Consider the following 56,546-nt stretch of genomic DNA (forward strand, 5'->3'; position numbering starts at 1 on the left):
TCCTCGATCCGTCGGGTAATGCGCTCGAGTTCAAGGCGTTCGCCGATATGTCGTCGCTGTTCGCCAAATAAGCGTCGCGGGCGTTGACGCCAGGACACGGATGACTGCAAATGAAGGCCGGTCGACCATTCAGGTCGACCGGCCTATTTTGGTTGAAGGGGATGGCCGCACGGAGCAAAATCGCCCCCTCTTGCGAATCAATCTGAAAGCATGTTTCATATCATTTCGGCCAAAAAACGTGCCGCGTATCAGCAAACGTTTCATTAACTGCGCGTAAATTTATTCAACAAACGTTTGCTTTGCGGCTAATTCGCAGCTAATTCGGCGAGAGCCCTTCGCCTCCAAAAATGGCGCATTTGCTTTCAACAAGCTTCCTGACGATTTCGCCATTTTCATGCCATGCAGGCGTTGGTGCCATCGATCTAGCATAAGCGCAGATTCAATCCCTCCCTCCACCCGCATTTTCTCTGGCCCGTTTCAATGTGGATCGTCAACGTAGCGCTTAAGCGGCCATACACGTTCATCGTGATGGCAATTCTGATCGTGCTGGCGACGCCCTTCGTGCTGTTCACCATGCCCGTCGACGTGCTGCCGGATATCAACATTCCGGTCGTCAGCATCATCTGGACGTATACGGGGCTGTCGGCCGAAGACATGGCCACCCGCATCACGTCGGTCAACGAGCGCAGTCTGACCACGACGGTCAACGACATCGAACATATCGAATCGCAATCGCTCCCCGGCATCGCGATCCTGAAGGTGTTTCTGCAGCCGAACGCGAACATCCAGACGGCGATCGCGCAGACGGTCGCCATCGAGCAGGCGCAATTGAAGCAGATGCCGCCGGGCGCCACCGCGCCGCTGGTCATCAGCTACTCGGCTTCCAGCATTCCAGTCATCCAGCTCGGCCTGTCGAGTCCGAAACTCTCGGAGCAGGATCTCAACGACACCGCGCTGAACTTCCTGCGACCGCAACTGGTGACGATTCCGGGCGCGGCCGTGCCATATCCGTATGGCGGCAAATCGCGGCTGATCTCGGTCGACCTCGACACGCGCGCGCTGCTGGCCAAGGGCCTGACACCTGCCGACGTGGTCAACGCGTTCAACGCGCAAAACCTGATTCTGCCCACCGGCACGGCCAAGATCGGGCCGAAGGAATACACGATCGAAATGAACGGGTCGCCGCCGACGTTGGAAGGTCTCAACGACATTCCGGTGCGCACCGTCAACGGCGCGACGACCTACCTGCGTGAAGTCGCGCATGTGCGCGACGGCTTCTCGCCGCAGACCAACATCGTGCGGCAGAACGGCCATCGCGGCGTGCTGATGTCGGTGCTGAAGAACGGCAACGCGTCGACGCTGTCGATCGTCGATACGTTGAAAGCCATTTTGCCGGCCGCGCGCGCCGCGCTGCCGCCGGATCTGCAGATCACCGCGCTGTTCGACCAGTCGGTATTCGTGAAGGCGGCGGTGCAGGGTGTGGTGCGCGAAGCGCTGGCCGCCGCCGCGCTGACCGCCGCGATGATCCTGCTGTTCCTTGGCAACTGGCGCAGCACCTGCATCATCGCGATCTCGATTCCGCTGTCCATTCTGTCGTCGCTGATCGTGCTGCACGCGCTCGGGCAGACCATCAACATCATGACGCTGGGCGGCCTCGCGCTCGCGGTCGGCATCTTGGTGGACGACGCGACCGTGACGATCGAGAACATCGAGCGGCACCTGCACTTGGGCACGAATCTGCACGATGCGATTCTCGAAGGCGCCGGCGAAATCGCAGTGCCGGCGCTCGTCTCGACACTGTGTATCTGTATCGTGTTCGTGCCGATGTTCTTCCTGACCGGCGTCGCGCGCTATCTGTTCGTGCCGCTCGCGGAAGCGGTGGTGTTCGCGATGCTCGCTTCGTACATCCTGTCGCGTACGCTCGTGCCGACGCTCGCGATGCTGCTGATGGGCCACGCGCACAAGCCGAAGGCGGGCACGAAGCCGAATCTGTTCATGCGTCTGTATCACCGCTTCGACGCAGGCTTCGAGCGCATGCGCGCGACTTACATCATGATCCTGAGCAACCTGCTCGTGCGTCGCAAGATGTTCGGCGCGCTGTTCCTCGGTTTCTGCGTGCTGTCGATGGGCCTGTTCTTTGCACTCGGCGAAGACTTCTTTCCGAGCGTCGACGCGGGCGACATCCGTCTGCACATGCGCGCGCCGACCGGCACGCGTATCGAGGAAACCGCGCGGCTGGCCGACGAGGTCGAAAAGGTGATCCGCGAAGTCGTGCCGCCCAGGGAATTGGGCACGATTCTCGACAACCTCGGCGTACCGTATAGCGGCATCAACCTGTCGTATAGCAATGCGGGCACGATGGGCACGCTCGACGGCGAGATCCAGATTGCGTTGAACGAAGGCCACAAGCCGTCGCAGATCTACATGGACAAGCTGCGCGCGATCCTGCCGCAGCGTTTCCCGGGCGTCGAGTTCTTCTTTCAGCCGGCCGATATCGTCACGCAGATCCTGAACTTCGGCCTGCCTGCCGCGGTGGACGTGCAGATTTCGGGCGCGAATCAGCAGGGCAACCTCGACATCGCGCGCAAGCTGCTGAAGCAGGTGCGACTGATTCCCGGCACCGTCGACACGCATATCCAGCAGAAGCTCGACGAACCGGTGATCGATCTGCACATGGACCGCACCCGCCTGCAACAACTGAACCTGACCGCGAACGACGTCGCGCAGAACGTGCTCGTTTCGCTGTCGGGCAGCTCGCAGACGTCGCCGGGCTTCTGGGTCAACAACAGGAACGGCGTGGAATACAAGGTGGCGGTGCAGACGCCGCAGTACCAGGTGTCTTCGATCGACGAACTGTTGCGCACCCCGGTCTCGGCCACGATGAACGGGCCGACGCAACTGCTCGGCAACCTCGTGCAGATCTCGCCGAAGAGCCAGTTCGCGGAAGTCACGCATTACAACATCCGTCCGGTGATCGATCTGTATGTGAGCGTTGAAAAGCGCGATCTCGGCAGCGTGGCGAATCAGGTCGACAAGATCGTCGACGAGGTGCGCGGCTCGCTGCCACGCGGCAGCACGATCGCCGTGCGCGGCCAGGTACAGACGATGCGCAGTTCGTTCTTAGGGCTCGGCATCGGCGTCGCGATGGCGATCGTGCTCGTGTATCTGCTGATCGTCGTGAACTTCCAGTCGTGGGTCGATCCGCTGATCATCGTCAGCGCGTTGCCGGCGGCGCTCGCGGGCATCGTGTGGATGCTGTTCCTGACCGGCACCCATCTGAGCGTGCCGGCGCTGACCGGCGCGATCATGACCATGGGCGTCGCGACCGCGAACAGTATTCTGATGGTCGCGTTCGCGCGTCAGCGGCTGTCGGCCGGCGCGCCGCCGCTCACGGCCGCGCTCGAAGCCGGCGCGAGCCGGATTCGTCCGGTGCTGATGACCGCGTTCGCGATGATCATCGGCATGATTCCGATGGCGCTCGGTCTCGGCGAGGGCGCCGAGCAGAATGCGCCGCTTGGCCGCGCGGTGATCGGCGGGTTGCTGTTCGCGACCGTATCGACGCTGTTTTTCGTGCCGCTCGTGTTTGCGGGAATTCATTCGTGGCTCGCGCGCCGTCATAAGAACGGCGGCGACGACGACAACGGCGGTGGCGACGCTGGCGACGATGGCGGTGGCAGTGGCAGTGGCGGCCATAGTGACACCCCCGCACCGGAACCCAGCAGTGCGGCGACGCCCGCGTAAAAGTTAAACGATGGTTGACTGAGATGACCGAAAAAACTCATGCATCGCTAGCGATCCCCGCGCGGGAAACGGAAGAAGGAGAGCACCGGCTGCCGCCGCGCCATCGCGAATGGAAGCGCGCGAAGATCGCCGTCGTGATCGTGCTCATGCTGCTCGTGGCAGGCACACTTCGCACCGTGATCGCGAACGTGCTGCAAAACCGCGAAGTCGCGGCGATCGCGCAGCAGAATGCCACGCAGTACGTGAATGTCGTCACGCCGACCCAGACCGAGGGCGGCGGCGACACGCTGCTGCCGGGCACGCTGCGCGGCTATGTCGAGTCGCCGATCTACGCACGCGCGACCGGCTATCTGCTGCACTGGTACGCCGACATCGGCACTCACGTGAAGCAGGGGCAACTGCTCGCCGAGCTCGATACGCCGGAAATCGACCAGGAACTCGCGCAGGCTCTGGCACAGCGTCAGCAGATCAATTCGAGCCTCGCGCTCGCGAAGACCTCGCTGGAACGCTGGCAGCAGCTGCGCCAGCGCGATGCGGTGTCGCAACAGGAGCTCGATGAACGGCAAAGCACCTACACGCAGGACCTCGCGAATCTCGCGGCCGCCGATGCGAACGTCAAGCGTCTGCAGCAGCTCGAATCGTTCAAGCGGATCGTCGCGCCGTTTACCGGCGTGGTCACGCAGCGCAACGTCGACGTCGGCGATCTGATCGACGCGGGCAGCGGCACGAGCCGTGCGTTGTTCGCGCTTGCTCAATCGGACCCGTTGCGCGTCTATGTGCAGTTGCCGCAGGCCTACGCGCAGAACGTCGCGGTCGGGCAGAAGGTCGTGGTCACGCAGGCCGAGCTGCCGGGCCAGCAGTTCAACGGCAAGATCACGCATATATCTGGCGCGATCGACGTACCCACGCGCTCGTTGCAGATCGAAGTGACGCTGCCGAATCCCGACGACAAGCTGCGCCCCGGCGCGTACGTGCAGGTCGCGGTGCCGGCCGCCGCGCATGCGCGTCTCACGGTGCCCGGCAACGCGCTGCTATTTCGCGCGGAGGGTCCGCGCCTCGCGGTCGTCGATGCAAAGGGCAACGTGAGCCTGCGCAAGGTCGTGATCGCGGTGGACCTCGGACAGCAGCTCGAAATCGAAAGCGGTATCTCGCCGAGCGATCGCATCATCGTCAACCCGAGCGATTCGATTGCCGATGGCGATCACGTGCAGGTGCAGCCGCTGCAGAAGAACGGCAAGGGGGCGTCGTGATGTTCGCGGTTTCACGCCAGGCGCGTACGCGTGGCACTGTCTTCACCGCGCTGAGCGCGTGCGCCGGCGCGGCACTGCTCGCCGCGTGCACGGTCGGCCCGAACTATCAGCGGCCGCAGGCCGAGGTGCCGCCCGAATGGCACACCGATTCGTTCTGGCGCGTCGCCGCGCCGTCGCATGCGCCGATCGCCCCGGACTGGTGGACGGGCTTCGCCGACCCGACGCTCGCGACGCTCGAAACCCAGGCGCTCGCGCAGAACCAGACGCTCGCCGCGGCGAGCGCGCACTACGAGCAGGCGAAGGCGACGCTCGCGAACACCAGCGCGCAGCGCGTGCCGGAAGTCGATTTCAACGCACAGGCCTCGCGCTTCCGTATTTCGCACGACCGGCCGCTGACGAACTACGCGACGCCGACCGAATCGACGGTGCAGAACAACCTCCAGCTCGGGCCGACGATCAGCTACGACACCGATCTGTTCGGCCGCATCCGTCGTCAGGTCGAGGGCGCGCAGGCGTCGGCCGAACAGTCGGCGGACGATCTCGCGAACGCGCGCCTCGTGCTGACGACCGACCTCGCCACCGACTACTTCTCGCTGCGTGAGCTCGACCGCGAGATCGACGTGCTGAACCAGTCGGTGAAGCTACAGCAGAAAGCGCTCGACTACGTGAACACCGAGCACGATCTCGGTTCGGTATCGGGCCTCGACGTGCTGCAGCAGAAATCGCAGCTCGATTCGACGCGCGTGCAGGCGCAACTGCTGCTCAATCAGCGCGCGCAGTTCGAGCATGCGATCGCCGCGCTGGTCGGCGTGCCGGCACCGCAGTTCGCGATCGAGCCGAAGGTGCTCGACATCAAGGCGCCGACCGTACCGCTCGGCGTGCCGAGCGACGTGCTGCAAAGGCGTCCCGACGTCGCCTCGGCGGAACGTGCGATGGCGGCGGCCAACGCGCAGATCGGCGTGGCCAAGGCGGCGTTCTTCCCGAGCCTCACGCTGACGCCGGGCATCGGCTGGGAGAGCACCGAGTTCGCCAATCTGCTGAGCGCGCCGACGCTGATGTGGACGCTCGGCGCGACGGTCGGTCAAGTGATCTTCGACGGCGGCCGGCGCGCGGCCAACGTCCAGTACGCGAGCGCGGGCTACAAGGCGACCGAGGCGAATTATCGGCAGACCGTGCTGAGCGCGTTCCAGCAGGTACAGGACGGCATTACAGGACTGTCGGTGCTCGACGGCGCGGCGAAGCAGTCGCGCGAGGCGGTCGAGGACGCGCAGCGGCTGCTGTCGCTCGCGAACGATCGCTATTCGGGCGGCCTCGTCGCGTATCTGAACGTGATCGACGCGCAGGAGTCGCTGCTGACCAGCGAGCGCACGGACGTGCAGATTCACGGCCAGCAGTTGACGCTGTCGGTGGCGCTCGTGAAGGCGCTCGGCGGCGGCTGGGAGGGCGGCGGGCAAGGTGGCGCAATGGCCGGGAACGAGGCTACCCGTACGAACGCGACAGCGAACGTCGCCAGTGCTACGGCATCGCCGCAGCAAGCGCCGGCCGGCGGCGCGCAGCAGAGGGAGATGCCGGCTCCTGCACACTGAATCGCCCCGGCAGAGCTTCCGTGCCGAGGGAGTGGGATCGGCGCGAGGCATTAGGGGCGTTTCGTATAATGGACAGTTGACCGCCAAACGTGGCATGGGGACGCGGATGAAATTGCTGATCGTTGAAGACGAGCACAAGGTGGTGGACTACCTGCGCTCCGGTTTGACAGAGCAGGGCTGGGTCGTCGATGTCGCGCTCGACGGCGAGGAAGGAATGCATCTGGCCACCGAATTCGATTACGACGTGATCGTCCTCGACGTGATGCTGCCTAAGCGCGATGGCTTCAGCGTGCTGAAGGCGCTGCGCATGCGCAAGTCGACGCCGGTCATCATGCTGACCGCGCGCGATCACGTGAACGACCGCGTGCGCGGCCTGCGCGAAGGCGCGGACGACTACCTGACCAAACCGTTCTCGTTCCTCGAGCTGGTCGAGCGTCTGCATGCGCTCGCGCGCCGCACGCGTTCGCAGGAGTCCACGTTGATTTCCGTCGGCGATCTGTTCGTCGATCTGATCGGCCGCCGCGCGACGCGCGACGGCGTACGCCTCGACCTGACCGCCAAAGAGTTTCAACTGCTCAGCGTGCTCGCGCGCCGTCAGGGCGACATTCTGTCGAAGACCGCGATCACCGAACTCGTGTGGGACGTCAACTTCGACAGCCATACGAACGTCGTCGAGACCGCGATCAAGCGGCTGCGCGCGAAGCTCGACGGCCCGTTCCCGTCGAAGCTGCTGCACACGGTGCGCGGCATGGGCTACGTGCTCGAAGTGCGCGAAGAGGCCGAGACATCATGAACCGTTCGATTGCCCGCCGTCTCGCGTCGATGTTCGCGCTGGTCGCGCTGTTCGTGTTTACGCTCGTCGGCACGGGGCTCTTTCTGGTGCTGCGCACGCAGCTCGAACATCATCTGCGCGAGTCGCTCGACGATCGCACGCAGATCGCACGCATCATCGTCTATCACGCGGTGACGCCCGAAAAATGGCGGATGTGCCGCGAAAAACTCACCGACATGACGCCGCACGACGGCAGCACCGTGTACTCGGTGACGAGCGCGGACCCGAGCTATCACTTCGGCACGCCGGTGCAGGGCACCGTCACGAAGAGCTGGCCGGGCGGCTATGCGCGCATCGCGCCGGCGGGCGGCGGCCCCGACATGCTGACCTCGACGGTGACCTTGCCCGCCAACGCCGCGCGGCCGCCGGTGCAGTTGCAGGTCGCGTCGAGCTATTCACCGAACCTGCGCACGATGCGCGTGTTCGGCTCGGCGCTCGCGGCGCTGTCCGCGCTCGGCAGTCTCGCGGTGCTGCTGCTCAGCTACTCGGTCACGCGCATCGGTCTCGCACCGCTCACGCGTCTGACGCGCGACGCATCGGCGGTCAGCCCGAACAACCGCTCGCAGCGGCTCAATACGGCGTCGCTGCCGCTCGAACTGAACGACCTCGCGAACTCGTTCAACGGCGCGCTCGAACGGCTCGACGGCGCCTACGGCCGGCTCGAATCGTTCAACGCGGACGTCGCGCATGAACTGCGCACGCCGGTCACGATCCTGATCGGCCAGACCGAGGTCGCGCTGACGCGCAACCGCTCGGTCGACGATCTGCGCCACACGCTGCAATCGAATCTCGAAGAATTCGAGCGGATGCGCACGATCATCAACGACATGCTGTTCCTCGCGCGCGCCGATCAGGGCGAACGCGCGACGGGGCTCGTCGAGGTGTCGCTCGCGGCGGAACTCGCGCATACGCTCGAGTTTCTGGAGATTCCGCTCGAAGAGGCGCACGTGCATGCGCAGTTGCACGGCGATGCGTTCGCGCGCGTGAACCGGTCGCTATTCGGCCGCGCGTGCACGAACCTGCTGATGAACGCGATCCAGCATTGCGAGCCGGGCGCGTCGATCAGCGTGACGATCGCGCGCGGGAAAGGACCGATGCGCGACCAGGTGCGCGTCGCCGTGGCAAATCCTGGCGAGCCGATCGCGCCGGACGTCCTCGAACATCTGTTCGACCGTTTCTATCGCGCGGAAGTCTCGCGCACCAATAGCCGCGAAAACCACGGGCTCGGGCTCGCGATCGTGAAGGCGATCGCGGAGATGCATCGCGGCACCGTGTCCGCGCACAGCGCCAACGGCGTCAACACGTTCTCGTTTTCGGTGGCGGCGTCGGCGCTCTCCACGTCAGGCGACGTGCCGGCCATGCGTGCGAACGCGACCGGCGTCGCCGGCGACAGCGCCTATTCGTCGCTCGCGAAAGGCAAGTCGGCCTGAACCGGCAGGCGCGGCTTCAGCGCCTGTTCGCTGGCCGACGTCAGCGTGCTGATGCGCACGCCCAATAGCCGCAGCTTGCGGTTCAACTCCACGCGTCGCAAACATTCGGTCGCCGCGCGGCGGATTTCGGTCGCGTCGGCGGTCGGTTCGTCGAGCGTCAGGTCGCGCGTGACGGTGTGGAAGTCGTCGTAGCGCAGCTTGATGCCGATCGTGCGGCCCACGTAACCCTTGCGCACGAGATCGTCGGCGACACGCACGCAGAGCCCCGTAAACGCGCTCGATAACGCCGGTCGATCGTGGCGCGGATGCAGATCGCGCTCGAACGTGGTCTCGCGGCTGATCGACTTCGGCTCCGATTCGACCACCAAGGGCCGCTCGTCGTGACCCTGCGCGACCTGCATCAGCCAGGCGGAATAGCTGCGCCCGAAGTTGTCCTGCAACAACCCGGCGTCGGCGGCGGCCAGATCGCCGACCGTCGCGAGGCCGAGTGTGGTCAGCTTCTGCGCGGCCTTCGGGCCGATGCCGTTGACCTTGCGTACCTGCAGCGGCCATACGCGCAGCGGTATATCGGCCGGCGTGAGGATCGTCAGGCCGTCAGGCTTGTCGAGTTCGGAGCCGATCTTCGCGAGCAGCTTGTTCGGCGCGACGCAGATCGAACACGTGAGACCGGTGGCCTGATGAACGGCGTCCTTGATGCGCCGGCCGATGTCGGCCGGTTCGCCCGCCAGGTCGGTCAGGTCGATATAGATCTCGTCGATGCCGCGATCCTCGATGCGGTCCGTGAACGTCCTGACGGCGGCCTTGAAAAGACGCGAGTAGTGGCGGTATGAATCGAAGTCGGTCGGCAGCAGGATCGCGTCGGGCGCGAGCGCGGCGGCCTTCATCATGCCCATCGCCGAAAATACGCCGAGCGCGCGCGCCTCGTAGGTCGAGGTGGTCACGACGCCGCGGCCCGCGTAATCGCGTAGCTTCGCGAAGCGCCTGCTGCCGTCTTCGAGCACCTGCGGCGCGCTGTTGCGCCCGCCGCCGATCACCACCGCGCGCCCGCGCAACTCCGGATAGCGCAGCAGTTCGACGGACGCGTAAAACGCGTCCATGTCGAGGTGCGCGATGCGGCGGGTTGGCGAATTCATGGGAGTTGAAGCGGGCGATGGCAATGAACGAAAGCGGTGACGGCGCGCGTCGCGACGCCGCCAGCCCGTAATGGTACCTTGCCGCGCTCGCCGCCGGTCAGGGCCGGCACGGCCGGCCGCACGCGTGTCGTTCAACGCGTTGTTGAAAAAGCGGGTTCAACGTGAGCGGCGAGGATCTGCGCACGCCGCGCTTTCTTAACCTGATCACCGCGAGGCTCGCCGGAACCGGCCTGCGTCCCGCGCAGATCAGGATCGAAGCGACCGAGCGCAGTTGCCTGAACGCCGATGCGACCCGGCAGACGATCGCGGCCTTCCGAAGCGCCGGCCACCCGGTCTATATCGACGATTTCGGCACCGGCTATTCGAGCCTCGCCTATTGCAGACTTTCATGATCGACGCTCTGAAGATCGACAAATCGTTCGTCGACACGATCGCCCGGGATGCGGCGTCGAGCATCGTTGCGCCGAGGCGTTCAGTACGGACAGGGCTGGCTGTTCGCGAAGGCCATGCGCCGCGAGGAGCTGGTCGCGTGGCTGGAGGCGCGCCGCGCGTCGCACGCGCCGGCGCAGCCCGCGATCCAGTAGTTCGGCGCCCGGCCGTGCCGGGCGTGATGCGCTTACTGCTTGATGCCTTCGGCCTGGATATGCAGCGTGGTCTTCATGTTGAAGCCGTACGCCTTGCCGAAATCGATGCCGAAATCGTCGCGATTGAACGTCGCGACCGATTCGGTGCCGCACACTTCGCGCTTCAGCACCGGATGCTGGATGCACTTGAACGATTCGATCTTCAGGTTGACCGGTTTCGTGACGCCGTGCAGCGTCAGCGTGCCGATCACTTCGACCGGCTTGTCGCCGTCGAAGCGGATCTGCGTGCCCTTGTAGGTCGCGGTCGGGAACTTCGCGGTGTCGAAGAACTTGTCGCCGACCAGTTCCTCGTTGAGCTTGTCGTTGCCGATGCCGACCGAGGTCATGTCGATCGTCGCCTCGACCGTGCCGGTCTTCGCCGCGCGATCGAGCACGACGGTGCCGCTGCTTTTCTGGAACTTGCCGCGCCAGATCGACAGGCCGCCGAAGTGGTCGGTCTCGAAGCTCGGCGACGTGTGCGTCGGATCGAGCAGGTAGGTTTCGGCGGCGGCCATCGCGTTGAACGAGCATGCAGCGGCGAGCGCGCCGGCGGCGAGCAGGAAGGATTGCTTCAAGTTGGACTCCAGAGGTCGAAGGGTAAGGCGGTGCTGCGGCGTGGTGGGTTATTTCTTCGCCGCGACCAGATGAAATTTGATGACGACTTCGTCGGCGACCACCGACGTGTCTTTCCATTCGCCGGTGCCGACGTCGAACTGCGTGCGCTTGATCGGCAGCGAGCCGTCGAACGTTTGCGTGGCGCCCTGGCTCGCGATCACGACTGGCACGACGACCGTTTGCGATTTGCCTTTGATCGTCAGCTTGCCGGTCACCTTGTACTGGTTGCCGCCAGCCGGCGTGATCGAGCTCGACACGAAGGTCGCGCTCGGGAAGGCGCCGCTGTCGAACCATTCCTTGCCTTGCGCCTGCTTGTTGTAGTCGTCGGCGCCGAGGTCGTAGCTCGCGGTGTCGATCGACACGTTCGCGCTGCCCGCGGCAGGCTTCGCCGGATCGAAATTCAGTTGCGCGGAGAACTTTCTGAACTTGCCGTCGACGGGCACGTTCATCTGTTTGGTCGTGGCGATGACGCTGCTTTTCGCGAGGTCGACGTCGGCGTGCGCGAGGTTCGCGCCGAGCAGCGCAAGCACCGCCAAAGAAGCGAGCGTCGCGCGACGAGTGGAGAGATAAAAAGGTGTCTTCATGATGGTACGCATCCTATCCGAGCTTCGCGGCCTGATTGCACACCGCGAGGAATTTGATTGCCAACCAGTCGTAACCAATCGACAGGAGTGGTGGCTTTCTTCAAGCCGTCATATCGTTATGCGCGGGTCTTCAGAAACGGCACCATGCGCGCGAGCAATCCGTCGCGATCGACGAACTGATGCTTGAGCGCCGCAAGCACGTGCATGATCACGAGCGCGAGCAGCGTGTAGTTGAGCAGCACGTGCAGCGTGCGCAGCGCGGCCTTCAGCGCGTGATCGGGACCGATGATCGTCGGCAGCGGCACGATGCCCAGATACACGACCTGAATGCCGGCCGCCGAGCTGTAGAAGTAGCCGGACAGCGGAATCGCGAGCATCAGCAGATACAGCAGACCGTGCACCAGATGCGCGGCGGCCTTCTGCCACGCGGGCGTCGCGGCATCGAGCGCGGGCGCGCGATGCGTCGCGCGCCACAGCACCCGCAGCAGCGCCAGCGCGAACACGGTCACGCCAATCCATTTGTGCCACGAGAAGTACTTGAGCTTCGTCGGCGTGAAGCCGGGGATATCGGTCATGATCCAGCCGATGTAGAAGCCGCAGATCATCAGCGCGGCGACCAGCCAGTGCAGTGCGATCGCCGCGCCGTGGTAGCGCGTGGGAGCGCAAGCGTGTGTTTGCATCGTGTTCTATCCGTTGCTCGCGAGAAGCCGCGTGAGAATGCGGATAGTAGGGATGCCCATTCAAACTGAATAGGCGGGTGGGCGGGAACAGATCGTTGTCGCGGTGATGTTAATCGTGTCGAGAGGCATGCGCGCTGAAAGGTCCGCGCATTAAGGCACGCACACTGCTATGGAGCGCTCGCCGTGGTACCGCTGTGGTAATTTGTTGCCCCGAACAACAAGGTTGCGCGCTTTGCGCAGCCACCGACATAACCCAATATCCGGGCGTCAAGCCGTGAATTCCGTTTTTCTTTCCTGGAGTATTGCCGCGCTCGCCACCGCCGGCGTAATCACACGGCCGTTCAAATGGCCCGAAGCAGTGTGGGCCGTCGCCGGCGCGGTGCTGCTCGTCGCCCTCGGCCTATTGCCCTTGCATCTCGCGGTCGAAGCGATCGGCAAGGGCACCGACGTCTATCTGTTCCTGTTCGGCATGATGCTGCTATCCGAAGTCGGCCGCCGCGAAGGGCTGTTCGACTGGGTCGCGGTGCTCGCTGTCAATCATGCGCGCAGTTCGCCGCGCAAGCTGTTCGTGCTCGTGTATCTGTTCGGCGTGGTGATCACCGCGTTTCTTTCCAACGACGCCACCGCCGTCGTGCTGACGCCCGCCGTGTTCGCGGCGGCGAAGAAAGCGAAGACACCGCCGCTGCCGCTGCTGTTCGTCTGCGCGTTCGTCGCCAATGCGGCAAGCTTCGTGCTGCCGATTTCGAATCCGGCCAACATCGTGCTGTACGGCAATCACACGCCGCCGCTGGGACCGTGGATGCTGCGCTTCACGCTGCCGTCGGTGCTGTCGATCGCCGCGACCTTCGTGATGCTGCGCTGGACGCAACGCGAGGCGCTCACTGGCGTCTGCGAGGCCAATCTCGACGCGGTCGAACTGTCGGCGAGCGGGCGCGTCGCGCTCGCGGGCATCGCGGTGACGGCCGGCGCGCTGCTGACGGTCTCCGCCTACGACATCCAGCTCGGCCTGCCGACCGCGATCCTCGGCACGCTGACCGCGCTCGTCGTGCTGATCAAGGAGCGCAGATCGCCGCTGCCGATGATGCGCGAAATTTCGTGGAACGTGTTGCCGCTCGTCGCCGGGCTGTTCGTGCTGGTTGAGATGCTCGATCACACCGGTGTGATCAACCTGTTCGCGGGTGCGTTGCGCCGCGCGACCGAACACAACGAAATGGAAGCGGCCGGGTGGGCCGGCGCGAGCGTCGCGTTCCTCAGCAATCTGATCAACAACCTGCCGGCCGGCTTGATCGCGAGTTCGACCGTGATGCAGGCGCATAGCCCCGAGCGCGTGATCGACGCGCTGTTGATCGGCGTCGACCTCGGGCCGAACCTGTCGATCACCGGCTCGCTCGCGACGATCCTGTGGCTCAACGCGATTCGCCGCGAAGGCGAAGACGTCAGCTTCATGAAGTTTCTGAAAGTCGGCGCGCTGGTGATGGTGCCCGCGCTCGCGCTGGCGCTTGGGGCGCGGATATTAACTGGCTGAACCGATGCCGGACCCGCCCGCCATCAGCGGGCTTGTGCAGGAACCGACGCGCGTCGCGCCGGCGAGCTCGTCCAGTCGCGCGCCGACCGAGCGCAGCCTTGCTTCGAGGTGGGCGACGCGCTGGCGTTGCGCGGGCACCATCGACGAACGGTTCAACGCATGCAGCCGACGATGCCAGTACGACAACGGAAAACGGTCGCGCCCAGAAAGTGCGTTGAAAACGACTTCGAGGTGGGCGATTTCCTTGTCGATATCTTGGTAGCTCATCACAAAGGTCCAGGAAAGAAGGTGGGAAGGGGCGCGCGAACCTGACAGGGATCGCAAGGTCCGTTCCATCCCGCCTATATGTAGTCAATATCAGCCGTGCCGGCGCAGAGCGCCACATCGGGCGCGCGCCTGGCGCGGTGCGCGATGGTAAGAAGCGCCAAACTCCATGCAAGCTTTACGCGGCGCTCCACCTTTCAACGGGACAACGGGAATTCACCAGGCGTGCCCGCGCGGCGCGTGTCCTATGCTGAGTCAACGGCGTGGGCCGGTCTCGGGGCGATCGCAACCGCCCGCGCGACGGCCCGGCGCGCGCTTTCAACGCGGCGCGATCACGAGCGGTTGCGCATAGCTGACCTTCGGCGCGGGCACCACCGCATAGTTGAGCGCGGGCGGCGCCGCGACGATGGTCGCGGCCGCCACAGGCACGGCGACAGGCGGTGCCGATACGTACACGGGATTGACCGGCACCGGGTAGTAGACCGGCCGCGGCGGCGGCGCGTAGACCACGGCGGCGGGCAGATACACGACGACTCGCGCGTAGGCAGCGGAAGAACAGGCGAGACGGATAGTCATTTTGGACTCCTGATACGTGGATGTCGACGAACGGCAGACGAAACGATACGCAGCAGGTCCGCAAAACGAAACCGCGAACTCATTTCATTCGATGTCAAGCTGCAGCGGCACCCGGTGCCGTGACATGATTCGACATGATTCTCGAATTGCGATCGCGCGGCGTCTGACCAACAATTCGGCCTGTCATCGAAACGGTTCGCGGCACCCAGGCAGGCGACGGTCGATGTTCCAACCGAAGGAGTCAGTCATGAAGAAGTTGCTCGCCACCGTGCTGCTGTGCTGCGCGTCCACCGTCGCGTTCGCTCAGGCCGCCGCGCCACAAGATATCGGCCAGCAGCAGATGGAGCGCATGGAGCAGCAGTTGCAAACGCGTTTTTCAAGCGCGAACACCACCCACGACGGCAAGCTGACGCGCGACCAGGCAGCGGCCGGCATGCCGCGGCTGGCGCGTCATTTCGACGAGATCGACACCCAGAAGGCCGGCTACATCACGCTCCCGCAGATCGAGGCATTCATGCAGGAACGCGAGGCCGCACACTGAGCGGCTCGGTTATCGAGGAGCTTTCGGATGGAACGCCCCGCCAGGATCATCGTGCTCGACGACGAAGCCGAGTTGCGCAACATGCTGCTGCGCTTTCTGCGCGGTCATGGCTTCGACGTGCGCGCGGCCGAGGACGGCAAGCGCCTGAATCGCTACCTGGAGCGCGAGCCGTTCGACCTGCTGATACTCGATCTGATGATCGGCGAAGAGGACGGCCTCGAGATCTGCGCGAAGCTGCGCGCTCAAGGGCAGACCTTGCCGATCCTGATGTTGACGGCGAAGGGCGATCCGCTCGATCGCGTGACCGGCCTCGAAACCGGCGCCGACGACTACCTCGCGAAACCGTTTCTGCCGCGCGAACTGGTGGCGCGAATCAATGCGTTGCTGCGCCGCCAGAAGATGGCCGCGGGCGACCTCACGCTGACGTCGCAGCGCGTGCGTTTCGGCGACTTCACGCTCGATATCGGCAAGCAGGAGCTGTCGCGCGCGGGCGAGCCGCTCGAGATTCATTCCGCGCAGATGCTGCTGCTGATCGCGCTCGCGTCGTCGCCGAATCGTGCGGTGAGCCGCGACAACCTGCTCGCGCGTGCGCGAGGGCGCGACCATGACGCGCTCGATCGCAGCATCGACGTACAGGTGCTGCGGCTGAGGCAGATCGTCGAGGACGATCCGTCGAAGCCGCGTTTCATTCGCACCGTCTGGGGCGTCGGCTATATGCTCGTCGCCGATGTCGAATCATGATGCGCTCACTGTCGCGCGCACTGCTGCCGCGCACGCTGCTCGCGCGCAATATCGCGCTGTTGATCGCGCTCGTGATGCTGAGCCAGATCTGCTCGATCGTCGTGCTGCTGCATTACGTGCAGCGGCCACGCGTCGAACGCGCGGCGGCCGTGTTCGCGACCTATGTGACGACGCTCGACAACCTGCTCGCGGCCACTCCGCCCGCCTCGCGCGCGGCGCTGACCGCGCGTCTCGACGCGCGCGAGCAGTTGCCGCCCGAAGCGACCGACACACCGCCGCACGATCTGTTGCATGTGTACAGCACCTATCAGCGCGGCGTTTTCATCGACAGCCTGCAGAAGCATCTGCCCGCCGATATGCCCGTGCGGTGGCAGACCGAGGGCGCGCAGCGGCTGTGGATTCGCATGCATGCGCCGGCTGCCGGGTCCGACCACGCGGCCGGTTCGTTGGCCGGCGCGCCATACTGGATCGCGCTGCCGGTTCCCGAGGACGCGCAGGGCAGCGGCCTCGAAGCGGCGATCTTCCTGTCGTTGGGTCTCGGCGTGCTCGCCGCGCTCGCCGGCTACGCGATCCAGCTGCACCTGAACGAACCGTTGCACGAGCTCACGCAAGCGGCGCGGCGCGTCAGCGCCGGCGACCTGCCCGCGCCGCTGCCGACCGACGGTCCCGCCGAAATCGCCGCCGTGGGCAGCGCTTTCAATCAGATGACGCGCGCGTTACAGGACGCCGAAGCGACGCGCGCGTTGATGCTCGCGGGCATCTCGCACGACATCCGCACGCCGTTGACGAAGCTGCGCCTGTCGATGGCGATGGCGATGCCGCAGGGGGCCGACAGCAGTTTCGTCATCGCCGCCGAATCGTATCTCGATCAGATCGAGACGATTCTGCAGCAGTTCATGGATTACGCGGGCAGCGGCGAGCGCGAGGAAGCACAGCCCGGCGATCTGAATGCGCTGATCGAACGGCTCGCGGGCGACTTCGCGGGGCTCGGGCACGAGTTCGACCTGTCGCTGGGCAGCTTGCCGGCCGTTCGATATCGGCCGATCAGCATGATGCGGCTGCTGATGAATCTGATGCAGAACGCGATCGTCTACGGCGGCAGCGGGCTTGCGGTGCGCACGTGGGCGACGCAGGACGCGGTCACGGTTGCGGTCGGCGATCGCGGTAAAGGTTTGACGGCGGAGGAGTTGGAGAAGCTGAAGGCGCCGTTCCAGCGCGGCCGCAATGCGCGTGCGCATAGCGGCGGCACGGGGCTGGGGCTGTCGATCGTCGATCGGATCGCGCGGCTGCACGGCGGCGGCCTGCAGTTTCATCCGCGCGACGGCGGCGGCCTTGAAGTGTGGGTCGTATTGCCGCCGGTCAAGGCGGCATGATGGGATGAGGCGGTGGCGTTCTTGCCGCTCACTCGCGATCGAGCCACGCGTCGAGCCCGACCCGAAACGCGACGCCCGCGATGACCGGCACGGTCAGCATCAGGATGATGCCGAAGTTCGGGATCTCGTCGCCGTACATGATCGGGTTGTACAGCACGACGCCCGACACGATCGTGAACATCACGACGCCAATGGCGACCATCAGGAGATTGCGCACGGACATGGACAGCGTCTTGCGCTGCCGCTTGTCCGTCGTGTCGTGAGCGCCGGGTGCTTCGTCGTGTTGGGCAGGCATGATGGTTCTCGTGGCAAAAAATGCGGCATCGGAAGCGGGTGCGGAGGGCACCGCGCCCGGCATCATACCCGCACCCGCGCGGCTGATGCAGATCGGGGCCGCGCCGTTGCGGTACTCATCCTTACCAACAATATATGCCATTCCAGGCCGCGATTTCAGGCGTCGGCAGTCGACCCCGCCGGAGGCGCCCAATCCGCGCGAGACGCCGATGCAAGCGCGCAACCGCTCAGGCCGAGCTCGTCGAGAATCGCGCTCATCAAGCCCGTGCGGCGCCATTGCAGCCACCTGATGTAGCACGTCTGCGACGGCGGAAACGTGCCGGGCAGCCGATGCCATTTCTCGTTGCGCGTGACGACCCACAGAGATGCTAGCGTTGCTTTTCAAACCTTCATCAGCGACGCGCCGGGGATTACCGCGACCACGTTGAAGGAGCTGACGCTGATCTCTTTGGGACTAGGACGCCGCTTCGGTGTGGTCGAGCCATTGCGCGAACTCGTGTCGCAACTGCGCGATATCGAGCGGCTTGCCGAGTAGCCGTGCACCCGGAATCGCCGCCCCGATCTCCGCGCTGCGACCGTAGCCCGACACCAGCAGCACGCGTATCTCCGGCTGCACGCGCCGCACCGCGCGCGCGAGTTCGTGGCCGGACATGCCGGGCAGCGTGAGGTCGGTCAACAATACGTCGTAGCGTTGCGTGTTCGCGAGCGGCAACGCTGCTTCCGCGCTCGCGACCGCGGTGCAAGCGAGGCCTAACGCGCCGAGCAGTTCGCCGAGCGCCTCGCGCGATTCGGTGTCGTCCTCGACGAACAGCACGCGCGCGGCTTCGTGGGCCGCACGCGGCTGGATCGGCTTGTGCGGCTTTTTCTTCGGCTCTTTGTTCGACGCTTTCCGCGGCCCCTTCGCAGTGGCGCACGTGTTGGCGCCTTCGTACGCGGCGGGCGGCACGCATGCGGCGATACGCGCTTCGCGCATCCCGGCCGCGTGGTCCACGCGCGCGGCGCCCGCGCGTAGAACGTTACGCACCAGACGGGCAAGATCGTCGCGCCGGTACGGCTTCGACAGCAGCGTGATACCGGCGTCGAGCTTGCCGTGGTGGACGATTTCGTCGCGCGTATAGCCCGACGTGAACAGCGTAGGCAGCGGTGGCGTGCGCGCGGCCGCGCGTTGCGCGAGCTCGACGCTCTTCAGCTTGCCGGGCATCACGACGTCGGTGAACAGCAGATCGATCGGCATGTCGCTGTCGATGAATTCGAGCGCCGCGTCGCCGTTCGACGCGGTCAGCACCTTGTAGCCGAGCTGCGCGAGCATTTCGACCGCGGTCAGCCGCACGTCGGCATCGTCCTCGACGACGAGTATCGTTTCGCCGCCGCCGACCGGTGCCGCGGTGCCATCGACGGTCTCCGGCGTCTCCGCCTCGCAGCAGCGCGGAAAGAACAGCGACACCGTGGTGCCGTGTCCCACTTCGCTTTCTATCGACACATGCCCGCCGCTTTGCCGCGCGAAGCCGAACACCATGGACAGGCCAAGGCCGGTGCCGTGGCCGTCGGGTTTGGTCGTGAAGAACGGCTCGAACACGCGTTGCAGCACTTCGGGCGGCATGCCCGAGCCGGTGTCGGCAACCGAGAACTCCACGTATTCGCCGGGCGACAACTCCGGCTTGCCGCGGCAGAACGCGGCGTCGAGCGTGCGGTTGGTCGCGCGCACGGTCAGCACGCCGTCGGCGCGCATCGCGTCGCGCGCATTGATCGCGAGATTGAGCAGCGCGTTTTCGAGCTGGTTGCGGTCGACCTGCACGTTCCACAGATCGTCGCTGAGCACCGTGTCGATCCGCACCGTTTCGCCGAGCGCGCGATGCAGCATCTCGCTCATGCCGGTCAGCAGCCGGCGCGGATTCAGCACGGTCGGCGACAGCGGCTGACGCCGCGCGAACGCGAGCAGATGCGCGGCGAGCTTCGCGCCGCGTTTGACGGCATCGGTCGCGGCGGATAGACGCCGCTGCGCGACCGGGTCGTCGTTGGCGTCGGCGGCAAGCATCTGCAGATTGCCGTTGATCACCTGCAGTACGTTGTTGAAGTCGTGCGCGACGCCGCCCGTCAGGCTGCCGATCGCTTCCATCTTCTGCGCCTGGCGCAGTTGTTCCTCGGCGAGCGTGCGCGCCGCGATCGAATCGGCGACGCGCTGCTCGAGCGTTTCGGTCAACTGAAGAAGCTGCTGTTCGGCGATCTTGCGATCGTGAATGTCGATCAGCACGCCCGGAAAGCGCGTCGGTTCGCCGTGTTCATCGAACTGGCAGCGGCCGTTCGCCTGTACCCACATATAGCCGCCGTCAGGCCGCCGGATTCGGTACTCGGCGCGAAACGGCTCGCCGCTGCGGACCGCTTCGGCGGTCAGGCGGTCATTGAGCGCCTGGTCGTCGGGGTGGATCATCTGCGTCACGGCATCGCGCGCGACGCCCTTCGACGCTTTATCGCGCGCAAACAGGAAGGTCCGCGCGAAGCGTTCGTCGCCCGTGACCTCGCCGGTGCGCACGTCGAGCACCCAGGTGCCGAGCACCGCGCCGGTATTCAGAGCGAGCTGCAGGCGTTCGTTGGTCTCGTGCAATTCGGTTTCGGCTTGCTGGCGCATCCGCTCGGTCAGCACGCGCCCGGTGGTCTCGACGACCATCGCGAGCACGCCGGCCGGCGCGCCGCTGTCGCCCGCGACCGGGCTGTAGTACAGATCCATCCACACGTCTTCCGGCTTGCCGTCGCGCAGCAGCATGAGCGCCTTGTCGCGATACGACAGCGTGCCGCCCGCGAGGCAGGTGACCATCACGTGATGGTTGAAATCGGCGACTTCGGGCCAGCCGTCTTCGACCGGACGGCCGAGCAGATACGGATGCCGCCCGCCCGCGAAGACCGCATAGGCGTCGTTGTAGATCATGTAGCCGGGCTCGCCCCACAACAGCACGAGCGGCATCGGCGAGGCGAGCATCATCTGGACCGTCGAGGTCAGACTGCGCTGCCAGTTTTCGATCGCGCCGAGGGTGGTGGCGCGCCAGTCGAATTCGCTGATGCGTCGCGCCATCTCGCCGCGCCAGCCAGCGCAGCCGCAGTCTTGTGCCGGAAAAGGCATGCAGCGCTCCACGTGAAATCACGTCGAAAATGATTGGCTCTTGACCGAAGCTTCGAGGGTTCGCGCGCGTCGCGCACCCTCGCGAACCCCAAATATTGTAGGGCACAACGCCTTATCGGTGATGCATCGCAGACGCTATTCGGGGTTTTGCCGGGTAAGCACCCGTGTCCGAAACCGTACCAATTTGGCACCTCGTTCGATGCGCGGGCGACATTTACCGCGAGGCGCGTTTGCTGCGCGGCGAAAGCGGAAGAAGCGCCCGCATTTCCGGCGTGGCTCGATACCTTCGCGTAGGGCGTGGTCGCGCCCACGGTCAGGTGCGAATCGTGCTGCCGTCCCCGATTCCTGCGCAAGCTTCGAACTTCAATGGAACGCACCGTACGATGGCGAAGGAAAACATCACACGATATCCACTCCCCAAACCCGCCGTCGAGCTCGTGAGCAGCCACGAGGCCGGCTATCTCGAGCACGGCCGGCGCTATGCAATGGAGTGCGAACGAAAGTGAGGGCGGGGGCGACGAGGCTTGCGATTCATCGAATGCAAGCCGCGACCTCACCCAACGAGTGCGTCCGTCAGTTGGACAGCGACAGATACTGCGACGTCAACGGCACCGGCGGGAACGGCTGCAAGCCGGTCTGCTTGTTGAAGCTGTAGCGCACGTACACGGCCGCGAGCCACTCGCGATATTCATAGGCATTGCCGAGCGACGCGGTCGCCCCGACCGCGAGCTGCGGCGCGAGCTGATATTCACCGACGCCGCTGATCGAATACGACACGCCGGTCTTGCTCTGACCCGGGTAGACGGCGGTCAGACCGTTGCCGAGGGATTGCGCGGCGGCGGCCGCGTCGCCCTGCCGCGACGAGCCGTCGTTCAGCGGGAAATAGTTCGACGCATCCTCGCGATAATGCTGCACGCCGATCGACCCCTTCACGTCATATGTAAACAGGCCCGCGCGGCCCGACCATTCGACCGGCAGATTCAGGATCACGTACTGCTGCGGACTGAAGTAGCCGCCCTGGCCGTAAGTGAAGTACGACAGATTGCGGTTGTAGCCCATGATCGTCGTGTTCACGCCGACCGTCAGCGTCTGGTCGGCGTCTTTCAGCAGACGCGTGTAGACACCGCCGCCGCCCTTGATCGCGTTGTTGCTCGGCACGTTGGTGCCCATGTAGTGCTGATACGACGCGTTCACGTACAGGCCGCTCGTGCCGTCGTCCCAGCTGAGGCTGGCAAGCGCGCCGTTCGACGTAACGCCGCCCCATTCGAGGCCAGCGGCCGCATCGCGCGCGCCCGCGTACGACAGCAGGCTGTCCGTCACCGCGCGCCGCGCGACCGCGATCGAGTACGAGACCTTGTCGGTGATGCCGCCGTTGTATTGCGCGCCACCGACGATGTTGGTCTCGCGCAAGCCGATTGGCGTCACGCCGATATCGCCGCTGATGCTGCGACTGTCATAGCCGACGGAGAGGCCCACACCGCTTGCGGTCTGGCTGCCGTAGTTGTTGGTGCCGTTCTGCGCCGCCGATTTCGACGACGCGGTCGAAAGCCCCGCGCCGAAGCGCGCGAGCGTCGACGTGCTGTTCGACGCGGTGCCTGCGTCGAGCGTGACCGGGGTCGCGGTCACGACCACGTGACCGTTGCCCGCCTTGATACGCCCCTGAATCGGCGCCTCGATGTCGGTGAGCGACGACAACCCGTCCTCGCCGACGCGATTGCGGAAGATCAGGCCGCCCGACACGGTGCTCGACTGCTCGCGATTGACCTGCGCAAGCTCCTCGGCGACGCCGAGGGTCTGCGCGTTCGCGACGTTCGACTGCGGGTTGTTCTGCGCGTTGCTGCCGGGCGGGTAGTACGGCTGCGCGTAGCCGGCCGGCGGTTGCGGAATGTACGGCTGCTGCGCGTAGTAGCCCTGGTTCGGGTAAGGCTGCTGTTGATAGGGCTGTTGCGGCGGGTACGGCTGATACGGTTGCGCGTAGCCCTGCTGCTGCGGATACGGCGGCGGCTGCGCGTAGACCGGCGCGGGTTGGCTCGTTTTCGCCGTGCTCTTCTTGGCGCTCTTCTGCGTGCTCGTGCGTGTCGATCCGTACGGCAGCGCCGTCGTCGACGCGGCGTTGGCCTGCGCTTGGCGCGCGGCCGGCGACATAGGCCACGGTGTGGCCGCATAGCCGTCCTGCGCGCCGTAGGGCTGCTGCCCGTACGCCGGTTGCCCGTATGCCGGTTGCCCGTACGCCGGTTGCTGCGGATACGCTTGCTGCTGCGGGTAAGGCTGCGGCTGCGGATACGCTTGCTGCTGCGCATAGGGCTGCGGCTGCGCATAGCCCGCGTCGTACTGCTGCCGCGGCATCGGCTGCCCGGGCGCCTGACCTTGTCCCGGATAAGGCTGCAACGGCGCACCCGACTGGCTCGATCCGTTGGATTCCTGTCCGTAGCCGCCGACCTCGGCGGCGGAGCGGGGCGCTCCGTACGGTGCGGCGACCGGCGCGGGCTGTGCGGCAGGCGCGTTATAAGGCGTCGCGGCGGGCGCCGTATAGGGCGCGACATACGGCGCGACATACGGCGCGGGCTGAAGGGGCGGCGGATAGTTCGGCACGGTCTGCGTCGGCGAGGAAGACTGCGTATTCAGGAACGGAAGCGCGGGACGCGCGGCATTGTCGGCGTCGCCCGAAGGGACGATCGCCGTTTTGCCTTCGAATGGATTGGTGCCCGGCAGCGGCGTCGCGCCGATCTGGCCCATCGCCGCTTCCCAGCCGCGCGGCACGTTGGTGCCTGCGTTGCGGGGCGCGTTCGCCGCCAGCGGCGTGTTGGCCGCGACCAGCGAGCGTTGCAGATAGGTCGACGCGAGCGACAGCTTGCCCTGGGCGCGATACATGCGCCCCACGGTCGCGAGCACGCCCGGGTCGTTGGGCGCGAGGGCGAGCGCCTGGTTCGCGAGCGTTTCGGCGTAGCTGAACTGCTTCGCGCCGGCCGCGGCCGAGATCGCCGCCTGCAGCAGATTCAGATCGTCGGGGCGGCGCTGCAGCGCGACACGGAAGCTCGTGAGCGCGTTGCGGTCGTCCCCCGCGCTCGCATACATGCGGCCGAGCGCGGCCTGCAGGTCGGGGTTGTCGGGCATCGCGGCGAGCCACGGCGCGATCACCTCGTAGGCGCTCGCGAGATCGCCGCGCAGGCGTACCGCGTCGGCTTGTCGGATGACGATGCCGAGATTCAGGTTGTTGAAGTCAATCCGCTGTTGCGGCGTCAGTTGCATGCCTTGCAACTGGCGCATCACGGCGCCGAGCTCGGCCTGCTGGTTGGCCGCGGACAGAATGCTCGCGTATTGCAGCAGCAGATCGGTGTTTCCGTGCGCGGCGCTCATCGCGCCGCGCACGAGTGCGAGCGCGCGGGTCGGGTCGCCGGCCTGCTGGTACGCGCCGGCGATCACGCCGATCAGCTCGGGGTTGTTGCCGGCCACCGGCTCGGCGGCGCGCAAGGTCGCGATGGCCTGCTGCGTCTGGCCGTTCTTCGCCATGCGCGTCGCGAGGTCGGCCTGCCGATGCACCCACAGCCGATGCTGCAACGTCGTCATCGCATCGGTGCGCTGCGCGGGCGCAATACGGTCGAGCTGCGCGAGACCGGAGGACCAGTCCTGCGTTTCCGCCGACAGCAGCGCGCTCGCGTACAGCGCATCGGTCATGTCCGGATGCGCGGCGAGCAGACCGTCCATCATGCTGCGCGCATTCGCGACCGCGCCCTGGCGCACGTAGATGCGCGCGAGGTCGAGCCGCAGCCACGGATCGTCGGGCTTGTTCAGCAGCGCGTCTTCGAACAGGCTGCGCGCGCTGCCGAGATCGCCGCGCGCTTCGGCCGCGCGCGCCTGCGCTGCCTGCGCGTCGCCGCGCAAACGGTCGATGCCGCCGACCTTCGCCTGTTGCTGCGCGTTCAGCTGATTGGCGAACTGCAGCGCCTCGTCGGCACGGCCCTGCGCGGCGAGCGCACCGACGAGGCCGCGAATCGCGTCCGGGTTGTCGGCCTGGCGGCGCAGTGCCATCCGGTATGCCTGCTCGGCGCCGGCCGGGTCGCCGGTCGTGAGCAGCATTTCACCGAGCTGCACCTGGGCGGTCACGTCGGACGGATTCAGCGCGATCGCGCGCTCGAACAATGCCTTCGCCTTCGCGAACTCGCCATTGCTGCGCGCGCCGATCGCTTCGCTCGTGTAGGTCCAGTAGGTCGCGCTGTCGAGCGCGGTTTTCCAGCGCGCCGGATTCGGTCCGCGCGAGGCACGCTCGAGGTAGTTGCGCGCCTCGGCGAAACGCTCCTGCTTCAGCGCGGCGATGCCCATGCCGCCGAGCGCGTCGGTATCGTTGGGACTGTGCGCGAGTACCGACGAGAACCTGGCGCGCGCGCTCACGATGTCGTCGCGGTCGAGCGCGGCGAAGCCGTCGGCGATCACGCGGCCGCGCGCGTCGGCGGCGGCGTTTTCCTGCGCGCGGGCGCGCGCCGCGCTGTCCTGCTGCACCATCGATTCGAAGCGCGCCTTCACGGCGGCATCTTCGCCGGCGGTCTGGAAGTACGACTCGTACAGCGCGGCGTCCGAGGGCCGCGCGTCGAGCCACAGCAGCGCCTGGCGCCAGCTCTTTTTCGCCGCCGCGCCGACCGAGGTGTCACCCGCGAGCTTTTGCAGCCGCGCGATACCGTCGCGCCGCGTGACGTCGCGATAGGTCAGATGCTGCGCGTACGCGAGTGCGAAACGCGGGTCGTTGGGGTTGTCGTGGGCGAGTTGTTCGAGGCCGCGGCGTGCTTCGTCCCAGCCCTGCGGCGTCGCCGACAGCGCCTGGTAATACTCGAGCTGCAACTGGGGCGTTGCGGGCTTGCCGGCCAGCGCGCGCTGATACTCCTGCGCCGCGCTCGCGCTCTGACCGGCTTGCGCGAGCCGGCGCGCCTCGCTGATGGTCTGGTCGCGCGGGCTCGTTTCGCCAAGGCGGCGGCCGAGCTCATCGAGATTCGGATAGTTCGGCGCGGCCGCCTTCAGCCGCGCAAGGTACTGCTGCGCGCCGGCGCCGTCCTTGCGGTCGGCCAGCACCATGCCCATGCCGAACAGGGCGTCGGGCTGCTTCGGATCGATGCTGAGCACCTTCTGCCAGGCCTGCTCGGCGAGGTCGCCGCGCTGATGCGACTGCCAGTACTTGCCCTGATCGATCAGCACGGTCAGCGGATCCTTGCTCGCCTGCGCGAGCGCATCGGGCGCGGCCGCGGCCGCGCACAAGAGCGCGCCGACGGACAGCGCGATATGCAGCGCGATATGCAGCGACCCGGCGAGGGCGTTCAATCGCATGCGGTCCTCCAGGCGGGCACGAGACCGCCGGCTTCATCGAAGCGATAGCGGCCATCGATGAACCCCGTGCCGAACAGACCCAACACACGATCGTAGTACACCGGTTCACGGCCCGGAACGTTCGCGTCGAGCGCGGCGAGCCGCGTGCGCGCGAGGCCGAGTCCGTGCTCGTCGCCCAGTGTCTTGAAGTATGGCGCGAGCGCGCCCCAATAGCTGAGCGGACCTTCGCCGCTCGCCGCGCCGGTGGTCGACGACACCTTCTCCGGCGGGAAGCCGTTCTGCGCGACCTTCGCGCGCATGCCGCCGAGCGCGCCGAGCCACGGCTTCGCGAGCGGATCGGCGGGCGATGCGAGGCCGGCCCACAGATAGACGCGGATCGCATCGTAGCTGCCGACGTCGCCGTTCTTCGGATCGACGACGAACCGACCGTTCTGCCACGCCGCCCAGTCAGGCGCGAAGCCTTGCGGCGACACGGTTTTGACGAACTGATAAGCGTTGTCGGCGAGCTTGGCCCACGGGCCGTCCGGCACCTCGTGCGCGAGCGCGCGCAACACCGGCAGCGGCAGATAGCTCGGATTCAGACGCGTGACGTTGCCGTTCCTGAAGCCCTGCGCCCCCGGCAGCAGCATCGGCCCGAGGCCAGATAGATTCGCGACTTCGTCGTGCGCGATGCGCTCGGCGAGTGCCTGGCCCAGTTGCGTGTAGGCGGGGTTGTGCCACAGGCGGCCGGCCTGCAGCAGATCGTAAGCGATCCAGAGGTCGGAATCCGACGCCGAATTCGGATCGAGCACGCCGTACGAGCCGTCCGGCTTCTTGCCCCATTGCCATGCGGGCAGCCGCAGGTTCTGGGCGTCGAACTGGTTGCCCGCGAGATTCGCGCGGGTCCAGCCGAGCAGCTTGTCGAAGGTCGCGCGGTCGTTGGCGACCAGCGCGAAAAAGAGCGCGTAGGACTGGCCTTCCGAGGTGGTCTGCTGGGCCGGCGTCGAGTAATCGATCACGCGGCCGTCGGCCTGGACGAAGCGTTGCACGAAGCTTTGCCAGGCGCCCCAGTCGCCGCATGCAGCGCCGTTCTGCGCGGCCCGAGCGGCGCCGCTCAAACCCGCCAGACTGGCCGACGCCGTCATGCCGATACCGAGCGCGAGCGCAAAAGAGGTTCTTCTGCTGATCCGAAACCGCATTCGAGTCATATCCGTTCCATCAGTCCTTCAGTCGACGCGCGGCGATCGCGCGAAGCGTCCGGTAGCACAAGGCCGCGATGATCAGCGCGGCGAGCACGCCGCCGAGCAAGAGCAGCAGCGGATGCGACGACAGTGCCCAGCGCAGATACTCCTGCGGCGACAGACTGCCCACGTAGTACGCGGTGCCGTTCGACGTGATGGTGACGGCGCGGCCATGGATCACGGCCATCGCGCCTTGAATCTTCGGCAGCACGTCGGCGTCGAGCAGCGCGGCGGACAGATCGGCATCCGACGGGCCGGCCGCGCTGATCAGCGCAACCGCGCTGCGGCCTCGCTGCAGCGGCGACTCGAAGCCGGTTAGCAGCGCCGCGCCGTTCGAGCTGACCATCGTCAGATCGGCACGCGCGGGCGTGCGCTCGACGCCGTGCTCGCCGTGCCACCAGTCCCGCAGCTTGAACACCAGGTCGGTGAGCTGGAACGTGTGCGCGGCGCCGTCGCTGGAGAACGGCATCGACTTCGACCAGCGCTGCAACAGCGGCTGCTTGCCAGGCGCGCCGAACACCAGCAGGTCCTTGTCGGCGAGGCGCTCGACATCGGCCGCATGGGTGACGGTCACGCCGGAGACCGGATAGCCGGTTGATTCGCCCATTCGGCCCATCGTCAGCAGATACAGGCTGTAGTCGCTCGCGTCCGGGTCGTCCGGCAGCACGACGGCGGTCTCGGAGAGGTCCGCCATCCGCGTGAACGGAAAGCCGCTGTTGGCGAACGCGGCCAGATCGGGCAGCGCCATGTAGTGCGGGAACGACGACAGGTCGATCGTCGAGTTCGGATCGATCGCGCCGACCACGTTCTGCAGCAGGCGGCCCGCGCATTCGCCGGTGTTCGGGATGTCGTAGTAGAAGTGCAGCCGCAGCTGGGTGCGCGGCGTCATCAGCAGCGGCGGGATGCGGATGTTGCGGCGCGCGTCGGCGGTGCCGTCGGGCATGATGAGGTTGAAGTAGCGGCTCAGGTCGAACACCGACGCGGGGCGCGCCGGAATCGGCAGCGCCTGCACGAAGCCGTTGTTCACGCTGATGTTCAGCGACGAGCGGTCGCGCGCCGGCCGCACCGTGTAGCGGTAGCGCAGATCGATCGGCACGCCGCGCGTGTGCCACATGAACAGATCGGGCGGCACCCGCATGTTGATGCGCACCGCGTCGGCGTCGTAGCCGAACACGGTCAGGTCTTTCGGATCGGCGAGTTCGCCGAAGCGCACCGCGCGGTCGGTCGGCAGCCAGTTCGGCGCGTCGTACGGCACGCGCGGCGTAATTTCGTTCAGCGACGTGATCGTGGCGCTCGCGCCGGACAGCGCGCTATGGCCGATCGCGAGCGACTTCGCGGCGGTCTTCAGCTCGGCCTCGTTGCGGCCGAGCACGAGCAGCAGCTTGCCGCGCGCGTTCGCGTCGCGCTCGACCACCGCGATGGTCGGCCCGGTGATCTCGGGAATCGTCACGCCGGCCGGATGCTGGTCGCTGGTCGCGAACACGACCGCGTTGCCCGACAGCGGCGCGTTGTCGAGCTGGGTGGGAAACACCGCGCCGCGGTAGCCGGCGAGCGAGCCGAACCACGACGCGACGATGCCGGCGGCTTCGAGCGTGCCGTTGCCCGGCTTCTGCGCGAGCACGAACGGCAGCTCGAGGCGGCGCACGTCGCGGCGGTCGAAGAACGGCTGCGGCAGCGCGGCCAGCTCCGCTTTCGTCGCGAGCGACGAGTAGGTCAGGTCGAGCGAGCTCGCGTTGCTGATCGTCGCCCACAGCGACGAGTTGGCGGGGTCCTCGCAGGCCGTCGTGTAGTGGCCGATCAGCTGCAGGTTCAGGTGGTTGAAGTCGGTGATGAAGCGCGGATCGATCGTGATCTCGCGCGCGACCAGCATGCCGGCCTGCTCGTGCGGCAGCGGCAGTGTCGCCGCGACTTCGCCGTTGACCAGCACCTTCAGCTGCGACAGGTTCGCCAACAGCGCGGGCGAATAACTGTAGATCAGATGCAGCGTCGCGCCGGTCACGACCTCGTCGTCGCGCACCGAGAACGCGATGCCGTTCTGTCCGTCGACGCCGCGCAATTGCAGCGGGTCGAGGGCGCCGAAGTCGGCGAACGTCAGCGTCTGGCGGCGGCCTCCGGGCACCAGCGTGCCGGGCTCGGCGGTGGTCAGCGTGCGCGTGCCGAGCGCCTTGACGGACGCCGCCGCGAGCGCGGGCGTCGGCGTGGCGAGCTGACCCTGGGCGATCGCGTTCGGATCGAACGGCACCGCCGCGCTCGGCGCGGGCACGTTGCCGACACCGGTCGCGACTTGCGGGGTTTGCGGCGCGCCGGCGGGTGCCGCCGCGTCCGACGCCGGTTTGGCCGCGGGGGCAGGGGTGGCCGCTTCAGCGAGCGGCACGAACGACGCCAGCGCGGTCTGCAGCGCGAGCCAGCAGGCGACGCCGCGCATGATTCGCCGCGAGTGTCGCAAGCCGTGACAAGCAGACAGGCGCGATTGGGGTCCAATGCTGTTGCGCCCGTGTGCCGGGCGTTCGATATTGTCCGTGGCCATCCGGTAGCCCATAGATCAGTCTTTCGTTTTTAGCTTCTTGACGTCCGCGGGACGGCTTTTGAGCGAACTGCGCAAGTCGTCGTACAGATGTTCGAACAGCCCCGCGATGCCGCGCACGCCGACCTTCAGCACGTGCGACAGACCGCGCAGCGGGGTGTCCGTCTCGCGTCCCTCGGCCCAGCCGGTCCACGCGTCCGCGCGGGCGAAGGTGGTTTTGACGAACTCGTACTCCTGTTCGCGCGACATCGACGAAAAGCGCAGCCCCACGCGTCCCGGCTCGGTAAAACTGACGGTGGCGGGGAACGCGTACTCTTCGTCGCCGCGGAACAGCGACACGGTCACGCGCTCCTGCATCGGCACTTCGATGGTGCTGGGCAGCGCGACGCCGACGCCGCCTTCCGAGTAGTCGATCGTTTCGCACGCGAGCGTGCGGCCGGTCGAGAACTTCAGCATCACGGGCATCTTCATCGCGACGCGCGGCACCGCGCGGATCTGGCGGCGCTCGCTCGCGGCGGCCACGCTCGCGCCGAGGATCAGCATGTTGTAGCCGGTCCACGCGAGATTGAGCAGTGTGGTCTCGACGATGCTGCGCACGTCCCAGTTCATGTAGATGTGCACCAGACCCGCGAGGAAACCGAGCAGGTTCAGCAGCAGCAGGAACAGATACGGCCGCGAGATCGACCAGTCGAAGTAGCTCTTCTCGATCACGCCGCCCTTGGCCGTCACGTTGAACTTGCCGAGCTTCGGGTTGATCAGCGCGAGCAGCGTCGGCGCGGTGATGTACGACGCCAGCACCGACTCGTACACCTCGGCCCAGAATGAATGGCGGAACATGCGCTGCATCCGCGAGTTGGTGATGCTCGCGTGCATCATGTGCGGCAGCGCGTAGATCGCGATCGTGCTGGCCGCCGCCTCGATCACATGCGCGCCGAAGAACAGATACGACAGCGGCGCGGTCAGGAACACGAGACGCGGCACGCCGTAGAAGAAGTGCATCATCGCGTTCAGGTAACACAGCCGCTGGCCGATCTTCAGCCCCTTGCCGGTGAGCGGATTGTCGATGCGGAAGATCTGCGTCATGCCGCGCGCCCAGCGGATGCGCTGGCCGATGTGGCCCGACAGGCTTTCGGTCGCGAGGCCGGCGGCCTGCGGAATCGCCAGATACGCGGTGGTGTAGCCGAGGCGGTGCAGCTTCAGCGCGGTGTGCGCGTCCTCGGTGACGGTCTCCACCGCGATGCCGCCGATCTCGTCGACCATGCTCCGGCGCAGCAGCGCGCACGAGCCGCAGAAGAACGTCGCGTTCCACAGATCGTTGCCGTCCTGCACGAGGCCGTAGAACAGCTCGCCTTCGTTCGGTACCTTGCGGAAAGTGCCGAGGTTGCGCTCGAACGGGTCGGCGGAGAAGAAGTGGTGCGGCGTTTGCAGCATCGACAGCAGCTTGTCGCGCAGGAACCAGCCGAGGCCGATCTGCAGGAACGAGCGGGTCGGGATGTGATCGCAGTCGAAGATCGCGAGGTACTCGCCGCTCGTGATTTTTAGCGCCTCGTTGATGTTGCCGGCCTTCGCGTGGCGATTGTGCGTGCGGATCGTCCAGTTCACGCCGACTTCCTCGCAGAACGCCTTGAACTCGGCGCGGCGGCCGTCGTCGAGCACGTGGATCGACATCTTGTCGGCCGGGTAGTCGAGCGCGAGCGCCGCGTAGACGGTCGGCTTCACGACGGCGAGCGGCTCGTTGTAGGTCGGGATGAACACGTCGACGGTCGGCCATTCGTCGCGATTGGCGGGCAGCGGCATTGGCTTGCGCTTGAGCGGCCACGCGGTCTGGAAGTAGCCGAGCATCAGCACGATCGTCGCGTAGAGCTCGGCGGACACCAGCAGCAGACCCCAGGCGGCGTCGAGCGGATGCTCCCAGTAGGTCGTTTCGGTCAGCCGCCAGTACATGTAGCGGCCCGACGCGACGATCGACAGCATGATCATCACCATCGTCGCGTAGCGGCCGGGACGACGGCGAAACAGCAGCGCGAGCACGAAGCACAGGGTCGCGAAGGTCAGCTGCTGATAGAACTCGAGCGGCACCGTGAACACGAAGTACAGCATGTACAGCGCGAGCATCGTAACGAGCGCGGTGACGATGCGGCTATTCCAGAAGCTTGCGTCGATGAAGCGTTGGAACCGCGACGGCTCGCCGCCCTCGGGCTCGCGCGAGGAGGCTGGACTGCTCATGCGACGTTCCTTGGCCGGGCGGCGATCGCGTCGAGCGCCGCCATGAGCCACGCGGCGCATGCGCGGAAATCGGCGGCGGCCTGGCTCAGCGGATCGTAATGGATCAGCGTGGTGTCGCAGGCGAGCGCTTCGCTGACGCCTTCGTCGAGATGGATCACGCCGGGGAACACCTTGCCGGCGAGCATCTGACGCAGCACCTTCAGCACGTCCTTGGTCAACTGGCGGGATTGGTCGATCTGGTTGATCACGTAGCCGACGCCGCCGAAGTCCGCGCGCGGCGCCGCGTAGGTTTCGATCAGCCGCTCCATCTGCGGGATCGCCGCGTACGACGCGGCGTCGGCGAGCACGATGTTCAACGCGAAGGTGGCCGCGCTCAGCGCGGTTCGCACGTAGGTCGACGAGCCGGGCGGCGTATCGACGATCACGATGTCGGACGCATCGAGCCGCAGGTGCTGCAGCGACTGCGCGAGCCATTGCGGATGCTGGTCGATCTGCGCCTCGAGGCGGCGGCGGTCGTCCTCCAGCAGCGCGCCGTACGGCAGCACGGTCACGCCGTCGATACCGTCGAACATCACCGTTTGCCACGGGTTGCCCGAGAGAGTCGCGCGCGACAGGCCGTCGATGCTGTCGAGCGGCACGCCGAAGTGCAGCCGCAGGGCGTTCTGAGGATCGAGATCGAGTGCAATCACACGCCGGCCGCTGTTGGCGAGCACGGAGGCGAGATTGGCGGCGAGGGTGGTCTTGCCGACCCCCCCTTTGGCGGACACCACGGCAATGACTTTCATGAGCGACGTGGACCGTTGGTGAGCCACGAGGCGAAGCCGCCGCGCGCGGTGCCGGCGGGTGCTTGCGTGCCTTGGGCGGACGTGCCGCGCAGACGGTCGAACACCGAGTTCAGCGACGCGGCCGCGGCCGCTTGCGGCGGCGCGCTCGGGGTTTGCGCTGCAAACATCTTGCCGAGGATCGACGGCGGTTGGGCCGGTTGCGCGGGTTGGGCCGTGTAGGTGGGTTGCGGCGCTGGTGGCGGTGGCATCGACGATGCCGGTGCCGTGCTCGCGCTGCCATGAGCGGGCGCGGCGGGGCGTGTCCTGCCTGGCGCGACAGGCGCAATCGTTTGCGCGGCCGCCTCGTCGAGTTCGTCGGCCGTGCGGAAGCGTGACGCGCCGCTCGGCGCCGCGGGCTGGGCTGCGGCCACAGGTACCGGTGGAATGTCACGCCGGTGCGGACGCGTGAACAGCGGTGCCTTCGCGCGCGTCACGGATGCCATGTCCTTCGGTGTCGTGTCCTCGTGGACGGCGGCCCGTGGCGCCACGGTTATCGGCGGCTGTGGTTTCGCGTCGCGAAGCTGGCCGATTGCCGGAATGGCCGGTTGCGTCAGATCGAGCGTCACGAGCAGCGGCCAACGAGTGCGCGCGGTGCGCGCGTCGTTCTCGCGGCCGATCTCCTGGTACGCGTTGGCGTCGCCGCCAAATTGCTCGAACAGTTTTTCGATGTCGCTCGATGAACTCATGATGCCGTCGTCTCTTACATACCGTGCATGGCCCCAAACCGACTGCTCGGGGTGCTGTTTATTTGAACTGCCTTCCCTGATTCTGCGTGGCGGCTGTATCGCCGTCGCACGCTCGTTCGCACGTACGCGTGCAGCGCCCGCTGGTGCTCAGGCGGGGTGACGGCCGAGGCGGAATTCGAGTGAGCTGTCCTCGCCGAACGCGCTCGTCTGCACGACCGACAAACCCTGCGCGCCCAACGCGCTCAACCACGTCTGATAGGCGCCTTCGAGAAATGCCGGCGTCCAGGCGAGCGCCGATTCGCCGAAGGCGGGCAGCGGCGCGCAATAGTGAATGATGCGCAGCGACTCCGCCTCATCGGCGAGCGCGACGTAACCCCAATCCATCTGATGCCAGTAAGAATTCAACACCTGCTCGAGCTCGGCCGTCGATGCGCAGGCGGGCAGCGGATACGCGAGCGCGAAACGGCTGCCGACGCGATGCATCAGCTGGCGCAGCTCGTCGTGTCCGATTTGCGCTTCGAACTCGCTCGCCAGCGCGCTCAGCATGCCGCGCCATTGCGGCGAGATTTGGCGTTCGAGCAGATAGTTGAGGATTGGGACCATGTTTTCCGGAAGTGGTCGCGGCCCGTTGCACATTGCGGACGTGACAGCCATTGAGCATTGGAGTCGTTCGGCAACGGGGCGCCGATTACGTCATTTCTACCGGGTTGTCTAGGGTGTCCGGCACACATTGCAAGCAGTCTACTTAAGACACACGCTTTTAGCCACTTTCCATTGCTCGGCTTATACGGTAATAAGCGCGCAATCGAGCCACATGAATTGCGTAATTTTTGCTGCTTAAAAGAAATTGAAAGGTTAATCTTCGCCTGGCGCGCGAAAAGGCTTGCGGAACCATAGGTGTATTAGCCGGCAATCCGGCCTGCTTTGAGCTTTAGTCTTTTAATCATGCATTCGGCGGATGGTGAGTCGCGCGAAAGATCGGCGCGGCGTCGTTCGGCACGCAGGCGCCGAATTTATACGTCGTGTTACGTTAGCCATAAATGTTTATCGAACGTTTGCCGATAACTATTGGCGAGTGACCGGAAACCCTGATCAACCATCTATGTCTGCCATCCCGACGCAGCACCTGCCCGAGCCAAGCATGCGTGAGCGCTTTCACCGGCGCTCGCTCGACCATCAGCGGCCGCTTTCCCTCGTGACGATGGGCTTCACGGTGGTTGCGTTCCTGTGCACGGTAACGGCGCGCGAACTGGTCGGCGCACCGGCCGGGCCGCTCGCGTACCGGCTGCTATGCGCGCTCCTGCTCGCGCTGCTGGTGCTGGCGATCCCGCGCGCGAAGTCGACGGCGCTGTTCGGCGCGATCGGCGTCGCGTACGAACTGGTGCTGATCGCCGGGCTCGTGCTGAATGCGAAGGGCCTCGCGCATCCGTTGCCGTGGCTATTGCCCGCATTCGTGGTGATACCGATCTGCGCGGCGCCGCTATGGCTCACGCCCGCGCATTTCGTCACCGGCAGCGTGGTGTTCTACGCGGCGGCCATCGCGCTGCTGCGCGGCAAAGCTCATGCGCCCGAGGTCGACGCGGCCGTGTGGACGTGGCTCATCGCGATCGGTGCGCCGACGGCGGTGGTATTCCATTTCGGCTTCTACCGTTTCCGGCGCAATCACTTTCTGCTCGAGAGCCAGCTCGCGCAACTCGCGGCGACCGATCCGCTGACCGGCCTGCAAAATCGTCGCTCGTTCGTCAAGCACGCGCAGGGACGCCTCGAGACGCTGGCGCCAGGGGCGCAGATCAGCGCGATCTTTCTCGACATCGACAGCTTCAAGTCGCTCAACGACCGCTTCGGTCATGCGGTCGGCGACCATGCGCTGTTCCAGGTCGCGCAGGTGCTGAAGGACGCGGTTGCGCTCTACCCAAGCGTGAGCCGCATCGGCGGCGAGGAATTCGCGCTGCTGCTCGACAATGATCTCACCGGCGCGCTGCAGATCGCCGAGCGGCTGCGCCTCGACATCGCCGCGATCGAACGGCCGGACGGCCATCTGACCGCGAGCTTCGGCGTCGCCGAGCATCGGCGCGGCGAAAGCTTCATGATGCTGCTCGATCGCGCGGACGAAGCCTTGCTGCGCGCGAAGCAGACGGGCCGCAACCGTGTCTGCGCGGAGCGCGCGCTGCCGTTCGACGCGCTGCAGTCACCGTTCGGCGACCCGAGCGCCGACGCGGCGCGTTACCGCTGGGAAGACTTCTATCTGATCTCGCACTTTCAGCCGCTCTACAGCCTATCGCATCAGAAGCAGGTCGGCTTCGAGGCGCTGCTGCGCGGAGAGCATGACGACGGCACGCTGGTGCCGCCGGTCGTGATGTTCGCGCCGAAGCCGTCGAGCGACGAAGGCGCGCTCGACCGCGCGAGCCACGCGGTGCATCTCGGCAACGCGCGTCGCGCGCTGCCCGGCGACGCGTGGCTGTTCCTGAACATCCTGCCGTCCACCTTCGTCGCTGAAGGCTACGCCGACCAGTTGACGAAGATCGTGCGCGCCGCGGGGCTCGAACCCGAGCGCGTGATTCTGGAGATTCTCGAATCGCATGGCGGCAGCGTCGACGAGATGTCGCGCGCGGCGGCGCGCTATCGCCAGCACGGCTTCCTGATCGCAGTCGACGACTTCGGCGCGGGCCAGTCGAATCTCGACCGGCTGCTGCGGATCCGGCCGGACCTCGTCAAGCTCGACGGCGAGCTGATTCGCGCGACCACGTACGGCACGCAGCAGCCGATCCTGCCGAAACTCGTGTCGCTGCTGCACCAGGCGGGGATGCTGGTGGTCGTCGAAGGCGTCGAGACGGCCGACGAGCTGATTCTCGCGGTCGAGTCGAATGTCGATTTCGCGCAGGGCTATCTGCTAGGGCGGCCCGCGGCAGAGATCGCGCCGCCCGAGTCGGTGCATCGCCAGATCGACGATGCGTTCGACGTGATCGCGCAGGGCCGTGCGCATCAGCATGCGTTGTTCGAATCCGAAATGGAGCCGTACCGGCTCGAACTGCGGCGCGCGGCCGACGGCTTGCGCGCCGGCGCCATGATGGACGACGCGTTCGCGCTGCTCGCCACCTTCAAGCGTTGCATCAGCTGTTTCATCCTCGACGGCACCGGCCGCCAGATCGGTCACGAGGTGCGCGGGTCCGCATGGTGCGAGGACGCGGCGTCGCTGCAGCCGGTCGCGAATCCGAGCGATGCGCGCTGGGATCATCGGCCGTACTTCCGCAATGCGGTGCTGCTGCCCGGCGAGGCGGTCACCAGTAATCCTTATCTGTCGCTCGCGAGCGGGCGGCCGTGCATCGCAGTGACACTTGCCGTGCAGCTGGCGAGCGGGCGCTGTGTGATGGGGGTCGAGCTGGATTGGTCGGCGCGAGGCTTGCCTTGGCCGGCGAGCGAGTAGGGGAAGTGAAAGGCTTTCGCTTCAATACCCGCCTTTGACCTGCGGCGCGCTCGCCGCCAGCTCCTTGTACGACGCGGCGAGGTCCGCGGCCGCGCGGCTCAGCAAGCCGGTGTCCGTACCGACCGCGACGAAGGCCGCGCCCGCCGCCAGATATTCGGCCGCCAGCGCGGGATCAGGGGCGAGCACGCCCGCTGCCTTGCCAGCGGTGCGCACGGTGTCGATGCCGTGGCGAATCGCGTCGCGCACGCGCGCGTCGCCCGGCTTGCCGAGCAATCCCATCGACGCGCTCAGATCCGACGGCCCGAAAAACACGCCGTCGACGCCATCCACATGCGCGATTTCCACGAGATTGTCGAGGCTCTGCACGGTCTCCGCCTGCACGATCACGCACAGTTCGTCGGCGGCGGTGTCCAGATAGTCGGGCACGCGATTCCAGCGCGACGCACGCGCGAGCGCGCTGCCGACGCCGCGAATGCCTTGCGGCGGATAACGCGTGGCCGCGACCGCATCGAGCGCTTGCGCGGCCGTGTCGATCATTGGCAGCAGCAGCGTTTGCGCGCCGATGTCGAGCAACTGCTTGATCAGCGCGGCGTCGCTGCGTAACGGCCGCACGACCGGATGCGACGGATACGCGGCGACCGCCTGTAATTGCGACAGCGTGCTGCGTACGTCGTTCGGTGCGTGCTCGTTGTCGATCAGCAGCCAGTCGAAGCCGGCGGTGGCGAGCAGCTCGGTCACGTAGGCATCGGCGAGCGCGGCCCACAGGCCGAACTGCGGTCTGCCTTCGGCGAGCGCGCGCTTGAAGGGGTTGTTCGGCAAGGACATATTGATGCGTTCAGATGAAATTCAAACCGATGCCGCCGAGCGGGCCATAGTCGATGTGGAACGTGTCGCCCGCGCGGGCAGGAACCGGGCTCGTGAACGAGCCGCTCAGGATCACGTCGCCCGCATTCAACGATTCGTCATGCGGAGCAATTTTGTTGGCGAGCCACGCGACGCCGGTGGCCGGATGGTTGAGCACCGCCGCCGCGAGCCCGCTTTCCTCGACTGCGCCGTTCTTGTACAGCAGCGCGCCGACCCAGCGCAGGTCGACGTCGAGCGGACGCACCGGCCGGCCGCCGAGCACGACGCCCGCGTTCGCGGCGAAGTCGGAGATCGTGTCATGGACCTTGCGCGGCGCGCGTGTTTCGCGATCGAACTGCTCGATGCGCGCGTCGATGATTTCGACGGCCGGGCTTACGTACGCGGTCGCGTCGAGCACAGCGAACAGCGTGACGCCGGGGCCCTTCAGCGGTTTGTTCAGCACGAACGCGAGTTCCACTTCGACGCGCGGCGCGATGAAGCGATCCACGCGAATGTCCTGGCCGCTTTCGATGAACATGCTGTCGAGCAGTGGCGCATAGTCCGGTTCGTCGATCTGCGACGAGCGCTGCATCGCGCGTGACGTCAGGCCGATCTTCCTGCCCTTGATTACGTGGCCTTCGGCGAGTTTCAGCTTGACCCACTCGCGTTGTATCGCGTAGCCGTCCAGTACGGTCATCTCTGGATACTGCGCGGAAAAATGGCGCAGCTGCGTGCGGGTCTTTTCCGCGTGATCGAGTTGCGCGGCGAGGTCGCGAATGGTTTGTTCGTCTAGCATGATGATGTCAGCCCTTGAACCGCGCGTGCAGATTGTTGTGCTTCCAGGTGCCCGCTTCGCTGAACTCGTTGATTTCGAGCGACAACGCGAGCCCCTGCCGTTCGAACTCAGTGGCGAAGCGCTGCTTGATCAGCGCGAACAGCGCGTCGCCGGTCGCCTTCTTGACGGCCTCCGGGCGGCCCGCGCCGATCTTCAGATTCGCGTGCAGGAACGCGGCGTCGGGCCGCCCATCGGCGATGCAGTACTGGTCGCAGCGCAGCGCACGCACGCGGATGCCGCCGAGCGGATAGACGCGCTCGCCGTTATCGCGCTGCGCGTCGAGGCACTGCGCGAGGTCTTTGCATAGATCGCCGAGGCGTTGCGCGTCCGCGAGGTTGGCGCTGTATTCGAGTGTCAAGTGAGGCATGGCGATTCCTTCGCGAATGTCAGACGGGTAGCGGCGTGACCGGGAAGATCGCGTTGATCTGGCCGGTGCCCGAACTGCCGAAATAAGGCGTGACGACTTCGACCTTGCCGTCGTAACGATCCCAGCCGAGCGCACCGAGCAGCATCGCGGTATCGTGCATGCCACCTTCGCCCCAACATTTCTCGTTGTAGAGCGGCAGCATGTCGCAGAAGGTCTTCCAGTCGCCGGCTTCCCACATGCGCACCACGCTGCGATCCATCTGTTCGAGGAACGGGCTCCACACTTTGTGCATGAACTGCTCGGCGGTGCCGTTGTTCGCGAAGTGATGCGACAGCGAGCCGCTCGCGAGAATGGCCACCGTACCGTCGTAGCGTTCTTCGATGGCCTTGCGTACCGCGAGGCCGAAACGCGCGCTGGTCGCGAGGTCGTGCCACATGCACCAGCCCGCCACCGACACCGCCTTGAAGTGCTGATCGCCGTTCATATAGCGCATCGGCACCAGCGTGCCGTATTCGAGCTCGAGCGTGGTCTCGCTGTGCGCGCGGCTTTTCACGCCCATTTCGTTGGCGACGTCCGCGATCAGCTGACCGAGCCCGACATTGCCCGGATACGCGTACGGCATGTTCCTGATGAAATGCGGCAGCTCGTTGCTCGTGTACACGCCTTCGAACTTCGGCGCGCAATTGATGTGGTATTCGCTATTCACTAGCCAGTGCACGTCGAACACGACGATCGTATCGACGCCAAGTTCGCGGCAGCGTCGGCCGATTTCATGGTGTCCGTCGATCGCGGCCTGACGGCAACCCTTGTGCGGACCGTCGAGCTCGGATAAATACAACGACGGCACATGTGTAACTTTTGCTGCCAACGCGAGTTTGCCCATCGCGGTCTCCAGTGTCGAGCGGAGTTAGAGCGTCAGCTCTTACTCCGGTCCGATGCTTTAGCAATTTCGTTTGACGTCGCGATCAATTGCCCCAGCGCGGAATATGATGCGAGCCGAGCGACACGCAGACGTTCTTCGGTTCGAGGAACACTTCGTAGCTCCACGTCCCGCCTTCACGGCCGACACCCGACGCCTTCGTGCCGCCGAACGGCTGGCGCAGATCGCGCACGTTCTGGCTGTTCACGAAGCACATGCCGGCTTCGACGGCGGCCGCCACGCGCAACGCGCGGCCCGTGTTCTCGGTCCAGATATAGCTCGACAGACCATACGAAATATCGTTGGCGAGACGGATCGCCTCGGCTTCACAGTCGAACGGAATCAGGCACGCGACCGGTCCGAAGATCTCTTCCTGCGCGATGCGCATACGGTTGTCGACGTCGACGAACACGGTCGGCGTGACGAAATTGCCGTGACGCAAGGCGTCGGGCAACTCGGGCGTATCGAGCCCGCCGCACGCAAGCGTGGCACCTTCCTTCGGGCCGAGTTCGATATAGCTGCGCACTTTCGCGAGATGCCCCTGGCTGATCATAGGGCCGACGATCGTGCTGTCCGCGAGCGGATCGCCCACCGTCAGACGCTTCGCGCGCTCGACGAAGCGCTCGGCAAACCGCGCGTAAATGGAGCGCGGCACGAAAATGCGCGAGCCCGCGGTGCAGCGCTCGCCATTGTTCGAGAAGATCATGAACACCGCGGCGTCGAGCGCGCGTTCGAAGTCGGCGTCGTCGAAGATCACGAACGGCGACTTGCCGCCAAGCTCCATCGAGAACTTCTTCAGGCCTGCGGTCTGCACGATGCGATTGCCGGTCGCGGTCGACCCGGTGAACGACACCGCGCGCACGTCGCGGTGCGCGACGAGTGGTTCGCCCGCTTCCTTGCCATAGCCGTGCACGACGTTCAGCACGCCCGCCGGGATGCCCGCTTCGAGCGCGAGCTTGCCGAGCATCGAGGCGCTCAGCGGCGACAGCTCGCTCATCTTCAGCACAGCGGTGTTGCCGAACGCGAGGCAGGGCGCCACCTTCCAGGTGGCCGTCATGAACGGCACGTTCCACGGCGAGATGAGCGCGCACACGCCGACCGGATGAAACAGCGTGTAGTTCAGATGCGAGTCGGTCGGGTACGTGTGGCCGTCGACGCGCGTGCACATCTCGGCGAAATAGCTGAAGTTGTCGGCCGCGCGCGGCACCAGTTGCTTGCGCGTCTGCGAGATCGTCTGGCCGGTGTCCTTCGTTTCGGTCTCCGATATTTCCGGCACGTGCTTCGTGATCAGCTCGCCGAGTTTACGAATCAGCTTCGCGCGTTCCGCGGCGGGTTTCGCGGCCCAGGCGGGGAAGGCGCCTTTGGCCGCTTGCACGGCCGCATCGATCTCCTTCGCGCCGCCGCGTGCGACCTCGGCGAGCACTTCCTGGGTGGCCGGATTGACGGTTTCGAAATAGTCGCTCGAGGTGCACGCCTCGCCGTTGATCAGATGGTCGATCGGCATTGCCTTGTCCTTTCGCTGTTCGGTGGGTTTTTGCTGTCGATCAGGCGCGGCCGAAGTCCGCGTCCGAGGCGATCGTGTTGACGAGACGGCCGAGGCCGTCGATTTCGCAGACGACTTCGTCGCCCGTGTTGACGTTGACGATGCCTTCGGGCGTGCCGGTCAGGATCACGTCGCCGGGCGCGAGCGTCATGAAGCCGCTCAGGTATTCGATCAGTGCGCGGATGCCCGTGACGAGATCGCGCGTATTGCCGCATTGCTGACGCGTGCCGTTGACGAACGTGCGCAGCTCGAGCTGCGTGACGTCGGCGACGTCGGCGGCGTCGACGAACCAGGGGCCGAGCACCGTGCCGCCGTCGCGATTCTTCACGCGCAGATTCGGGCGATAGTAATTTTCGAGGTAGTCGCGAATCGCGTAGTCGTTCGCGATCATGTAGCCCGCCACGTGCTGCATGGCGTCTTCACGCGCGACGTTTTGCGCGGTTCGCCCGATCACGACCGCGAGCTCGCACTCGTAGTGCATGAACGTGACGTCGGCGGGGCGACGCGTGACGCCGCGATGGCCGAGCACCGTGCCGGGCCCCTTCAGAAACACCAGCGGTTCTTCCTGTTTGCTGAACTGCAATTCCTTCGCGTGCTCGGCGTAGTTCAGACCGAGCGCGAAGATCGTGCCGACTTCGATCGGCGCAAGCCAGACCACTTCGTCCTCGCGACGCACGCGGCCGTCGGCTAGGCGCACACCCTGCTCGTGCGGATACGCTTCGTGAATCGCTCCCGCATAGGCGACGCGACCGCGCATCATGACAGTTCTCCGTTTCGTTGATCCATGCCGATGAACGATATGGTTAAGGGCGGCAGCGTGCCGATCGACAGCGTGGCCGTATCGCCGACGTGCGCGACCGGCGAGCCGTGCCGGACGCCGAGCGTGAGCACGTCGCCCGCGTTCAGCGTCATGAAATCGGTGACGTCGGCGAGCAATTGCGCGACGTTGCGCACCGAGGTTGCGGTGCTTGCCGTGAACGGTTCGGCGCGGTTCAGCGAGACGGCGATGTCGAGCCGATCCGGCGCGGCGACGTGGCGCGCGGCGACGAGCGCCGGTCCGATCACGCAGAAGCCGTCGCATGCGCGCAGTCGCACGTTCGGGCGATACACGTTGGTATGCGGCACGCTCAGATCGCCGACCAGCGTATAGCCGGCGATGTAGTCCGCCGCGCGCTCGACGCCGACGCGCGTCGCGGTACGGCCGATCACGATGCCGAGTGACGCGCCGACCTCGACGCCGAGCGTGTTATCCGGCACGACCACGCGCGCCCGATGCCCGGCCAGCGTGTTGCGCGGCTTCAGATACAGAATCGGCGCTTTCGGCGGTGCCTTGTACGGTGCCGCATGCACTGCGTCGCCCAGCGCGTTCAAGGCGGCGCGATCGTTCAGCAGGGCGCCGTACACGACGCCGCTGACCGGCGCGCGACACGCAACGCCGCGTGCCAGCAACGCGGCCGCGGTGTGCGCATCCACGTCGCGAGGCAGCGCGTCGCCTTCGGGATGCAGCAGATGATCGGCAAGGGCAAACATAAATGCGCAGCCTCGTGGCGAAAGTTTTGCGAAAACACTAAGATGTTAGTAGTATCCCGCTTGATATCATCGACGGTCAATAGGCTGCCGGTTGATCGCGGGTTTTCCCGTAAGCTTCGACAGCTGTTTTTTTCTGATTCCTTGCCGCCATGTCCGCTGCGTCCACCCGAGTTTTGCACCGCAATTTGCCGATGCTGTTGTTACGCGCCCGCGAAAAAATGATGGAGCGTTTTCGTCCGTTGATCACCGCGCATGGACTCACCGAGCAGCAATGGCGAGTGATTCGCGCGCTCAACGAGCACGGCCCGATGGAGCCGCGCCACATCTCCGACATCTGCACGATTTCGAGCCCGAGCATGGCCGGCGTGCTCGCGCGCATGGAGAGCATGGAACTCGTGACGAAAGAACGTTTCGCGGAGGATCAGCGGCGCGTGCTCGTGTCGCTGACCGATACGAGCGTCGACCTGGTGCGCGTGATTTCGAAGGATCTCGAGGCGCACTATCGCGAGCTCGAGCGCAAGGTGGGACCGGAGATCGTCGAGCGCGTGTATCGCGCGGTCGACGATCTGTTGGCGGGGTTGTCGGAAGAGGATGAGTGACGCGCTGACTTACCAGCCGTAAAATCGCTGCCATTCGACGCTGCTGCCGTCCGGCGCAACCGCGTGATACTCGGGGAACTGCGCGCCGGTCGCACAAGCGTGGTTCGGCAGGATGCGCAGTTTCGTACCGATCGGAAAGCGCTGCGCGATGTCGTCGGTCCGTGCATCGGCTCGCGCATCGGCCGCAACCGCCGCAAGAATCCCATGCTCCTGATTGGCGCCGCTCACGACATAGTCCGGCAGCAACGTGCCATTGAGCAAACACGGCTGCCCATAGCCGAAATCGTGCGACTGCCGCGACGTACCGCGATCACGGCTTAACGCCATCCAGCCCGCGTCGAGAATCGCCCAGCCTTTGTCTTCCTGATGACCGATCACGGTCGTGAGTACGCTAAGCGCGATGTCGTCGAGCGTGCAAACGCCCACGTTGTGCATGACCAGATCGAACAGCACGTAGACGCCGGCCCGCACCTCGGTGACGCCTTCGAGATGCCGCGCGGCGAGCGCGGTCGGCGTCGAACCGACGCTGACGGCCGGACACGCGATGCCCGCCTCGCGCAACCGTTCGGCGGCGCGCACGCAGCCCGCGCGCTCCTGCTCCGCGAGCGCGGCGAGCGCCTCAGGCGTATTCAACTCGTAGCTCGAACCCGCATGGGTCATCACGCCGCCGACCTTCACGCCGTTCTCGTGCAGAATCCGCCCGACGTCGAGCAGCGTCTGCTGTTCGGGCTGGATGCCCGAGCGATGTCCGTCCGTATCGACCTCGATCCAGACCTCGAACGTTTCGCCGTGCTGGTCGCCGAACGCGGCGATCGCCGTGGCGGCGGTCGGATTGTCGACCACGAGCTTCAGTTCGCAGCCCTGGCGGCGCAGCGCGAGCGCGCGCGGCAGCTTCGACGGAACCATGCTGACGGCGTACAGGATGTCGTCGACGCCGGCCGCGAAGAACGCTTCCGCTTCCTTCAGCGTCGACACCGTAATGCCGCGCGCGCCGGCGGCGATCTGCGCGCGCATGACGTCGATGCACTTGGTGGTCTTCACGTGCGGCCGGAACGCGACGCCGAGCGCATTCATCCGCCCCTGCATCCGCGCGATGTTCTTCTGCATCCGCGCGACGTCGATCAGCGCGGCCGGGGTTTCGATCTGTTCGAGTTTCATGTTTGCACCTGAGGAGCGAGGTGAGGTTGGAGATTCAGTGACGACGATCGCGGCCAAAGCCTGCGAGCCACGGCACCAGCCCATCGAGCGAGGCCGCTTCGACCTCGGGCGCCTGCGCTCCCGTGACGAGCGGCAGGGCGACGTGGTTGTGCCAGTAAGTCCGCAAACCGACGGCCGCGGTGCCGAACATGTCGTAGCTCGAGCCGGCGACGAACGCGGCGCGGCGCGGCTCGACGCCGAGCTTGTCGAGCGCGAGGCGGTACGGTTGCGGGTCCGGCTTGTAGACGCCGGCTTCCTCGGCGGTCACGATCGCGTCCCAGCTCACGGGCAAGAGCGCGGCCGCCTGCGAGCCGAGCCGCGTCGAGCAATTGGTGACGACCGCGAGCTTGCAGTGCGGCGCGAGCGCGTGCAACGCACCGAGCGCGCCGGGCCACGGCGTCAGGTTCAGCCAGTTCGCCTGGAGCGCGTTCGCGGCCGATTCGGACAAACCGACTTGCGTGGCGGCCTCGCGCACCAGTTGTTCGTAGGGAACGTAGCGGCCGCAGCCGTATGTCAGACGCAGATAGGCGGCACGCCATGCGCGGCCCGCTTCGTCGGAGCCTGCCGCACGGTTCCATGAGGTCCACGAGTCGAGCAGGGCGGTTAGGAGGTCGAACAGGACCGCGTCGGGGTAGGCGGGGGTGTCGGTGGAATGGGCGGCGGCAGTCATGATTGCATGGGGCCGGCTGTTGAGGATGAGTCAATTATAGGTTTTCGATAGTACGTCAGCGTTCAGATAGGTTGACTGTTAGATTCAGATGGACTGAATCACCGCCGCCACGGTGGCAACGGCCTGAAGCGGCCTTGCAGATACTGCATGAAATGGCGCGTGCGCGCGGGCAGTCCCGCCCGCTGATGCGTGAGCGCGATCACGTTCGCGTCCGGCGCTTTCCAGCCCGGCAGCAGACGCACGAGTTTGCCCTTCGCAAGATCCTCGGCGACGTCCCATTCGGAGCGCAGAATCACGCCGCGTCCCTCGCAGGCCCATTGGCGGATCACGTCACCGTCGTTGCAACTCAGATGCGCGGACACGCGCACGCCGCGGCGCGTGCGGCCCTTGCTGAACTGCCACAGTGACACGTCCTCATTGTTTTCGCGCAGCACGATGCATGGCAGCCGGCTCAACGCATCCGGCGATTCGGGCTGGCCGATTCGCCTGACGAGCGCGGGCGCCGCGCAGACGAAGCGCGCGTTCGGCGCGATCGTATAGCCGACCAGGTTCGACGGCGGCAGCTCGCCGATATGCACGACGATATCGAAGCGATCGAGCGTTTCGGTCAAGGGCCGGTCGGACAGCGTCAGCGCGACGTCGATGTCGGGGTTCTGCTGCTGGAACTCGCCGATCAGCGGCGCCAGATGGCGTCGTCCGAAACCGAGCGGCGCATTGATCTTCAGCGTGCCGACGAGGCCGCCGCGGCGCGTTTGCAGATCGTCGAACAACGCGTCGAACTGCTCGATCAGTTCGGCGCCGCGCTCGCACAGCAGCAGGCCTTCGTCGGTGAATTGCAGGCGGCGCGCGCTGCGGTTCACGAGCTGCATGCCGAGCTTCTTTTCGAGTTGCTGCAGGCGCTGCGTGACCGCCGACGGCGACAGCGCGAGTCGGCGCGCGGCGGCGATCAGGCTGCCGCTCGCGCGCAGCGTGAGCAGGAAGCGGATATCGGCCGAATCGTTCATGGGTGCGAGCTGGGTGCAATGGCGGGAGCGGGGAATCTCGCAGCATAATGCGTCCGGATCGATCACAGGGTAAAGTGGCGCTTCCAGTCTATTGATCCAACTATTGGAAGAGAAGTCCCATGCCGTTGCCTCATGAGTCGTCCGCGTACGACGCCGCGCCCAATACTCCGCTGAAACAGGCGGTTTTTCTGCACACGGGCTGGCGCAGCGCGGGCACATGGGTGTGGTCGCGGCTGCGCGAACACGAGCGGGCGGCCGGTTTTTACGAGCCGCTCAGCAATGTGCTCGCCGATCTCAAACCCGCCGACGTGCCCGCCTCGCGGCCGACCTTGACCTCGGGGCACCCGCCGCTCGCCGCACCCTACTTCGACGAATACCGCCCGTTTCTGCGCGAAGATGCGCGCGGCGTGGCGGGTTACGAGCGGCGCTTCAGCATCGATCGCTTTACGCGCGATCCCGATGCGACATTCCCGTCACTGCAGGCCTATCTGCGTGCGCTGAGCGAGCACACGATCGAGCAGGGCCGCGTGCCCGTCTTCAAGTTTTGCCGCACGGGCGGTCGTCTGCCGTGGCTGAAGCGCGCGTTTGCCGAGGCGCTGCACGTGGGCGTGCTGCGCAATCCCGCATCGCAGTTCGCATCGGGTTGGATGCTGCGGCAGCAGTGGAGCAATGCATTCTTTGTCGCCGCGCCGTTTCGCGTGCTCGGTCTGAATCAGATGGACCCGCTGGTGCGCGAAGCGATCGGCGTGTGCGGCGTACGCCTGCCGCCGCTACCGTCGATGCCCGATGACGCGTATGCCGTCGCCTGCGAGCAATTCGCGCGCACGGTGGACAGCGACAACGCGTATCGCGCGTTCATTGCGTTGTGGATCCTCTGCGCGCTGCGCATGGGCGAGGGCGTCGATTTGCTGATCGATATGGAGCGGCTCGGCGAGTCGCGCGACTACGCGGCCCGTCTGCGCGCCGCGTTCGACGCGCAATGCGGCTTGTCGCCCGACTTCACGAGCGCGCGCGATCTGGTCGAGGAAACGCGCCGCGGCGCGGCGCGTATGACGGGCATCGACGGCGGCGCGTTGCGCGCCGTGCATTCCGCCGCGCTTAAATTCCTGAAGGCGCAGGCGGGCATCGACGCGGCCTTCGTCGAGGCGGTGCGCCAGAAGATGGTGCTGGCCAACGAGTTGACCGAAACATGGCGCTAGCCGTGCGAGGCCAGCGCCGCGCGGCGTATTTCCGTGGCTAGCCCGCCGCCGATACCGCCGCGCAGCCCGAGCATATAGCTGTCCACGCCGAAGCCGCAAATCTGTCCTTTGACGATCTCCGCAAACACCGACTGATGCCCGAACGCTTCGCCCGGTCCGCGGCTTTGGCGTAGGTCTTCAGGCGCATCGTCGGTACCGCGAGCGAGCCGAACGTGCCCGCGCCGGCGACGGCGATCCGGGTGCGGTTCATGAGCGGGTTCCCTGAAAGTCCTGATCAAGACGCGTTAAAGGGCAAGCGGGCTCAAGCAGCGGCCTTTTTCGCGTCGGCCATGCTCTGCGCGCGCATTGCGTCGTAGCTGAGCTTGTCGAGCGGCACGACGTTCTTTGCGCCGAGGTCGCCCAGCCGCACACGGAAGTTCTCACGCGCGCTCCATGCGGCGATCGCGCAGACGATCGTGATGGCGAACGTGATCGCGCCGATCGTCAGCGGCACGTTGTGCGATCCCGGCGGCGCGACGTAGGCGAACAGCGCCGGCAGCAGCGCGGTGATCGTCGTGCCGATGTTCTGGCCGATCGCCATCGCGGAGACGCGCGAACGGGTCGGGAACAGTTCCGGATAGAAGCTCGGGAAGATCGCGTTGTAGCCTTGATAGATGACGCCCCACATCAGGATCGACACCACCATCGCAAGCGGCACGTTGCGGATGCTGATCGCGTACAGATACGCGAAAGACAGCAGCCCTGCGCCGAGCGAGCCGACGATGATCGGCATACGCCGCCCGATCCGGTCGGACAGATTGCCCACGTACGGAATCACCAGCACCGCGACGATGTTGCCGATCACCGGAATCCACAGATACAGGCTCTTCGAAAAGCCGATGCCGTACGACGGCTGCACCGCGTACGCCGCGCCGAAGATCGTCGCGACGACCGGGATCACATTCATCAGCGAGCACAGCACGACGCGCAGCATGTCGCCCCAGTTGTACTTGAATGCTTCGACGATCGGCGAGCGCGGCACGCCTCCGCTCGCGTCCTCCTTCTCGAACGCGGGCGTTTCCTCGACTTCGCGGCGGATGATGTACCCGGCGATCAGCACGACCGCGCTGAGCAGGAACGGAATGCGCCAGCCCCACGCATTGAACGAGGCGTCGTTCATGAAATAGGCGAGCGGCAGGAAGATCGCGGCGGCCAGAATCTGGCCGGCCTGCACGCCTTGCAGCGTGAAGCTCGCGTAAAAGCCGCGTCGCCCGAATGGCGCGTGTTCGAGGATCATCGAACTGGCGCCCGAGATTTCACCAGCGACCGCGAAACCCTGGATCAGTCGCAGCACGACGAGCAGCACCGGCGCGAGAAAGCCGACGTGCTGATAGGTCGGCAGCAGACCGACCGCCATCGTCGACAGACCCATCAGGAACATGCAGACGAGCAGTACGTTCTTGCGCCCGTGTGTATCGCCCCAGTGCCCGAGCACGACCGCGCCGATCGGCCGCGCGACGTAGCCGACGCCGTAGGTTGCGAGCGATGCGACGATCGCGATCTTGGGATTACCGGAAGGGAAGAACAACTGAGGAAAGATCAGGGCGGCGGCCTGCGCATAGATGAAGAAATCGTAGTACTCGAGTGCCGAGCCGATCCAGCCGCTGGCGGTAGCCTTGCGCGCCTGCGAGCTATGCCCGCTGCTTGCCGATGCGTTCGTTTGCATGACGCCTCCTGAATGCGAAATGTTTTTGTCAGCTTCTACGGCTGAATCATTGGCGCCTTTAAACGGGCGCCGCGCAAGCCAGGATTTTCCTGGTCTCGTTGCCGCGGTGCCGCACAACGGGATGGATCGACGCGTGTCACGAGCTGCCGCGGCGCACTCCGGGTTAACCACGGCCTGAGTGCGCCGGGCATTGCATTCAAACCGGCTTCAAGCGACTGCCCCTTGCCCCACTGTTTCGCGGCCGCGACGACCGCTTCGGGGTCTGGCGCCTGAGCGGGCCGCATGGCGAAAGGAGCGTGAAGGTGACGGGCACGGTCGCGTCGAATCTGAGCGACATCGTCGTGCAGTGGGCGAAGGAGGGATACGGGAGTGTGGGCGGTGACGGCCGAGCGCTTGTCGTCGTCGGCGCGGATTCAGGTGTGCATCGAGTTTCTCGGGGAGCAGCTGACGCGCGGACCGTGTGCACTGGTGACGCGCGGCGTGGGCGGACTCTGAGCTGCGCCTGCCCGGATCCGGTGCTCACACGCTTGCGCGTTTACACGCTCGAAGCCGTATCCTCTTCCGCCTCGTCCAGCTCGCTACGCTGAACCGTCGTTACGGAGTCGGGAATGACCGTGGTGGCCGTGACGGGCCGCGGATCTTCGATGCTGTAACGCAGGCGCCAGCCTTCGCGATAGAAACGCAGTTGCCGGTATCGCATCAGATAGACAAGTCCGACGAGCGCGGCGCCGAAGCCCGATGCAGCGCCGACGCCGAGCGCCCAGCGTGGCCCGAAACGGTCGGCGACCCAGCCGACCACCGGCGCGCCGAGCGGTGTGCCGCCGAGCGCGATCGCGAGCAGGATCGCGATCACGCGGCCGCGCATGGCCGGTTCGGTGGTCAGTTGCACGAGGCTATTGGTCGAGGTGGTGAAGGTCTGCGTCGACACGCCGATCGCGATCAGCACGATGCCGAACAGCACGTAGTTCGGCATCAGCGCAGCCGCCGTGCAGCCGACGCCGAACATCGCGCCGGCGCCGAGCAGCAGCCCCATGGTGGGCCGCGCGCGGCGCGCGGCGAGCAGAGCGCCGGTGACCGAGCCAATCGCCATCGTCGAGCTGAGCACGCCGTACTCGCCCGCGCCCGCACGGAACGCGGTGACGGACATCGTCGAGATGAAGATCGGGAAGTTCAGGCCGAAGGTGCCGATCAGGAACAGCATCAGGAGCGCCGCCTTCAGATCGGGGCGTGTCCAGACATATTTGAAGCCTTCGACGAAGCTGCCGCGCGAGCGCACATTGCGCGGCTTGATATGTAACTGGTCCAGCCGCAGCATGCGCAGTGCACCGAGCACGGCGACGAACGAAAGCGCGTTGATCAGAAACACCCAGCCACTGCCCACCGACGCGATCAACAGACCCGCGACCGCTGGCCCGAGCATGCGCGCGGCGTTGAACGACGTGGAGTTCAGCGCGACGGCATTCGCGAGATCGCGTTCGCCGACGAGGTCGGATACGAAGGTTTGGCGTGCGGGGGAATCGAACGCGGTCACGCAGCCGAGCAGGCCCGCGAATATGTAGACCTGCCATAGCTGCACGAGCCCCGTGACCGTGAGCAGACCGAGCGCGAGCGCCAGCGTACCCATTGCCGCCTGGGTCGCGAACAGCAGCTTGCGGCGGTCGAAGTGATCGGCCGCGTAGCCGGTGAGCGGCAGCAACAGCATCTGCGGCCCGAACTGCAGCGACATCACGATGCCCACCGCCGTCGCGTTGTGATGCGTAAGCTCGGTGAGCACGAGCCAGTCCTGCGCCGTGCGCTGCATCCATGTGCCGATGTTCGAGACGATCGCGCCGCTCGCCCAGACACGATAGTTGAATATGCGCAGCGAACGGAACGTGGTGCTCACGGCAGGGGTTTCCTCAACGCGGGGTGGGCCGCATGCGGGTAGCGGCCGGCTTCAATTCAGGCTTTCAGCGCGCGAACGTTCGAGCAGATCGAGCACTTCCCGCGTCGTGCCGGTTTCGCCGAGGCGCGGGAAGATGCGCGTGATGCTGTTGGTGTGCGCGTCGGCGTTCAGATCAGTCATCGCGTCGACGACGAGCGTGACGTTCAGGCCCGCCTCGCTCGCGAAGCGCGCGGTCGATTCGACGCCGATGCTGGTCGCGACACCGACGAGCACCACTTGCGTGACGCCTTGCTGTTGCAGATACGCGGCCAGGTCCGTGTTCGTGAAGGCGCCCCACGTGCGCTTCGTGACCAGATGGTCCGACGGCTGCTGCTTCAGTTCGGGCAGAAGGTCGGCGAAATCGGGCGGGAAGTCGGCGGAGTGGCGACCCTGGTCGGTGCGGCCCGGTGCGCCGGCGGTGACGTTCACGAGCACGACGGGCAGGCCGTGGCGGCGGAACGCATCGAGCAGCGTAACCGAGCGTTCGACGATTTCGCGGGCCGGATGGGGGGCGGTGGGCAGCGCGACGATGCCGCGCTGCAGGTCGACGACGACCAGTGCGGTTTTGGCGTCGAGAGTCGTGAGTGCCATGAAGTGCTCCTGCGAGTGGCGGGACGCGTGTGCGCGAATCGCGAGTTACAAATCGACGAGGCGTTTCAGCAAGTCGACGCCCGTCGCGAGTTGTTGCTGTTCGGCTGCCGTGAAACGCGTTTGAATCGTGCGGTACAGCCAGTCTTCGCGTGCCGCGCGGCTTGCCTTGACCTTCTTGCGAAAGGAGGGTGTCAGCGACAGAACCGTCTGCCGTCCATCGTTAGGATCGGGCGTGCCGCTGACGAGCCCCGCGGCTTTCAGGACCGCGAGCGTTTCTCCCATCGACTGCGGCCGCATGCCGTGCGCACGCGCGAGCGAGGTGACGGTGGCCGGGCCTTCGCGTTCCAGCAAGTTCAGCACCTGCACCTGCGACGGCGTGAAGTCGCCGACATGCGACTCTTCGCGCAGACGCCGGCGCAGCTTGCCCGCCAGCACGCGCAGATCTTCGGCGAGCGTATGAAGTTCTTCCGGCGTAACTGCGGGAGGGGATTGGGTCATGCGGTGAACTCGTGCGATGACATGATGTGAAGGTTTCCTGATAAGGTTACCTTCGTATCTCGCCCGGGTCAAGTTTTGAGGTGGCGGGAGGCCGTACGCCGAAACGTCGCCACGATGGCCTCAGCGCGCCCGCATGCGCCGGTTGAAAAAGCGCCATACCGCTCCGCCGACGAGCATCGCACCGCCGAGCGCGAGGCCCAGCAACACCAGCGAACTCAGATGCTCGCGCACCACCGGCACGTTGCCGAACAGATAGCCGCCCGCGATCAGCGAGACCACCCACAGCGCCGCACCCGCGGTGACGAACGCGACGAAGCGCGAGAACGTCATGCGCGACACGCCCGCGGCGAACGGCGCGAACGTGCGCACCACGGCGATGAACGGCGACAGCAGGAAGGTCAGGCGGCCGCGCGTCTCGCTGAACACGTGGGCGCGGCGCAGCGCATCGCGATTGAGCCAGTAGTAGTTGCGGATATAGACCTTGTCGCCGACCGCATGGCCGATCGCGTACCCGACGCTGCTGCCGGCCACCGTCGCGACGAACAGCACGGGCGCGATGATCCACACGTTCAATGCGCCGGTGGCCGCGAGCGCGCCGCAGATGAAGATCAGCGGATCGCCGGGCAGAAAGAACAGCGGCAGAAAACCGTATTCGACGAACACGACGACAAACAGCAGTGCGTAGATTGCCGTGCCGAACTGCACGATCAGCGCGCTCAGGTGCTGGTCGAGGTGCAGCGCGATCTGCAGCACATTCATCAGGTTCATCTTGGCGTGGCCTCGGGTGGCGTTCGGATGTGATGAGTGTAGTCCCGCGAGCGTGCGTGCAGGGCGCTTGCGCGAGTTTATGCCATATGCCGCTTGTCGATGTGGCGGTGCCGATGTCAAACTCGGGCGGTCTTCATCGGACGCAACGCCATGTCGCACGATTCCGCCATCACTTTCCGTTTTGCCTCTTTGCACGAAGCCGAAACGATTCGTGCCATCGAATTCGAAGCGGGCCAGCGTTTCGTCAGCGTCGGCATGACCGGGATTGCCGACGCGCCGCCTATCGCGCGCGAGGTCGTCGAGCGCAAGATCGAGGCGCGCGAGATCATCGTCGCGCTCGACCAGCAGACGATCTGCGCGGGCTTCGTGATGTTCGAGCCGCAGCCGACGCGCATCTACGTTCAGGAACTCGATGTGCTGAGCTCGCACGCGGGCAGGCGCATCGGCGCCGCATTGATCGAAGAGGTCGCGCGAATCGCGCGCGCGCGACAATTGACACAGCTGGTGCTGTCGACGTATCGCGACGTGCCGTGGAATGCGCCGTATTACCGGCGGCTCGGGTTTCGCGATCTCGACACGTCGGAGCTCGACGCGGCGTTGCTCGCGCGGCGCGACGCGCATATCGCGCGCGGACTCGATGAATCGAAACGGGTGTTTATGCGGCGCGAGCTTGTCTAGCGCACAAAAAGCGGCGGGCGTGACTGGAATTCAGTCACGCCCGCCGCTTTGTCATTTCATACAGCGGACATGAGTTCGCTGTCGCTACCGTTTACACCGTTTCGAGCGCCGGATAATCGGTGTAGCCGACTTCGCCGCGCGCATAGTACGTCGCCGGGACCGGCTTGTTCAGCGGCGCATCTTCAGCGAAGCGGCGCACCAGATCCGGATTCGCGATGAACAGCTGACCCCAGGCCACCGCATCCGCTTCACCGGAGTCGAGCACCTGCTGCGCGCTTTCCCTGGTGAACTTCTCGTTCGCGATATACGGGCCGCCGAACGCTTCCTTCAACTGCGGGCCGAGGCGGTCGTGGCCGAGCGCTTCACGTGCCGCGATAAACGCGATCTTGCGCTTGCCGAGTTCGCGCGCGACATAGCCGAACGTTGCGGCCGGATCGGAATCGCCCATCGTGTGCGCGTCGCGGCGCGGCGCGAGATGCACGCCGACGCGGTTTGCGCCCCACACGCTGATGCACGCGTCGGTGACTTCGAGCAGCAGACGCGCGCGGTTTTCGATCGGGCCGCCGTAGGCATCGGTACGCTTGTTGGTGCTGTCCTGCAGGAACTGGTCGAGCAGATAGCCGTTCGCGCCGTGCACTTCGACGCCATCGAAGCCCGCGGCCCTGGCGTTTTCCGCGCCCTTGCGGAACGCTTCGACGACACCGGCGATTTCATCGAGCTCGAGCGCGCGCGGCGTCACAAACGGACGCTCGGGACGCACGAGGCTCACGTGACCACCCGCCGCGATCGCGCTCGGCGCGACCGGCAGCTCGCCGTTCAGGAACAGCGGATCCGAAATACGGCCGACGTGCCAGAGCTGCAGGAAGATCTTGCCGCCCGCGTCGTGCACGGCCTGCGTGACGAGCTTCCAGCCTTCGACCTGCTCCTGCGACCAGATGCCCGGCGTTTCGGCGTAGCCGACGCCTTGCGGCGTGACCGATGTCGCTTCGCTGAGGATCAGACCGGCGCTCGCGCGCTCGGCGTAGTAGCGCGCCATCAACGCGTTAGGCACGCGGATTTCCTCGGCGCGCTGACGCGTGAGCGGCGCCATGATGATGCGGTTCGGCAGCGTGAGATCGCCAATTTGCAGCGGATCGAAAAGAGTCGGCATAAGAGTTCACCTTTGGCGGCGGGCAAGGCCCGAGCCTCAAAAAACTGCGTGAAAAAGGAAGCGCGGCGATGCGAATGCGGCGCTCAGAGCTTCGCGTTCATGTATTCGAGGAACGCCTGAATGACGGGCTCGTTGCGTTTGAAAAACACCCATTGACCAACCCGTTTCGACGTGACGAGCCCCGCGCGCTGCAACGCGGCCAGGTGCGCCGACACGGTGGACTGCGACAGGCCACAGCGCGAGTCGATCTTGCCCGCGCACACGCCGTGGTCGAGCGGCAACTCCTGATCGGCAAAATGCGCGTGCGGCTCGCGCAGCCAGCCGAGAATCTCCCGGCGGACCGGGTTGGCCAGCGCTTTGTGGATCGCGTCGAAATCGGGCGTCATGTGGATGGTTTTCAGGTGATTCGGCAACCGGCACGCCGCATGGCGTGCGCGACATGCATCGCTACAGAACGAATCATATATCGGAACTTAACGATATTGGTGAAAACACTACTGCGGATGGGGCGATAGGCATCGAATGCAGCAGGCAATGCTGGCGCTGCATCGCATGCGCGAGCAACTTGTGAAGTTCCGGACCATGCAAATCAACGGCTTGCGCGGACGGCTAACCGAGTACGGGGAAGTTACGGCTAAAGGACGGGCGTCGGTGCCGAAGCAGACCGGTTCGGGTGGCAAGGTAAGCCTTCACGGCATAAGTAAGCGCGGCGCTTGACGTGACTCCCCACTTGCGCATCTGGATTGCTGTTCGTACGTCAACTCTTTCGTCGACTCTGCGTCCGGAACTCAGTAGGCGACATCGAGAGCTCTTTACGGAAAAGCTTCGACAGTCTCTCTCCGTTGCTAAGACCGGTTCTACGAGCGATCTTGTCCACCGGAAGATCGCTGTTGGCGAGCAGCTTGCACGTAAGATCGAGCCGCGCACCAAGAAGGTACTTTGAAGGCGTAACACCGAGCTCCCGTTTGAACAGACGCAGGAAATTGCGCTCACTCATCGAAGACGTGCGCGCCGCATCGCCCACCGATATGGGCTTCGCGCAGTTCTGGACGATCCAACGCGCCGACGCACGTGCTTTCTCGGCGAGCGTCTTTGCATCCATCTCTTCGAACGCGGGGGCCAATGTACGCCCGCCATCCGAGCCGAGACGGTCCGCCACGCGCGCGGCCAACTCCGCTCCCAGATCCATCTTGAGCAGTGCGAGCGAGGTCACCAAAGCCTGATCGCGATCATGCTCCGCAGCGCTCGCGGATAACGATCGGAGACGGATATCATGCTTCATCGAAGGCCAATCGCGCCGCGCCACGCCGGCAGCCGACAAAACCATGTGCCCATTCCCGATCGCGGTGACACGGACGCCTCTTGCACAAACCAGTCGCAACAGATCAATGAGGTTGTCGTCGACG

47 protein-coding genes and 4 pseudogenes (2 of these 51 running past the window's edge) are annotated in these 56,546 nt (G+C 65.7%); 17 read left to right on the plus strand and 34 right to left on the minus strand.

The annotated features are described in order from the left end of the window. The 6 genes from OKW39_RS39915 to OKW39_RS39940 form a co-directional block, all read left to right on the plus strand. A protein-coding gene (locus OKW39_RS39915) for a VOC family protein (RefSeq protein ID WP_008918388.1) crosses the window boundary here: on the plus strand, window positions 1-71 show its end. Its footprint begins 364 nt before the window's first position; 71 of the gene's 435 nt are visible here — the last part of the coding sequence; its start codon lies off the left edge, out of view; its stop codon occupies window positions 69-71. A gap of 409 nt (window positions 72-480) precedes the next feature. After that, the gene (locus OKW39_RS39920; RefSeq protein ID WP_429565161.1) at window positions 481-3,741 is read left to right on the plus strand and encodes an efflux RND transporter permease subunit; all 3,261 of its coding nucleotides are present in this window, start codon (window positions 481-483) and stop codon (window positions 3,739-3,741) included. Between the two features lie 23 nt (window positions 3,742-3,764). Beyond that, complete coding sequence (locus tag OKW39_RS39925) at window positions 3,765-4,991, plus strand: efflux RND transporter periplasmic adaptor subunit (RefSeq protein WP_429334109.1); 1,227 nt, start codon at window positions 3,765-3,767, stop codon at window positions 4,989-4,991. Next, window positions 4,991-6,577: an efflux transporter outer membrane subunit gene (locus tag OKW39_RS39930; protein WP_429565162.1), complete on the plus strand. Its 1,587-nt coding sequence runs from the start codon at window positions 4,991-4,993 to the stop codon at window positions 6,575-6,577. Before OKW39_RS39925 ends, OKW39_RS39930 begins: the two co-directional genes overlap by 1 nt. A gap of 106 nt (window positions 6,578-6,683) precedes the next feature. After that, on the plus strand, window positions 6,684-7,370 hold the full coding sequence (locus OKW39_RS39935) for a heavy metal response regulator transcription factor (protein ID WP_018424874.1): 687 nt from the start codon (window positions 6,684-6,686) through the stop codon (window positions 7,368-7,370). Further along, a complete protein-coding gene (locus OKW39_RS39940) occupies window positions 7,367-8,839 on the plus strand; it encodes a heavy metal sensor histidine kinase (RefSeq protein ID WP_184036356.1) in 1,473 nt (490 codons plus the stop codon). Before OKW39_RS39935 ends, OKW39_RS39940 begins: the two co-directional genes overlap by 4 nt. Here the strand turns inward: OKW39_RS39940 and dinB are convergent. Then, entirely contained in the window at window positions 8,806-9,972 is a 1,167-nt protein-coding gene (gene dinB, locus OKW39_RS39945; protein WP_184065303.1) for a DNA polymerase IV, read from the minus strand. The two genes, OKW39_RS39940 and dinB, sit on opposite strands and share 34 nt — an antisense overlap. A 158-nt stretch (window positions 9,973-10,130) precedes the next feature. Between dinB and OKW39_RS39950 the strand changes: the two are divergent. After that, a pseudogene (locus OKW39_RS39950) lies at window positions 10,131-10,556 on the plus strand (EAL domain-containing protein); the annotation flags it as partial. Between the two features lie 32 nt (window positions 10,557-10,588). Here the strand turns inward: OKW39_RS39950 and OKW39_RS39955 are convergent. From OKW39_RS39955 to OKW39_RS39965, 3 genes are all read right to left on the minus strand, one after another. Beyond that, window positions 10,589-11,170, minus strand: a complete 582-nt coding sequence (locus OKW39_RS39955; protein ID WP_429334106.1) for a YceI family protein — start codon at window positions 11,168-11,170, stop codon at window positions 10,589-10,591. A 48-nt stretch (window positions 11,171-11,218) separates the two neighbouring features. After that, window positions 11,219-11,794, minus strand: coding sequence for a YceI family protein (locus OKW39_RS39960; RefSeq protein ID WP_429565163.1), 576 nt, complete (start codon window positions 11,792-11,794; stop codon window positions 11,219-11,221). 116 nt (window positions 11,795-11,910) lie between these two features. Next, complete coding sequence (locus OKW39_RS39965; RefSeq protein ID WP_429565164.1) at window positions 11,911-12,474, minus strand: cytochrome b; 564 nt, start codon at window positions 12,472-12,474, stop codon at window positions 11,911-11,913. A 274-nt stretch (window positions 12,475-12,748) separates the two neighbouring features. Between OKW39_RS39965 and OKW39_RS39970 the strand changes: the two genes are divergently transcribed. Beyond that, window positions 12,749-13,999 (plus strand): arsenic transporter, encoded by a 1,251-nt coding sequence (locus OKW39_RS39970; protein WP_090806377.1) that lies wholly within the window; start codon window positions 12,749-12,751, stop codon window positions 13,997-13,999. Here the strand turns inward: OKW39_RS39970 and OKW39_RS39975 are convergent. Both OKW39_RS39975 and OKW39_RS39980 read right to left on the minus strand, forming a co-directional pair. Then, window positions 13,988-14,266 (minus strand): hypothetical protein, encoded by a 279-nt coding sequence (locus tag OKW39_RS39975; protein ID WP_090806375.1) that lies wholly within the window; start codon window positions 14,264-14,266, stop codon window positions 13,988-13,990. The genes OKW39_RS39970 and OKW39_RS39975 overlap by 12 nt on opposite strands. A gap of 315 nt (window positions 14,267-14,581) precedes the next feature. Continuing rightward, window positions 14,582-14,839, minus strand: coding sequence for a hypothetical protein (locus tag OKW39_RS39980; RefSeq protein WP_429365249.1), 258 nt, complete (start codon window positions 14,837-14,839; stop codon window positions 14,582-14,584). A 247-nt stretch (window positions 14,840-15,086) separates the two neighbouring features. On the opposite strand from OKW39_RS39980, the gene OKW39_RS39985 reads away from it, so the two are divergent. The 3 genes from OKW39_RS39985 to OKW39_RS39995 are packed head-to-tail and all read left to right on the plus strand — an operon-like array spanning window position 15,087 to window position 17,494. Then, entirely contained in the window at window positions 15,087-15,380 is a 294-nt protein-coding gene (locus tag OKW39_RS39985; protein WP_429565165.1) for an EF-hand domain-containing protein, read from the plus strand. Between the two features lie 27 nt (window positions 15,381-15,407). Continuing rightward, entirely contained in the window at window positions 15,408-16,121 is a 714-nt protein-coding gene (locus OKW39_RS39990; protein ID WP_429565166.1) for a response regulator, read from the plus strand. Next, window positions 16,118-17,494, plus strand: a complete 1,377-nt coding sequence (locus tag OKW39_RS39995; protein ID WP_090806369.1) for an ATP-binding protein — start codon at window positions 16,118-16,120, stop codon at window positions 17,492-17,494. The genes OKW39_RS39990 and OKW39_RS39995 overlap by 4 nt, the downstream gene beginning before the upstream one ends. A gap of 28 nt (window positions 17,495-17,522) precedes the next feature. Here the strand turns inward: OKW39_RS39995 and OKW39_RS40000 are convergent, their stop codons facing one another. The 9 genes from OKW39_RS40000 to bcsD all read right to left on the minus strand — a co-directional run bounded on the left by OKW39_RS40000 (window position 17,523) and on the right by bcsD (window position 34,299). Then, entirely contained in the window at window positions 17,523-17,789 is a 267-nt protein-coding gene (locus OKW39_RS40000; RefSeq protein ID WP_090810108.1) for a hypothetical protein, read from the minus strand. A 453-nt stretch (window positions 17,790-18,242) separates the two neighbouring features. Continuing rightward, the gene (locus OKW39_RS40005; RefSeq protein WP_429565167.1) at window positions 18,243-20,903 is read right to left on the minus strand and encodes a response regulator; all 2,661 of its coding nucleotides are present in this window, start codon (window positions 20,901-20,903) and stop codon (window positions 18,243-18,245) included. Window positions 20,904-21,476: 573 nt separating this feature from the next. Continuing rightward, window positions 21,477-26,216 (minus strand): cellulose synthase subunit BcsC-related outer membrane protein, encoded by a 4,740-nt coding sequence (locus OKW39_RS40010; RefSeq protein ID WP_429565168.1) that lies wholly within the window; start codon window positions 26,214-26,216, stop codon window positions 21,477-21,479. After that, entirely contained in the window at window positions 26,207-27,394 is a 1,188-nt protein-coding gene (gene bcsZ / locus OKW39_RS40015) for a cellulose synthase complex periplasmic endoglucanase BcsZ (RefSeq protein WP_429565169.1), read from the minus strand. The genes OKW39_RS40010 and bcsZ overlap by 10 nt, the downstream gene beginning before the upstream one ends. 19 nt (window positions 27,395-27,413) lie before the next feature. Next, window positions 27,414-29,975 carry a cellulose biosynthesis cyclic di-GMP-binding regulatory protein BcsB gene (gene bcsB / locus OKW39_RS40020; RefSeq protein WP_429565170.1) on the minus strand — a complete coding sequence of 854 codons (2,562 nt, stop codon included), beginning with the start codon at window positions 29,973-29,975 and terminating at the stop codon, window positions 27,414-27,416. A 3-nt stretch (window positions 29,976-29,978) separates the two neighbouring features. Further along, entirely contained in the window at window positions 29,979-32,186 is a 2,208-nt protein-coding gene (bcsA, locus tag OKW39_RS40025; protein ID WP_429565171.1) for a UDP-forming cellulose synthase catalytic subunit, read from the minus strand. Next, a complete protein-coding gene (gene bcsQ / locus OKW39_RS40030; protein WP_090806355.1) occupies window positions 32,183-32,971 on the minus strand; it encodes a cellulose biosynthesis protein BcsQ in 789 nt (262 codons plus the stop codon). Before bcsQ ends, bcsA begins: the two co-directional genes overlap by 4 nt. Beyond that, on the minus strand, window positions 32,968-33,696 hold the full coding sequence (gene bcsP / locus OKW39_RS40035; RefSeq protein WP_429334096.1) for a cellulose biosynthesis protein BcsP: 729 nt from the start codon (window positions 33,694-33,696) through the stop codon (window positions 32,968-32,970). The genes bcsQ and bcsP overlap by 4 nt, the downstream gene beginning before the upstream one ends. Before the next feature lie 147 nt (window positions 33,697-33,843). Continuing rightward, a complete protein-coding gene (gene bcsD, locus OKW39_RS40040) occupies window positions 33,844-34,299 on the minus strand; it encodes a cellulose biosynthesis protein BcsD (RefSeq protein WP_090806351.1) in 456 nt (151 codons plus the stop codon). Between the two features lie 499 nt (window positions 34,300-34,798). On the opposite strand from bcsD, the gene OKW39_RS40045 reads away from it, so the two are divergent. After that, window positions 34,799-37,120 (plus strand): EAL domain-containing protein, encoded by a 2,322-nt coding sequence (locus tag OKW39_RS40045; RefSeq protein WP_429565172.1) that lies wholly within the window; start codon window positions 34,799-34,801, stop codon window positions 37,118-37,120. 21 nt (window positions 37,121-37,141) lie between these two features. On the opposite strand, the gene hpaI is transcribed toward OKW39_RS40045, so the two are convergent. The 7 genes from hpaI to OKW39_RS40080 form a co-directional block, all read right to left on the minus strand. Continuing rightward, window positions 37,142-37,945 carry a 4-hydroxy-2-oxoheptanedioate aldolase gene (hpaI, locus tag OKW39_RS40050; RefSeq protein WP_429565173.1) on the minus strand — a complete coding sequence of 268 codons (804 nt, stop codon included), beginning with the start codon at window positions 37,943-37,945 and terminating at the stop codon, window positions 37,142-37,144. A 10-nt stretch (window positions 37,946-37,955) separates the two neighbouring features. Next, window positions 37,956-38,759 carry a 2-oxo-hept-4-ene-1,7-dioate hydratase gene (gene hpaH, locus OKW39_RS40055; RefSeq protein WP_090806345.1) on the minus strand — a complete coding sequence of 268 codons (804 nt, stop codon included), beginning with the start codon at window positions 38,757-38,759 and terminating at the stop codon, window positions 37,956-37,958. A 7-nt stretch (window positions 38,760-38,766) separates the two neighbouring features. Beyond that, the gene (locus OKW39_RS40060) at window positions 38,767-39,165 is read right to left on the minus strand and encodes a 5-carboxymethyl-2-hydroxymuconate Delta-isomerase (protein ID WP_187617791.1); all 399 of its coding nucleotides are present in this window, start codon (window positions 39,163-39,165) and stop codon (window positions 38,767-38,769) included. A 19-nt stretch (window positions 39,166-39,184) separates the two neighbouring features. After that, window positions 39,185-40,048: a 3,4-dihydroxyphenylacetate 2,3-dioxygenase gene (hpaD, locus tag OKW39_RS40065; protein WP_090806341.1), complete on the minus strand. Its 864-nt coding sequence runs from the start codon at window positions 40,046-40,048 to the stop codon at window positions 39,185-39,187. 82 nt (window positions 40,049-40,130) lie between these two features. Further along, a complete protein-coding gene (hpaE, locus tag OKW39_RS40070) occupies window positions 40,131-41,588 on the minus strand; it encodes a 5-carboxymethyl-2-hydroxymuconate semialdehyde dehydrogenase (RefSeq protein WP_429565174.1) in 1,458 nt (485 codons plus the stop codon). A gap of 40 nt (window positions 41,589-41,628) precedes the next feature. Then, window positions 41,629-42,387 (minus strand): fumarylacetoacetate hydrolase family protein, encoded by a 759-nt coding sequence (locus OKW39_RS40075; protein ID WP_429565175.1) that lies wholly within the window; start codon window positions 42,385-42,387, stop codon window positions 41,629-41,631. After that, window positions 42,384-43,157 carry a fumarylacetoacetate hydrolase family protein gene (locus tag OKW39_RS40080; protein WP_429565176.1) on the minus strand — a complete coding sequence of 258 codons (774 nt, stop codon included), beginning with the start codon at window positions 43,155-43,157 and terminating at the stop codon, window positions 42,384-42,386. Before OKW39_RS40080 ends, OKW39_RS40075 begins: the two co-directional genes overlap by 4 nt. A 191-nt stretch (window positions 43,158-43,348) precedes the next feature. On the opposite strand from OKW39_RS40080, the gene hpaR reads away from it, so the two are divergent. Next, complete coding sequence (gene hpaR / locus OKW39_RS40085; protein WP_090806334.1) at window positions 43,349-43,756, plus strand: homoprotocatechuate degradation operon regulator HpaR; 408 nt, start codon at window positions 43,349-43,351, stop codon at window positions 43,754-43,756. A 9-nt stretch (window positions 43,757-43,765) separates the two neighbouring features. Here hpaR and OKW39_RS40090 read toward each other — a convergent pair whose 3' ends face one another. The 3 genes from OKW39_RS40090 to OKW39_RS40100 form a co-directional block, all read right to left on the minus strand. Continuing rightward, on the minus strand, window positions 43,766-44,914 hold the full coding sequence (locus OKW39_RS40090; RefSeq protein ID WP_429565177.1) for a DSD1 family PLP-dependent enzyme: 1,149 nt from the start codon (window positions 44,912-44,914) through the stop codon (window positions 43,766-43,768). Between the two features lie 34 nt (window positions 44,915-44,948). Next, on the minus strand, window positions 44,949-45,623 hold the full coding sequence (locus tag OKW39_RS40095; protein ID WP_429565178.1) for an HAD-IA family hydrolase: 675 nt from the start codon (window positions 45,621-45,623) through the stop codon (window positions 44,949-44,951). Between the two features lie 98 nt (window positions 45,624-45,721). Continuing rightward, a complete protein-coding gene (locus tag OKW39_RS40100) occupies window positions 45,722-46,627 on the minus strand; it encodes a LysR substrate-binding domain-containing protein (protein WP_429348285.1) in 906 nt (301 codons plus the stop codon). 119 nt (window positions 46,628-46,746) lie between these two features. On the opposite strand from OKW39_RS40100, the gene OKW39_RS40105 reads away from it, so the two are divergent. Then, window positions 46,747-47,826 (plus strand): hypothetical protein, encoded by a 1,080-nt coding sequence (locus OKW39_RS40105; protein ID WP_429565179.1) that lies wholly within the window; start codon window positions 46,747-46,749, stop codon window positions 47,824-47,826. Here the strand turns inward: OKW39_RS40105 and OKW39_RS40110 are convergent. Beyond that, window positions 47,823-47,975 (minus strand): annotated as a pseudogene (locus OKW39_RS40110) (type II 3-dehydroquinate dehydratase); the annotation flags it as partial. The gene OKW39_RS40105 and the pseudogene OKW39_RS40110 overlap by 4 nt on opposite strands. Before the next feature lie 152 nt (window positions 47,976-48,127). Then, window positions 48,128-49,531 carry an MFS transporter gene (locus OKW39_RS40115; protein WP_429334085.1) on the minus strand — a complete coding sequence of 468 codons (1,404 nt, stop codon included), beginning with the start codon at window positions 49,529-49,531 and terminating at the stop codon, window positions 48,128-48,130. A gap of 230 nt (window positions 49,532-49,761) precedes the next feature. Here OKW39_RS40115 and OKW39_RS40120 point away from each other — a divergent pair. Then, window positions 49,762-50,026 (plus strand): annotated as a pseudogene (locus OKW39_RS40120) (LysR family transcriptional regulator); the annotation flags it as partial. A gap of 40 nt (window positions 50,027-50,066) precedes the next feature. Here OKW39_RS40120 and OKW39_RS40125 read toward each other — a convergent pair. The 4 genes from OKW39_RS40125 to OKW39_RS40140 all read right to left on the minus strand — a co-directional run bounded on the left by OKW39_RS40125 (window position 50,067) and on the right by OKW39_RS40140 (window position 53,312). Beyond that, the gene (locus OKW39_RS40125) at window positions 50,067-51,416 is read right to left on the minus strand and encodes an MFS transporter (RefSeq protein ID WP_429565180.1); all 1,350 of its coding nucleotides are present in this window, start codon (window positions 51,414-51,416) and stop codon (window positions 50,067-50,069) included. Between the two features lie 51 nt (window positions 51,417-51,467). After that, the gene (locus OKW39_RS40130) at window positions 51,468-52,046 is read right to left on the minus strand and encodes an isochorismatase family protein (protein WP_187613095.1); all 579 of its coding nucleotides are present in this window, start codon (window positions 52,044-52,046) and stop codon (window positions 51,468-51,470) included. A gap of 45 nt (window positions 52,047-52,091) precedes the next feature. Beyond that, window positions 52,092-52,544 (minus strand): MarR family winged helix-turn-helix transcriptional regulator, encoded by a 453-nt coding sequence (locus OKW39_RS40135; protein ID WP_184065162.1) that lies wholly within the window; start codon window positions 52,542-52,544, stop codon window positions 52,092-52,094. A gap of 120 nt (window positions 52,545-52,664) precedes the next feature. Next, window positions 52,665-53,312 (minus strand): VTT domain-containing protein, encoded by a 648-nt coding sequence (locus tag OKW39_RS40140; RefSeq protein ID WP_187613097.1) that lies wholly within the window; start codon window positions 53,310-53,312, stop codon window positions 52,665-52,667. A 150-nt stretch (window positions 53,313-53,462) separates the two neighbouring features. Here OKW39_RS40140 and OKW39_RS40145 point away from each other — a divergent pair, with 150 nt between their 5' ends. Then, entirely contained in the window at window positions 53,463-53,990 is a 528-nt protein-coding gene (locus tag OKW39_RS40145; protein ID WP_429565181.1) for a GNAT family N-acetyltransferase, read from the plus strand. 91 nt (window positions 53,991-54,081) lie between these two features. Here OKW39_RS40145 and OKW39_RS40150 read toward each other — a convergent pair whose 3' ends face one another. Both OKW39_RS40150 and OKW39_RS40155 read right to left on the minus strand, forming a co-directional pair. Further along, entirely contained in the window at window positions 54,082-55,140 is a 1,059-nt protein-coding gene (locus tag OKW39_RS40150) for an alkene reductase (RefSeq protein WP_429565182.1), read from the minus strand. Between the two features lie 83 nt (window positions 55,141-55,223). Beyond that, on the minus strand, window positions 55,224-55,526 hold the full coding sequence (locus OKW39_RS40155) for an ArsR/SmtB family transcription factor (protein ID WP_090806305.1): 303 nt from the start codon (window positions 55,524-55,526) through the stop codon (window positions 55,224-55,226). Window positions 55,527-55,665: 139 nt separating this feature from the next. Between OKW39_RS40155 and OKW39_RS40160 the strand changes: the two are divergent. Further along, window positions 55,666-55,803: pseudogene (locus tag OKW39_RS40160) on the plus strand (IS110 family transposase); the annotation flags it as partial. 94 nt (window positions 55,804-55,897) lie between these two features. Here OKW39_RS40160 and OKW39_RS40165 read toward each other — a convergent pair. After that, window positions 55,898-56,546 carry the 3' portion of a GlxA family transcriptional regulator gene (locus OKW39_RS40165; RefSeq protein WP_429565183.1) on the minus strand. Its footprint extends 266 nt past the window's final position, so the window shows 649 of its 915 coding nt (coding positions 267-915); the start codon falls outside the window, past its right edge; it ends in the stop codon at window positions 55,898-55,900.

Origin of the sequence: Paraburkholderia sp. MM6662-R1, from assembly GCF_050436245.1 — a bacterium.
In the GTDB taxonomy this organism is placed as follows: domain Bacteria; phylum Pseudomonadota; class Gammaproteobacteria; order Burkholderiales; family Burkholderiaceae; genus Paraburkholderia; species Paraburkholderia tuberum.

What these genes read in the sequence shown, in the direction of transcription:
- OKW39_RS39930 (WP_429565162.1), top strand. Translation starts at nt 4,991, where the DNA reads ATGTTCGCGGTTTCACGCCAGGCGCGTACGCGTGGCACTGTCTTCACC.
- OKW39_RS40105 (WP_429565179.1), top strand. Translation starts at nt 46,747, where the DNA reads ATGCCGTTGCCTCATGAGTCGTCCGCGTACGACGCCGCGCCCAATACT.
- OKW39_RS40115 (WP_429334085.1), bottom strand. Translation starts at nt 49,531, where the DNA reads ATGCAAACGAACGCATCGGCAAGCAGCGGGCATAGCTCGCAGGCGCGC.
- hpaH (WP_090806345.1), bottom strand. Translation starts at nt 38,759, where the DNA reads ATGCTAGACGAACAAACCATTCGCGACCTCGCCGCGCAACTCGATCAC.
- OKW39_RS40095 (WP_429565178.1), bottom strand. Translation starts at nt 45,623, where the DNA reads ATGACTGCCGCCGCCCATTCCACCGACACCCCCGCCTACCCCGACGCG.
- OKW39_RS40150 (WP_429565182.1), bottom strand. Translation starts at nt 55,140, where the DNA reads ATGCCGACTCTTTTCGATCCGCTGCAAATTGGCGATCTCACGCTGCCG.
- OKW39_RS40100 (WP_429348285.1), bottom strand. Translation starts at nt 46,627, where the DNA reads ATGAACGATTCGGCCGATATCCGCTTCCTGCTCACGCTGCGCGCGAGC.
- bcsP (WP_429334096.1), bottom strand. Translation starts at nt 33,696, where the DNA reads ATGAGTTCATCGAGCGACATCGAAAAACTGTTCGAGCAATTTGGCGGC.
- OKW39_RS40130 (WP_187613095.1), bottom strand. Translation starts at nt 52,046, where the DNA reads ATGGCACTCACGACTCTCGACGCCAAAACCGCACTGGTCGTCGTCGAC.
- OKW39_RS40145 (WP_429565181.1), top strand. Translation starts at nt 53,463, where the DNA reads ATGTCGCACGATTCCGCCATCACTTTCCGTTTTGCCTCTTTGCACGAA.
- OKW39_RS40140 (WP_187613097.1), bottom strand. Translation starts at nt 53,312, where the DNA reads ATGAACCTGATGAATGTGCTGCAGATCGCGCTGCACCTCGACCAGCAC.
- OKW39_RS40000 (WP_090810108.1), bottom strand. Translation starts at nt 17,789, where the DNA reads ATGCCTGCCCAACACGACGAAGCACCCGGCGCTCACGACACGACGGAC.
- bcsQ (WP_090806355.1), bottom strand. Translation starts at nt 32,971, where the DNA reads ATGAAAGTCATTGCCGTGGTGTCCGCCAAAGGGGGGGTCGGCAAGACC.
- OKW39_RS39925 (WP_429334109.1), top strand. Translation starts at nt 3,765, where the DNA reads ATGACCGAAAAAACTCATGCATCGCTAGCGATCCCCGCGCGGGAAACG.
- OKW39_RS39960 (WP_429565163.1), bottom strand. Translation starts at nt 11,794, where the DNA reads ATGAAGACACCTTTTTATCTCTCCACTCGTCGCGCGACGCTCGCTTCT.
- OKW39_RS40045 (WP_429565172.1), top strand. Translation starts at nt 34,799, where the DNA reads ATGTCTGCCATCCCGACGCAGCACCTGCCCGAGCCAAGCATGCGTGAG.
- bcsD (WP_090806351.1), bottom strand. Translation starts at nt 34,299, where the DNA reads ATGGTCCCAATCCTCAACTATCTGCTCGAACGCCAAATCTCGCCGCAA.
- OKW39_RS39980 (WP_429365249.1), bottom strand. Translation starts at nt 14,839, where the DNA reads ATGACTATCCGTCTCGCCTGTTCTTCCGCTGCCTACGCGCGAGTCGTC.
- OKW39_RS40075 (WP_429565175.1), bottom strand. Translation starts at nt 42,387, where the DNA reads ATGATGCGCGGTCGCGTCGCCTATGCGGGAGCGATTCACGAAGCGTAT.
- OKW39_RS40155 (WP_090806305.1), bottom strand. Translation starts at nt 55,526, where the DNA reads ATGACGCCCGATTTCGACGCGATCCACAAAGCGCTGGCCAACCCGGTC.
- bcsB (WP_429565170.1), bottom strand. Translation starts at nt 29,975, where the DNA reads ATGGGCTACCGGATGGCCACGGACAATATCGAACGCCCGGCACACGGG.
- OKW39_RS40010 (WP_429565168.1), bottom strand. Translation starts at nt 26,216, where the DNA reads ATGCGATTGAACGCCCTCGCCGGGTCGCTGCATATCGCGCTGCATATC.
- OKW39_RS40080 (WP_429565176.1), bottom strand. Translation starts at nt 43,157, where the DNA reads ATGTTTGCCCTTGCCGATCATCTGCTGCATCCCGAAGGCGACGCGCTG.
- OKW39_RS39920 (WP_429565161.1), top strand. Translation starts at nt 481, where the DNA reads ATGTGGATCGTCAACGTAGCGCTTAAGCGGCCATACACGTTCATCGTG.
- bcsA (WP_429565171.1), bottom strand. Translation starts at nt 32,186, where the DNA reads ATGAGCAGTCCAGCCTCCTCGCGCGAGCCCGAGGGCGGCGAGCCGTCG.
- hpaE (WP_429565174.1), bottom strand. Translation starts at nt 41,588, where the DNA reads ATGCCGATCGACCATCTGATCAACGGCGAGGCGTGCACCTCGAGCGAC.
- OKW39_RS39990 (WP_429565166.1), top strand. Translation starts at nt 15,408, where the DNA reads ATGGAACGCCCCGCCAGGATCATCGTGCTCGACGACGAAGCCGAGTTG.
- dinB (WP_184065303.1), bottom strand. Translation starts at nt 9,972, where the DNA reads ATGAATTCGCCAACCCGCCGCATCGCGCACCTCGACATGGACGCGTTT.
- OKW39_RS40090 (WP_429565177.1), bottom strand. Translation starts at nt 44,914, where the DNA reads ATGAAACTCGAACAGATCGAAACCCCGGCCGCGCTGATCGACGTCGCG.
- OKW39_RS39935 (WP_018424874.1), top strand. Translation starts at nt 6,684, where the DNA reads ATGAAATTGCTGATCGTTGAAGACGAGCACAAGGTGGTGGACTACCTG.
- hpaI (WP_429565173.1), bottom strand. Translation starts at nt 37,945, where the DNA reads ATGTCCTTGCCGAACAACCCCTTCAAGCGCGCGCTCGCCGAAGGCAGA.
- bcsZ (WP_429565169.1), bottom strand. Translation starts at nt 27,394, where the DNA reads ATGCGGTTTCGGATCAGCAGAAGAACCTCTTTTGCGCTCGCGCTCGGT.
- hpaR (WP_090806334.1), top strand. Translation starts at nt 43,349, where the DNA reads ATGCTGTTGTTACGCGCCCGCGAAAAAATGATGGAGCGTTTTCGTCCG.
- OKW39_RS39985 (WP_429565165.1), top strand. Translation starts at nt 15,087, where the DNA reads ATGAAGAAGTTGCTCGCCACCGTGCTGCTGTGCTGCGCGTCCACCGTC.
- OKW39_RS39975 (WP_090806375.1), bottom strand. Translation starts at nt 14,266, where the DNA reads ATGAGCTACCAAGATATCGACAAGGAAATCGCCCACCTCGAAGTCGTT.
- OKW39_RS40060 (WP_187617791.1), bottom strand. Translation starts at nt 39,165, where the DNA reads ATGCCTCACTTGACACTCGAATACAGCGCCAACCTCGCGGACGCGCAA.
- OKW39_RS39940 (WP_184036356.1), top strand. Translation starts at nt 7,367, where the DNA reads ATGAACCGTTCGATTGCCCGCCGTCTCGCGTCGATGTTCGCGCTGGTC.
- OKW39_RS40005 (WP_429565167.1), bottom strand. Translation starts at nt 20,903, where the DNA reads ATGCCTTTTCCGGCACAAGACTGCGGCTGCGCTGGCTGGCGCGGCGAG.
- hpaD (WP_090806341.1), bottom strand. Translation starts at nt 40,048, where the DNA reads ATGGGCAAACTCGCGTTGGCAGCAAAAGTTACACATGTGCCGTCGTTG.
- OKW39_RS39965 (WP_429565164.1), bottom strand. Translation starts at nt 12,474, where the DNA reads ATGCAAACACACGCTTGCGCTCCCACGCGCTACCACGGCGCGGCGATC.
- OKW39_RS39995 (WP_090806369.1), top strand. Translation starts at nt 16,118, where the DNA reads ATGATGCGCTCACTGTCGCGCGCACTGCTGCCGCGCACGCTGCTCGCG.
- OKW39_RS40135 (WP_184065162.1), bottom strand. Translation starts at nt 52,544, where the DNA reads ATGACCCAATCCCCTCCCGCAGTTACGCCGGAAGAACTTCATACGCTC.